We start from the raw sequence: 57,102 nt of genomic DNA, 5'->3' as shown, positions 1-57,102 counted from the left end.
CAGTGCCAGCGCACAGCTTCCGCCCGGCAGACGCTGGACGAATTCCATGACGGCGGCGGCCTCCACCCGCTCGGGCTCGGGCGGCTCCGGCGGAGGAAGTACGCGGGGCTGGCTCCCCGCCTCGACCGGGTAGCCGTTGCTCGCGGCCTGCCGCAGGAGCGTCCCGATGCCGTTGCACCCCCGGAGCAGGGCCGCGCGCTCGTCGGACCTCAGCTGCGGGGAGTGGGACCCCGGCCACATCAGTACCAGGCCGCCCTTCTCGGCGGTGCCGGTGTGCAGCGGGGCGGCGGCCAGCGCGAACTGGTACGGCAGGACGAGCGCGGGGCGCGGATAGCGGCGGGCCAGTTCCTCCTGGCTGCCGAGCCAGATCAGGCAGCCCAGGCGCACGGCGTCCGCCACCGGGATCGGAGCGGACAGCGGGACCCGGGTCCAGGGGAAGGCCAGCGGTGCCGGCACCCCCGCGAGCAGAGCCAGGCGCAGAGTCGTGTCGTTCTTCGGCAGGAGATACAGCATGACCACGGACGCGCCCGTCTCATGCATGACGTGGGCCACGGCGCTGTCCAGCAGCTCCGTGCCCGAGCCCGAGGCGGCGACAGAGGGGGCGAAGTCCTGCACGCCTTCCAGCCTCTCCCGTCAGGGACGGCCGCGCACCCGCTGCAGGACACGGCGCCGAGGTAGTCCGGCCCCTACACTCGGTGTACGAGCGCGCGCGCTCGGTGTCCGTCGCCCTGACCCGAGCGGGCCGGGGTCGCACGGGCAGGCCGGGGAAGGGGTGCGGCGCCCCTGACCTCGCACCCGACAGCACCGTACGCGCGAGGGCCCGGATGCTGGGGAGCATCCGGGCCCTCGTCGTCGCGTTCCGCCTGCTTACGGGAGCTGTGCCGCCCGCGCCTCGCGGCGGTTGTCACGGAAGGTGTTCACCCGCCGCGCCGTGGCGAAGAGCGGGATCACCGCCCCCAGGACGACCTGCAGCGCACAGCCGGTCTGGAGGAGCAGCTGACCGCCGGGCGCGTCGAACGCCCATGCGGCGAGGAGTCCCATGGCGGCCACGATCCAGCTGAGCATCGCCACCGCGAGGACACCCCGCGGCTTCGGGTACTCGACCCGGCTGACCATCAGCCACGCCACGCCGATGATGGCGAGCAGCGTCGGCACGAAGGGCAGCTCCAGAAGCACGATCGATACGACCGTGAGCGCTCCGAAGGGGCTCGGCATGCCCTGGAACATGCCGTCCTTCAAGGTCACGCAGGAGAACCGCGCAAGCCTGAGCACCACCGCCAGCAGCACCACGATCGCCGCCAGCGCGGAAACCCGCTGGTGGGCGTCGTCCGCGACCATCCCGTACACCAGGACGAAGTACGCCGGGGCGAGCCCGAAGCTGATGAGGTCGGAGAGGTTGTCCAGCTCCGCACCCATCGGCGAGGAGCGCAGCTTGCGCGCCACGAGGCCGTCGAAGAGGTCGAACACGGCGGCCATGAGCATGAGGATCACCGCGGTGGCGGCGGAGTGCCGGGCCATGCCCGACTCGTCGCTGCCCGTGAGATGCGGGATGAGGATCCCCGTGGTGGTGAAGTACACCGCCATGAAGCCGCACGTGGCGTTACCCAGGGTGAGGGTGTCCGCTATCGACAGCCTCATGGACAGAGGCATGTCCTCCGTGCCGTCGGCGTCGTCGTCATCGGCGGCCTCGGGCACCCAGCCCGCCTGGGTATCCGGATCAATCACGGTCAATTCGAGTCACCCCCGCGGTGGTGGCCTGGCCGACCTCGACCGCGACGTCGACACCTTCCGGAAGGTAGATGTCCACGCGCGAGCCGAAGCGGATCAGACCGATGCGTTCGCCCTGCTCCACCTTCGTGCCCTGCGGGATGTAGGGGACGATACGACGGGCGACCGCTCCCGCGATCTGCACCATCTCGATGTCGCCGAGCTCGGTGTCGAAGTGCCAGACAACGCGTTCGTTGTTCTCGCTCTCCTTGTTGAACGCCGGTACGAACCCGCCGGGAATGTGCTCGACCGAGGTCACGGTGCCCGAGAGCGGAGCCCGGTTGACGTGAACATTCAGCGGGCTCATGAAGATCGCGACGCGCGTACGCCCGTCCTTCCACGGCATGATGCTCTGCACCACGCCGTCGGCCGGCGAGATGACACGACCCTGGGTGATCTCGCGCTCGGGGTCGCGGAAGAACCACAGCATGCCCGCCGCGAGCGCGGTGGTGGGCACGGCCACGGCGGCCCAGCGTCCGGACTTGCGGGCCCGGGCGAGGCTGAGTGCCGCGGTGGCGACGGTCGGGAGGAGCCACGGCGATGCTCCGCGGGCGAGGCGGACCCCGCCGCGCGTTGCAGGGATTTGGCTGTCGGGCATGGATGACCTTCGTAGCGGATGATGCCGCGCTGGCAACGGGGGGACGGCGGCTTTCCGGCGATGCTATCGGGTGAGAGCGGCAACTGGGCAAGCCAGCAGCCGAGTCGGACAGCTGAAAGGCTCCGGACGGGGATGACTCGGTGTGATGTTCTTCGCCACCAAATCACCCCGAAAGGGGCATTCAGCCCTGGAGCCGGTACTCCTCGAGCAGCCGGCGACCGATGATCATTTTCTGGATCTCGGCGGTACCTTCACCGATCAGCAGCATCGGGGCCTCGCGGTAGAGGCGCTCGATCTCGTACTCCTTGGAGAAGCCGTAGCCGCCGTGGATACGGAAGGCGTCCTCGACGACTTCCTTGCAGTACTCGGAGGCGAGGTACTTCGCCATCCCTGCCTCCAGGTCGTTCCGCTCCCCGGAGTCCTTTTTGCGTGCTGCGTTCACCATCATCGCATGGGCGGCTTCGACCTTGGTGGCCATTTCGGCCAGTTTGAACTGGATCGCCTGGTGCTGGGCGATCGGCTTTCCGAAGGTCTGGCGCTGCTGGGCGTACGAAACACCCAGTTCGAACGCACGCTGTGCGACGCCGCAGCCACGCGCGGCGACATTCACGCGTCCTACCTCGACACCGTCCATCATTTGGTAAAAACCACGGCCGGTCGTGCCGCCCAGTACGCGATTGGCCGGAATGCGCAGTCCGTCCATGATGAGTTCGGTCGTGTCGACGCCCTTGTAGCCCATCTTGTCGATCTTCCCCGGGATCGTGAGACCGGGGCGGACCTGGCCGAAGCCGGCCTCCTTCTCCACGAGGAAGGTGGTCATCGACTTGTGGGGCGCCGTTCCCTCGGGGTGTCCTTCGTCACTCCGGCACAGCACGGCCACCAGGGTGGACGAGCCGCCGTTCGTCAGCCACATCTTCTGGCCGTTCAGGACGTACTCGTCGCCGTCCTTCACGCCCTTGGAGCTGATCGCGGAGACGTCGGAGCCCAGGGCCGGCTCGGACATGGAGAAGGCGCCCCGCACCTCGCCCAGGGCCATCCTCGGCAGGAACGTGTCCTTCTGCTCCTGCGTGCCGTGCTGCTTGAGCATGTAGGCCACGATGAAGTGCGTGTTGATGATGCCGGACACGCTCATCCAGCCCCGGGCGATCTCCTCGACGCACAGCGCGTACGTCAGGAGCGACTCGCCCAGACCGCCGTACTCCTCGGGAATCATCAGCCCGAACAGGCCGAGTTCCTTGAGTCCTTCGACGATGTCCGTCGGGTATTCGTCGCGGTGCTCCAGCTGGGTCGCGACGGGAATGATCTCCTTGTCGACGAAATCCCGGACCGTCGAGAGGATTTCCCGCTGGATATCGGTCAGGCCGGCGGTCTGCGCGAGTCGGCTCATGGCTACTTCTCCCCGTTCTTGCTCGACGGCTGGTTCAGCTCCGGGCGGCCGGGCTGTTCTCCGCCGCGCTCCTTGATGTACGTCTCGGTGGGGACCATCACCTTGCGGCGGAACACGCAGACCAGCGTGCCGTCCTGCTTGTAGCCCTTTGTCTCCACGTGAACGATGCCGCGGTCGTTCTTCGACCTCGACGGCGTCTTGTCGAGCACGGTCGTCTCGCCGTAGATCGTGTCGCCGTGGAAGGTCGGCGCCACGTGCTTCAGCGACTCCACCTCCAGATTGGCGATCGCCTTTCCGGAGACGTCCGGCACCGACATGCCGAGCAGCAGTGAATAGATGTAGTTGCCGACGACGACGTTCTTTCCGAAATCGGTCGTGCTCTCGGCGTAGTTGCTGTCCATGTGCAGCGGGTGATGATTCATGGTCAGCAGGCAGAAGAGGTGGTCGTCGTACTCCGTGACCGTCTTTCCGGGCCAGTGCTTGTAGACAGCACCGACCTCGAACTCCTCATAGGTGCGTCCGAACTGCATGTCAGGCCTCCGGGGCTTCGAACTTGGAGGTGCGCCGCATCCCCGCCGCGCGGCCCTTGCCCGCGATGACCAGGGCCATCTTGCGGCTTGCCTCGTCGATCATCTCGTCGCCGAGCATCGCCGAGCCCTTCTTGCCGCCCTCCTCCGAGGTGCACCAGTCGTAGGCGTCCAGGATGAGCTCGGCGTGGTCGTAGTCCTCCTGCGAGGGTGAGAACACCTCGTTCGCGGCGTCCACCTGGCCGGGGTGCAGGACCCACTTGCCGTCGAAGCCGAGCGCCGCCGCGCGGCCGGCGACCTCGCGGTACGCGTCCACGTCGCGGATCTGGAGGAACGGGCCGTCGATCGCCTGGAGGTCGTGGGTGCGGGCGGCCATCAGGATGCGCATGAGGATGTAGTGGTACGCGTCCGCCGGGTAGCCGGGCGGCTGCTGGCCGACGACCAGGGTCTTCATGTTGATCGAGGCCATGAAGTCGGCGGGGCCGAAGATCAGGGTCTCCAGCCGCGGCGAAGCGGCGGCGATGTCGTCGATGTTCACCAGGCCCTTGGCGTTCTCGATCTGCGCCTCGATGCCGATCCGGCCCACCTCGAAGCCCATAGTCTTCTCGATCTGGGTCAGCAGCAGGTCCAGCGCGACGACCTGCTGGGCGTCCTGGACCTTCGGCAGCATGATGCAGTCGAGGTTCGGGCCGGCGCCCTCGACGACCGTGATGACGTCGCGGTACGTCCAGTGCGTCGTCCAGTCGTTGACCCGCACGACCCGGGTCTTCCCCGTCCAGTCGCCGTTGTTGAGCGCGTCGACGATGTGGTGCCGGGCGCCCTCCTTGGCGAGCGGCGCGCAGGCGTCCTCCAGGTCCAGGAAGACCTGGTCGGCCGGGAGGCCCTGGGCCTTCTCCAGGAAGCGCGGGTTGGAGCCGGGGACCGCCAGGCACGAGCGGCGCGGACGGAGCCGGTTCACAGAGGCCGAGTGGGGCGCGGCGGAGCCGCCCGAAATCGGGGTGATGGCGGGCGCCGGGCTGGGCGTGGTCATGCGGGGACCTCCAGAGGGTCGAGCTTGTTCGCTTTCCGGATCTCGTCGACGATACGGCCGATGATTTCCGTGATGCCGAAGTCCTTCGGTGTGAAGACGGCGGCGACACCGGCGGTGATGAGGGCCCGCGCGTCGGCCGGCGGAATGATGCCGCCCGCGATGACGGGAATGTCCGGCGCGCCGGCGTCACGCAGCCGGTTGAGCACGTCCGGCACCAGCTCGGCGTGCGAGCCGGACAGGACGGACAGGCCGACGCAGTGCACGTCCTCGGCCAGCGCGGCATCGGTGATCTGCTCGGGAGTCAGCCTGATCCCCTGGTAGACCACCTCGAAGCCCGCGTCACGCGCGCGCACGGCGATCTGCTCGGCACCGTTGGAGTGTCCGTCCAGGCCGGGCTTGCCGACCAGCAGACGCAGCCGTCCCACGCCCAGGTCCCCGGCGGTGCGGGCCACCTTCTCCCGTACCAGGGCGAGCGGGGTGCCGGGCTCGGCGTTGACCGCCACCGGCGCGGACGAGACGCCCGTCGGGGCCCGGAACTCGCCGAACACGTCGCGAAGGGCCCAGGCCCACTCGCCCGTGGTGACGCCCGCCCGAGCGCACTCGACGGTCGCCTCCATCATGTTCTCGGTGCCCGCAGCAGCCTTCTTCAGGGCCGCCAGCGCCTCGGTGGCGCGCGCCTCGTCGCGGTTGTCGCGCCACTCGTGCAGCGCGGCGACGACCCGGGCCTCGTTCTCCGGGTCCACCGTCATGATCGCGGCGTCGAGATCGGCGGTCAGCGGGTTCGGTTCGGTCGTCTCGTAGATGTTGACGCCGACGATCTTCTCGTCACCGCCCTCGATCCTGGCCCGCCGGGCAGCGTGCGAGGAGACGAGTTCCGACTTGAGGTAGCCGGACTCGACGGCCGCCATCGCGCCGCCCATCTGCTGGATCCGGTCGATCTCGGCGAGCGAATCGGTGACCAGCTCGTCGACCTTGGCCTCGATGACGTGGGAGCCCGCGAAGATGTCCTCGTACTCCAGCAGATCGCTCTCGTGCGCCAGTACCTGCTGTATGCGCAGCGACCACTGCTGGTCCCACGGGCGCGGCAGCCCGAGCGCCTCGTTCCAGGCGGGCAGCTGCACGGCGCGGGCACGGGCGTCCTTGGAGAGGGTGACGGCCAGCATCTCCAGCACGATGCGCTGGACGTTGTTCTCCGGCTGTGCCTCGGTCAGCCCCAGGGAGTTGACCTGCACCCCGTAGCGGAAACGGCGCTGCCTGGGATTCTCGATCCCGTACCGCTCACGTGTGACCTGGTCCCAGATGCGCCCGAAGGCACGCATCTTGCACATCTCCTCGATGAAGCGGACACCCGCGTTCACGAAGAACGAGATGCGGGCGACGACATCCCCGAACCGCTCCTCGGGCACCTGCCCGGAGTCGCGTACGGCGTCGAGCACCGCCACGGCCGTGGACATGGCGTACGCGATCTCCTGGACCGGCGTGGCTCCCGCCTCCTGCAGGTGGTAGCTGCAGATGTTGATCGGGTTCCACTTCGGGATGTGGTTGACCGTGTACGTGATCATGTCGGTCGTCAGACGCAGCGACGGACCCGGCGGGAAGACGTGCGTACCCCGCGACAGGTACTCCTTCACGATGTCGTTCTGCGTCGTGCCCTGGAGCCTGCCGGGGTCGGCGCCCTGCTCCTCGGCGACCACCTGGTACAGCGCCAGAAGCCACATCGCGGTCGCGTTGATCGTCATCGACGTGTTCATCTGCTCCAGGGGGATGTCCTGGAACAGCCGCCGCATGTCACCGAGGTGCGAGACGGGCACGCCGACCCGGCCCACCTCGCCGCGGGCCAGGACGTGGTCCGGGTCGTAGCCCGTCTGCGTGGGCAGATCGAAGGCGACCGACAGACCCGTCTGGCCCTTGGCGAGGTTGCGCCGGTAGAGCTCGTTGGACGCCTCGGCGGTCGAGTGACCGGCGTACGTCCGCATGAGCCACGGGCGGTCCTTCTGACGTTCGGTCATCGTGGACCTCAGACGTTGCGGAAGCGGTTGATGGCGTCGATGTGCTGCTCGCGGAGCTCCGTGTCGCGCACGCCCATGCCCTCACGGGGGGCGAGGGCGAGGACGCCGACCTTGCCCTGGTGGAGGTTGCGGTGGACGTCGTACGCGGCCTGGCCGGTGTCCTCGAGGGAGTAGACCTTGGAGAGCGTCGGGTGGATCTTGCCCTTGGCGATCAGGCGGTTGGCCTCCCAGGCCTCGCGGTAGTTGGCGAAGTGGGAGCCGATGATGCGCTTGAGCGACATCCACAGGTAGCGGTTGTCGTACTCGTGCATGTAGCCCGAGGTCGAGGCGCAGGTGGTGATGGTGCCGCCCTTGCGGGTGACGTAGACCGAGGCGCCGAAGGTCTCGCGGCCCGGGTGCTCGAAGACGATGTCGATGTCCTCGCCACCGGTGAACTCGCGGATGCGCTTGCCGAAGCGCTTCCACTCCTTCGGGTCCTGGGTGCGCTCGTCCTTCCAGAACTTGTAGCCGTCCGCGTTGCGGTCGATGACCGCCTCGGCGCCCATCGACCGGCAGATGTCGGCCTTCTCCGGGCTGGAGACGACACAGATCGGGTTGGCACCGCCCGCCAGGGCGAACTGCGTGGCGTAGGAACCGAGCCCGCCGCTCGCGCCCCAGATCAGGACGTTGTCGCCCTGCTTCATGCCCGCGCCGTTGCGCGACACGAGCTGGCGGTAGGCGGTCGAGTTGACCAGGCCCGGAGCCGCGGCCTCCTCCCAGCTGAGGTGCTTCGGCTTCGGCATCAGCTGGTTGGACTTGACGAGGGCGATCTCGGCGAGGCCGCCGAAGTTCGTCTCGAAGCCCCAGATCCGCTGCTCGGGGTCGAGCATCGTGTCGTTGTGGCCGTCGGAGGACTCCAGCTCGACCGAGAGGCAGTGCGCGACGACCTCGTCGCCCGGCGCCCAGGCGTTGACGCCCGGGCCGGTGCGCAGGACGACGCCCGCGAGGTCGGACCCGATGGCGTGGTACGGCAGGTCGTGGCGCTTGGTGAGCTCGCTCAGCCTGCCGTAGCGCTCCAGGAAGCCGAAGGTCGAGACCGGCTCGAAGATCGAGGTCCAGACGGAGTTGTAGTTCACCGAGCTGGCCATCACGGCGACGAGCGCCTCGCCGGGCCCGAGTTCGGGAACGGGCACCTCGTCCAGGTGCAGCGACTTGCGGGGGTCCTTGTCGCGGCTGGCGAGGCCGGTGAACATCTCGGCCTCGTCCTTGTGCACGGTCACCGCGCGGTACGACTCGGGGATGGACAGGGCCGCGAAATCAGCGGCCGTGCTGTCCTGCGATTGGATCGCGTCCAGGATTTCCTTCACGGTGATGCCTCCGGCAGATCGGGTGTCCGGGCGTCGAGGGAACGCTCGGAGTACCCCTGTGGGCAGGGGTGCGGTGCGGTGTGGAGGTGTGCCGTCGGTTCGGCGGGTGGTGCTGGGGCCTGCTCGGTGGAGCAGAAGGTTTGCCTGTGACGCAGGCGCCCGGGCGCGCGGACACGTGGTTCGCGGGGACAGCCGGCGTACGAGAGATCTCTGCACGCCGGCCGCCCGGACACCATCAACGTATGGCACTGCGTGACAGCTGGCAAGGCACCCAGTGCCAACAATTTCTCTCAGTTGTCATCTCGTAGGCACGCATGAGCAACATCATGGGTGGTATGTCGTGTTGATCCCACTTCCGCGCAGGCTATGGCGCGGTGCGATACACGTACGGCGTCGTCGTGCCCCGTGGGCGATCAGCGCCCGGCAGGCGTCCGCGTGGAGCCGACCGGTCCGTCCGGCGCGTCAACGGCCCGGCTCGGGGCACACGAAAGTGATCTTGATGTGGCCGTCGACGGAACAGGGGTGGGCGCGGGATGGGTACACGCATACGCAGAGGCGGGCGCGGGGTCCGTGGGCGCGCGTTCGACCTACGGCGTACGGCCGTGGGCTTCGTCTTCCTCGCCCTCATGGTCTGCGGTGCCGGCCTGGCCGTCCGCGCCGCCCTGGCGACCGCCGAGCGGCACCCGGTGCTCGCCGGGCTCTCCCTCGCCGCGCTCGTGGCCGGGGTGGTGGCGCTCCTGCGCGTGCGGCGGGGGCGCAGGGCGGCGGCCGAAGCGGCGGCGGCAGCGGTCGAGGCGGCGTACGAGGTCGTGGACGCCGCCCTCGAGGAGCCGGCCGGTGCCGTCCGCGCCGACGATGCCGCCGGCACGGTCCCGGCGCCCGAGCCGGTCCGTCCGGTCGACTACGCGGCCATGGACCCGTACGACTTCGAGGAGGCCGTGGCCGCGCTCTGCCGCCGCGACGGCTGCCCGGACGCCGAGGTCGTCGGAGGCGCCGGCGACCTGGGCGCGGACGTGGTCGCCACCACTCCGGACGGACGCCGCCTGGTCGTGCAGTGCAAGAGGTACACGGACGGCAACAAGGTCGGATCGCAGGATCTCCAGCGGTTCGGCGGCACCTGCTACGCGGTCCACGGTGCCGAGGCCGCCGTCGTGGTGACCACGGGGGACTTCACCGAACCGGCGCTGGAGTACGCCGAGCAGTGCGGCATCGTCTGTGTCGGTCTCGACGAGCTCACCGCCTGGAGCGAGGGGACCGCGCCCCCGCCCTGGTACGCGGAAGCGACCGTACAGCCGGCCGAGGGCTGACCGGCGGGACCTCGCCCACCCGCTCAGTGCCCCCCGAGGGTCCGCCGCGCTCAGTGCTCCTTCAGGGCCCGCTGGATCGTCCGCATGACCTCGTCCAGGGGAGCGTCCGTACGGGCCACCGCGACCAGGACGTCGCCCTCCGTGGACACCGACGCCGCGGGGGCGGCCGCGGGCTCGGCGCCCGCGGTCCGGCCCGCCCCGATCCCGGTGCCGAAGGTGTCCCGGACGATCGCGAAGGCGTGGTCGAGCTGGGCCTCCACGTCGCCGTGCCCGTCCGCCCGCAGCCAGCGCCGCAGCACGTGGTTGTGCGCGGTGACCACCGCGGAGGCGGCCACCTCGGCGAGAAGCGGGTCGTCGTTGCCCACATGGTGGTCGCGCTCGTCGAAATGGCCCAGCAGATAGCGCGTGAAGAGCCGTTCGTAGCGGGCCACCGAAGCGATCTCGGCCTCCCGGAGCGTCGGTACCTCGCGGGTCAGCTTGTACCGCGCCACGGACACCGCCGGCTTCGCCGCGTACATCTTCATGACTTCTTTGATGCCCCGGCACACCGTGTCGAGCGGGTGCTCGTGCGCCGGTGCGGCGTTGAGGACGGCCTCGGCCCTGACGAGGGTGTCGTCGTGGTCCGGGAAGATGGCCTCTTCCTTGGAGCGGAAGTGGCGGAAGAACGTGCGCCGGGCGACCCCCGCGGCGCCAGCGATCTCGTCGACCGTCGTCGCCTCGTATCCCTTGGTGGCGAAGAGTTCCATCGCCGCCGCCGCCAGTTCGCGGCGCATCTTGAGCCGCTGGGCGGCGGCCCGGGTGCCTGCGGCACTCTCCGGGGCGTCCGTCGCGGCGGAGGAACGGGGGGACTTGGCGGGTTGGGACATGAGGTGAACGTAACCCATCGGTGCGGGGGAGTGCGCCCGTGGGGGCGGGTCGCCCGAGGGTCCCAGCAACCCGCCCCACCCGGCCCCCGGGTCAGCGGCGGGCATATTCGCGGAAGCCGCGCCCCGTCTTACGGCCGAGGCAGCCGGCGGCCACCAGGTGTTCGAGCAGCGGCGCCGGAGCCAGGCCCGGGTCGCGGAACTCGCTGTGCAGAACCTTCTCGATGGCGAGCGAGACGTCCAGGCCGACCACGTCCAGGAGTTCGAACGGGCCCATGGGGTAGCCGCCGCCCAGCTTCATCGCCGCGTCGATGTCGTCGAGCGTGGCGTAGTGCTCCTCGACCATCTTGATCGCGTTGTTGAGGTAGGGGAACAGCAGCGCGTTCACGATGAACCCGGCCCGGTCGCCACAGTCCACCGGGTGCTTGCGCACCTTCACGCAGACCTCGCGGACGGTGGCGTGCACATCGTCGGCGGTCAGCACCGTGCGGACCACCTCGACCAGCTTCATCGCGGGCGCCGGGTTGAAGAAGTGCATCCCGATGACGTCCTGGGGGCGCGAGGTCACCCGGGCGACGGCCACGACCGGCAGCGACGAGGTGGTGGTGGCGAGCACCGCACCCGGCTTGCAGACCTTGTCCAGGGTGGCGAAGAGCTCCCGCTTGATCTCCAGGTCCTCGGCCACCGCCTCGACCGCGAGATCGACGTCGGCGAAGGAGTCCAGGGAGCCCGCCGCCGTGATCCGGGCGAGCGTCTCGTCCCGCGCCTCCTCCGTCAGCCGCCCCTTGGAGACCGAACGCTCCAGGGACTTGGCGATCCGCGCCTTGGCGGTGTCCGCCTTCTCCTGGCTGCGCGCGGCCAGCACCACCGCGTATCCGGCCTTCGCGAAGACCTCGGCGATCCCCGAGGCCATCGTTCCCGACCCGGCCACGCCGACCGAGGAGACCGCGCGCCCGGCGACCGCGCCCGCGCTGTCCACCGGCGTCAGCGCGTCCGGCACCGTGGTCTGGCTGCCGGGGGCGTCGTAGGTGTAGAAGCCGCGGCCCGCCTTCCGGCCGGTCAGCCCGGCCTCGCTGAGCTGTCCCAGCACCGGGGCGGGGGCGTGCAGGCGGTCGTGGGACGCCGCGTACATGGCCTCCAGAACCGTGCGTGCCGTGTCGATGCCGATCAGGTCGAGCAGGGCCAGGGGGCCCATCGGCAGCCCGCAGCCGAGCTTCATGGCGGCGTCGATGTCCTCACGGGAGGCGTAGTTCGCCTCGTACATCGCGGCGGCCTGGTTGAGATAGCCGAAGAGCAGTCCGTCGGCGACGAAACCGGGCCGGTCGCCCACCGCGACCGGCTCCTTGCCCAGCTCACGGGCGAGCCGGGTGACACTCTCCACGGCGGGCGGGGCCGTCAGGACGGAGGAGACCACCTCGACCAGCTTCATCGCCGGTGCCGGATTGAAGAAGTGCAGACCGAGGACCCGCTCGGGGTGCTGCGACTCGGCGGCCAGCCGGGTCACGGACAGGGCGTTGGTGCCCGTCGCGAGGATCGCCGTGGGGGAGACCACCGCGTCGAGCTCCCGGAAGACCTGCTGCTTGATCTCGTAGTTCTCCGGCACCACCTCGATGACCAGCTCCGCGTCCGCGGCGGCCTGGAGATCGGAGAAGGTGCGGAACCGGGCGAGGATGTCGCGCCGCTCCTGTTCCGTGATCCGGTCACGGAGCACGGCGCGGGCGGTGGAGGCCTCCAGCGAGGAGACGGCCTGGCGGGCCGCGGCTTCGCTGACGTCGATGCCGATGACCTCGCGGCCCGCACGGGTCAGGACCTCGGCGATGCCGGTTCCCATCGTGCCGAGGCCGACGACGGCGATGGTGCTGAGCGGGGTGTCCATCACGGGACTCCAGGGTGAGTGACGACTGTGAGGAGCACGGCGGCGCGCGAGTAGGGGAACCAACGGGCGCTCGGTGTGCGGAAACTGCGTGTCGTGGTGCACGGTCCCGGGGCACTCGGCACACCGGGGGGAAGGTGACGGGCTCTGTCCCGAGCCGCGTCTCACGAACTGCCGAACCGACAAGCACTCCGGGTGGCTGCGTCACCAGGCCACCGGAGCCGGCGGGTGTGTGTCCCGCTCACCTGAGATTAACCGGCGAGTAACGAGCGCGCCAGCCCTGGCCGTCTGTGCGCTGGCACACAGTTCCGCGCCCTTCGCGTCACCGAGCCGGCGCAGCGACGTAGACAGTGTCTACGCGACTCTGGTAGACACCGCTCATGACGCACTCGACGGCAGACCGGAACACCGACGTGCGGGACAGGCTGGTGGCCGCCGGGGTCCGACTCGTCGCGGACCGGGGCGTCCCGGCGCTCACGCTGCGGGAGATCGCGCGGGCCGCCGGTGTCTCGCACGGGGCCCCACGCCGCTACTTCCCGACGCATGCGTCACTCCTTGCCGCGATCGCCCTCGAGGGGTTCGTCGAACTGGCGGGCCGGGCCGCAGGCGCGCGGGCAGCGCATGAGGAACCGCGGGCCCAGGTCGCGGAGTTGTGCCGGGTCTACCTGGAGTTCGCCCGGACCGAGCGCGGGATGTTCGAGCTGATGTTCCGCCACGACCTGCTGGAGAACGGACGTCCGGGTCTGCGTGAGACGAGTGTTCCCCTCTTCGGGCTGTTCGTGGACTCCGTCGCCCGGGTCACTTCACGCCCTCCCGGCGTCTCCGCACCCCTGGTGGCGAGCGCGCTGTGGGCGAATCTGCACGGCGTCGCGCAACTGTGGGGCTGGGGCAGCCTTCAGCTCGCGACCGGCACCGAGGACGTGGAACCGCTGCTGCGGTCCGTCCTCGACGCCCACCTCGGCCCGGAGGAGCGGTGACCGCCACCCACCGGCGGGTCACCCTGGCGGCGAGCGTCCTCGGGGCCGCGATCGTCGCCCTGGACGGGACCGTGCTGGCCATAGTGCAGCCGACTCTGCAGAAGGACCTCCACGCCACGGTCGAGCAGGTCCAGTGGACCAGCACCGGCTATCTGATCGCGGTGGCGGGCCTGCTCGTGCTCTCGGGCAGGCTGGGCGACCGGTTCGGTCACCGGCGGGTGTTCGCCGCCGGGATGCTGGGCTTCGGCGCGGCCTCCGCGGGCATCGGTCTGGCGACCGGGATCGGCTGGGTGATCGCCCTGCGCGTCGCCCAAGGCGTATTCGGGGCACTCCTCCAGCCGGCCACTCTCGGGATGCTGCGTTCGGCCTTCCCTCCCGACCGGCTGGGTATGCCCCTCGCGCTCCGGACCTCCGCCATCGGCGTGGCGGCGGCCGCCGGCCCGCTGGCGGGAGGGGCGCTGGCTGCCGCGCACGGCTGGCGGGCGGTCTTCTTCCTCAACGTCGTGCCGGCGGCGGCGAGCGGACTGGCCGTCCTCGCCGTACGCGACACCAGGACGCGGACCACGACCTGCGACGCGCGCCCGGCGGTCGCACTCGATCTGCCCGGCGCGTTCCTGCTGGCCGGAGCCCTGGTCGGCGGGGTGCTCGCACTCACCGAGGGACCGTGGAGCGGGGGGCCGGCCCCGCGCGCCGCCGCCGCGGCGACGGCCCTCGTGGCGGCGTGGGCATTCGTACGGCATGAGCGGCGTACCGCAAACCCACTGGTGCCGTTCGACGTGTTCGGGCGGACGGAGGTCCTGTCGGGCCTCGCAGTCCTGGTGCTCGCGTCGGGCGCACTCTCGGCGACCCTGTTCGCGGGTGTCTACCATCTCCAGGACATCCGTGGCCTCGACCCCCTCGAGAGCGCCCTGGTGGCACTGCCCGGACCGGCCGCGATGGTCCTGGCGGCCCCCGCTGCCGTGATGGCGGCACGCCGGTACGGGGTGCGCGGCACCGTGACGGTCGCACTGACGCTGTTCGCCCTCGGTGACCTGGTCCTGTCCCGGACCGGCACCGAGTCCTCGGCGGCGGCTACGGGCCTGGCCTTCCTGCTGGTCGGCGCGGGCTTCGGCGCCGTCATGGTGACGACGACGGACGTCGTCGTGCGGCATGTCCCGGAGGAACGCGCCGGGGTCGCGGGAGGTCTTCAGCAGACGGCGATGAACGTCGGCCCGGCGCTGGGTGTGGCCGCGACGACCGCTCTGCTCGTATCGGCGACACCGCCCGCCGGGACCGCGGAGGGGCTCGCACGGGTGACGGGCCCGGCCACGGAGCTCACGCTGACGGTTCTGGCGGCCGTCACCGCCGCCGGACCGCTGTTGGCGAGAGGGCTGCCGGGAAAGGGTGCTTCGACCCGCACGGTCCGTGTTCGGTCATAGGCTTACGGTCATGGATGAGGAGTTGCGCTCGCTGACCGATCGCCTGCGGCACGAGGCGGGTGGATCCGCGTCCTTCGACAGGCTTCTCGCCACCGAGGACGACGAGGAGCTGGCCGCCGTCCTCGTGGAACGCGAACGCCCGCTCTGGGCCCGGGAGATAGCGGCCTTCCGGCTCGGCTGCGGAGGTGACCCACGGGCCTTCGAGGCGCTGGTCCTCCTCCTCAATCACCGTGACCCCGAACGCTGCGTGTCGGCCGCGCACGCGCTTCGGCTCCTCGGCGACCCCCGGACGCCCCGGGCCGCGGCAGCCCTGGCCACCAACGGCCTTCGGACGGCCTACGCCCTGCACCCGGTACGCCTGCTCACCGCCCTGCGCGCCCCCGAGTCGGTGCCCGCGCTGGTCAGCACCCTGCACCGGCTGCTCACCCCGGGCGAGCCGCACTGGCGTGTCGCCCTGGCCTGTGTCGAGGGACTGGGCAGCCTCGGGGACCCCAGGGCCCGCCCGGTACTGGAGGCGGCGCTGCCGCACCCCCGGCTCGGCGAGGCGGCGCAGGTGGCACTCAGCCGGCTCCCGGAGGGGTGAGCCCGCGTACATAGCGGACCCCGGGCACCTTGGCGCCGCCGGCCTCGAACGTTCTCCGCCACGGCCGCGCAGTCGTCGAGGGTCATGGCGCGCACACGCACACCGGGGGCGTACGCGGGAGTGGGCCATGCGGCTCATCCTGGCGTACGCCCCCGGCGCCCGGCCCGGGGTTTTCCGGGCGCTGTCAGCCGCGGAAGCCCAGCAGGCCGTGCAGGGTGCTGCCCTTCGTGTTCGCGCCCGCCTTCGTGGCCGGCGTGGGCTTCGGCTCCGGGAGGGCCTCGCAGACCGCGTCCGGGCCGCTGCCACCGCCGCCGCCCGGGAGGGTGCCGTCGGTGAGGTAGTCCACCAGGTACGCGTCCAGGCAGTCGTTGCCGCTCAGCGAGATGCCGTGGTTGCCGCCGCCCTGTTCGACGACCAGGGCTGAGCCCTTGAGACGGCGGCTCATGGTGACACCGCCCTCGTACGGGGTGGCCGCGTCGTCGGTGGCCTGGAAGAGCAGCGCGGGCGGGATCGCCTCGTTGGTGACCCGCACGGGCTCCAGTGGCTCCACCGGCCAGGTGGCGCACGGAGCGTTGTACCAGGTGTTGTTCCAGGACATGAACGGCGCCTTGCGGTGGGCCTGCCAGGTGTCGTTGCGCCAGCTGCTCCAGGTCCGGGGCCAGGCGGCGTCGCGGCACTGCACCGCCGCGTAGACGGAGTAGCCGTTGTCCCCGCTCCTGTCGACGGCGCCGAAGTCCTCGTACGCGGTGGCGAGGGCCTCCTCGTCCCCGTCGTTCACGTACGCCGCGAACGTCTCGGCGAGGCGCGGCCAGTAGCCGTTGTAGTAGCCGCCCGGCATGAAGGTGTCCTCGAGCTCGCCCGGTCCGACCTTGCCGCCCGCCGGACGCTTCTTGACCGCGTCCCGCATCCGGTACCAGGCCGCCTCGACCTCGGCGGGGTCGCCGCCGAGCCGGTAGGTGGCGTCGTTCCTGGCCACCCAGGCGGCGAAGGCCTTGTGGCGGGCGTCGAACGCGTGGTCCTGGCCGAGGTTGTCCTCGTACCAGACACCGTCCGGGTCGACGATCGAGTCCAGGACCAGGCGGCGGACGCGCTCGGGGAAGAGCTTGGCGTACACCGCGCCCAGATAGGTGCCGTAGGAGTAGCCGAAGTAGTTGATCCGGTCCGCGCCGAGGGCCCGGCGGACGACGTCGAGGTCCTTCGCGGCGCTGACGGTGTCCATGAAGGGCAGCAGGTCGCCGTGTTTCTCGCCGCAGGCCGCGGCGAAGGAGGCGGCCCTGTTCCGTGCGGTCTTCTCGGCCTCGTAGGAGTCCGGCACGGTGTCGGGGCGTACGGGCGCGAAGTACTTCGGTACGCAGTCCAGTGCGGGCCTGCTCTTCCCGACCCCGCGCGGGTCGAACCCGATCACGTCGTACCGGGCGGCGACCTTCGCGGGCAGGGAGGCCGCGACGAAGCCCGCCATCGAGAGCCCGCTGCCTCCAGGGCCGCCGGGGTTGACCAGCAGCGGCCCCTGCGAGGTCTTCGCCGTGTGCGGGACACGGGAGAGGGCGAGGGTGATCTGCCTGCCCGACGGGTCGTCATGGTCGAGCGGGGCGCGTACCGTCGCGCACTGGAGGGCGGGATAGGACTTGGTGCCGCAGCCCTTCCACGTGAGCGGCGCGGCGGCTCCCGGGCCGGCCGCGTCCGGTCCGGCGGACGCGGTGGACGGCGCGGCGGTCATCAGGCCCGCGACCGTGGCGCCGACGGCGACCAGGATTCCTGCACGTTTCGTCATATGGCCTCCCGTGGTGGGGAACACGGCTGTGGATGGCACAGCCCCCGCGGCATGCTCCCCGGATTCGGGGGCGGGAGGACATGTTCTTCCGAGAGTTGACCCGTTTGATGAGCCCGGCCGGCGCGGTCAGAGCAGGCTCAGCTGGGTGGGCCCCTCGACGAGGGGCTCCGGAGTCTCCCGTGGAATGCGGCGGGCGCCGCCCCGGTCGGCAGGGCCGATGCCGTACTCGGCCGCCAGCTCGTGCACCCGGCGGGTGATGCCGCGCTGGTACCACGTCGGGGCGTAGGCCCCGTCCGCGTACATCTGTTCGTACCGTGGCACCAGGTGCGGGTGGTGCCGGGTGAGCCACTGCATGAACCACTCGCGGGCGCCGGGCCGCAGATGGAGGACGAGGGGTGTCACGGAGGTCGCTCCCGCGGCGGCGACGGCGCGGACCGTGGCGCGCAGCTGGTCGGGGTGGTCGCCGAGGAAGGGGATGACCGGGGCCATCAGGACCCCGCAGCCGATCCCGTTGTCGGCCATGGCGCGTACGACGTCCAGGCGGCGCTGGGGGGAGGGGGTGCCCGGCTCGACCGTGCGCCACAGCTCCTGGTCGGTGAAGCCGACGGAGACGGACACGCCGACCTCGGTCACTTCGGCGGCCTGCCGCAGCAGTTCGAGGTCGCGCAGGATCAGCGTGCCCTTCGTGAGGACGGAGAAGGGGTTGGCGTGGTCGCGCAGCGCCGCGATGATGCCGGGCATCAGCCGGTAGCGGCCCTCGGCACGTTGGTAGCAGTCGACGTTCGTGCCCATCGCGATGTGCTGGCCCTGCCACTGGCGGGAGGCCAGGTGCCTGCTCAGCAGTTCGGCGGCGTTGACCTTCACGACGATCTGGGAGTCGAAGCCGAGACCGGTGTCCAGGTCCAGATAGCTGTGGGTCTTGCGGGCGAAGCAGTAGACGCAGGCGTGGGAACAGCCACGGTAGGGGTTCACGGTCCATTCGAACGGCATGCGGGAGGCCCCGGGCACCCGGTTGACGATCGAGCGTGCCCGTATCTCGTGGAAGGTGATTCCCCGGAACTCAGGCGTGTCGAAGGTGCGCGTGGTGACCGCGTCCGCAGCGAAGAGCGCGCCGTTACCCGCCTTTGCGGGGTTCTCTGCCAGATTGTCCCAGCGCATGGACGCCTCCTTGGTAGCACTCCGCAGAGAATAGAACATGTGTTCCCTTGATCGTGCGCGGCGGCACGGGAGGCCCGATTTTGAGGGGCCGTACCCGAGGTGGTTGGCTCAGCAGCACCCCGAACAACCGAGTGCTGGAGGAACAGGCATGGCGCAGGTCGAGGCCACGACAGAGCGGATCATCGCGGCGGACGCAGAGACGGTGTTCGATGCGCTGGCCGACTACAAGGAGGTCCGGGGCAAGGTGCTGACCGGGCACTTCAGTGAGTACGAGGTGCGCGAGGGCGGCGACGGTGAAGGCACCCTCGTCCACTGGAAGCTCCAGGCCACCAGCAAGCGGGTCCGGGACTGCCTGCTCGAGGTCACCGAGCCGACCGACGGTCAGCTGATCGAGAAGGACCGCAACTCCTCCATGGTCACCACCTGGACCGTCACGCCGGCGGGCGAGGGGAAGTCGCGGGCCGTCGTCTCGACCGTGTGGAACGGCGCCGGCGGCATCGGCGGGTTCTTCGAGAAGACGTTCGCGCCCAAGGGGCTCGGCCGGATCTATGACGAGCTGCTGCAGAACCTCGCCGCCGAGGTCGAGAAGTAGGCCTGCTCCCCGCACTGTTGGCGTCGCGGCCGGCCTCACCGGAACGGGTGATTTTCCGGGGTGGCCGGTTGTGCGCCGTAGCGCCTCCCACCGGCGCATAAGCCCTCAACGTGCGCCGTACGTGCGCCCGGTCGCGTTTGCCCCGCCTTGCCGCCTGATGCGAGAAATGGGCGGCGCAGCTGCGACGAGGGGAGCGTCACATGGGTGGGATCACTCTGGTGAAGGACGAGCCGGGAGGCACCGAGTACGGGCCGCCCGGACGGTCGGCCGAGCACGCGCCGCCCCCGCCCCCGGCCGCCGGGGCCATCACGCCGCCCGACGCGATCAGCCCGCGCCGGATCCGGCTGGTCTTCTTCGGGCTGATGCTCACCCTGCTGCTCGCGGCGCTCGACCAGATGATCGTCGCCACCGCCCTGCCGAAGATCGTCGGCGAGCTGCACGGCCTCGACAAGATGTCCTGGGCGGTCACCGCCTATCTGCTCGCCTCCACGATCGGCCTCCCGATCTACGGCAAGCTCGGCGACCTCTTCGGCCGCAAGGGCGTCTTCCAGTTCGCGATCGTCGTCTTCGTCATCGGGTCCGCCCTCGCCGGCTGGTCGCGCACGATGGACGAGCTCATCGCCTTCCGGGCCGTCCAGGGCATCGGCGGCGGCGGCCTCATGATCGGCGTCCAGGCGATCATCGCCGACATCGTCCCGCCCAGGGAGCGCGGACGCTACATGGGCCTCATCGGGGCGGTGTTCGGCCTCGCGTCCGTGGCGGGGCCGCTCCTCGGCGGCTTCTTCACCGACCACGCCTCCTGGCGCTGGTGCTTCTACATCAACGTGCCGTTCGGCATCGTCACCCTCGCCGTCATCGCGCTCGTACTGAAGCTGCCCAAGCCGGCCGTCCGTCCCCGCCTCGACGTGCTGGGGGCGCTGCTGCTCGCCGCCGCCTCGACGTGCCTGGTGCTGCTCACCAGCTGGGGCGGCACGGAGTACGCCTGGGGCTCGCGGACCATCCTGGGGCTCGCCGCCGGAGCCGCCGGAACGACGCTGCTCTTCATCGTCGTCGAACACCGCGCGGCCGAACCCGTCATCCCGCTGCGCCTGTTCCGTGACTCGGTCTTCAACGTCACCTCACTCGTGGGCGCGGTCGTCGGGGTCGCCCTGTTCGGGGCGGCCAGCTATCTGCCGACCTACCTCCAGATGGTCGAGGGGGTGTCCGCCACCGAGTCGGGGCTGCTGATGCTGCCCATGATGGGCGGCATCGTCGTCGCCTCCGTGGTCTCCGGGCAGCTGGTGTCGCGCACCGGCCGCTACCGGCTCTATCCATTGGTGGGCGGAGCCGTCTCCGTCGTGGGGATGTGGCTCCTCTCCCTCCTGGACACCGAGACCTCCGCGCTGGAGTACGGCATCTGGCAGGCGGTCCTGGGCGTCGGGATCGGTCTGGTGATGTCGATCCTGGTGCTGGCCGTGCAGAACTCCGTACGCCCCTCCGACCTCGGTACCGCCACCAGCGCCCACAACTACTTCCGGCAGATCGGCGGCAGTGTCGGTGCCGCGATCTTCGGGACCCTGTTCGCGGGACGGCTCACCGACGCGCTCGGGGTGCGCCTCCCGTCCGGCGCCGAACTGCCCGACGCCGAGTCGATCACTCCGCAGCTGGTCCACACCATGGAGCCCGCGCTGCGGGACGCGTACATCCAGGCCTACGCCGACGCGATGCCCCGCATCTTCCTCTACCTCGTGCCGGTGCTCCTGCTCGGCCTGCTCCTCGCCTTCTTCCTCAAGGAGAAACCGCTGGTGTCCCACCACACCCCGCAGACGGCGGCCGATCCGGCCGTGACGCAGTCCACGATCCCCGTCGCCCGGACCGAACCCAGCCCGCCCCGGCCGGGCGCGACCTCCGGGGTTCCGGTCCGAGGACGCGTCCAGCATCCCGACGGCACGACGGTGGGACGGGCCGCGCTCACCCTGATCGACGTCCAGGGGCAGCAGGTCGGGCGGAGCGCCAGCGGTGACGACGGGCGGTACGCGCTGAGCGCGCCGGGGGCGGGGGCGTACGTGCTGATCGCCGCTGCGGGCGGCCACCAGCCGCAGGCCGTCAGCGTCACGGTGGGCGAACGGCCGGTGGAACTCGACGTGGTGCTCGGCGGGGCCGGCCGGCTCGCCGGAGCGGTCCTCACCCCGGACGGTGCCCCCGTGCGCGACGCCGCGGTCACCCTCACCGACGTACGGGGCGAAGTGGTCGCGAGCACCCGCACCGGGCGCGAGGGGGCCTATGTCATCAGCGAGCTCGTGGCCGGGGAGTACACCCTCGCGGCCAGCGCCCCCGCCTATCGGCCCGCCGCCCTCCCGGTCAGCGTGCAGGCCGCGCGGGAGACCCGGCAGGACATCGAGCTGGCCGGCGGAGCCGTGCTGCGCGGGATCGTACGCGCCCCCGGCGGACGGGCCGTCGAGGACGCCAGGGTCACCCTCCTGGACGCGGCGGGCAACGTGGTCGACACCCTGACCACAGGCCCCGACGGCGCCTTCCGGTTCGTGGACCTGTCGACCGGTGAGTACACCGTGATCGCGGCCGGCTATCCGCCGGTCGCCACCGTGCTCCAGCTCCCCGGCGGAGGGCGGACCGAGCGCGATCTCCAACTGGGCCACGAGGACTGAGCGTCCCGGCGACGGGGCCGGCGTGCGGGGGCCGCACGCCCCCCGCGCCGACGGGGCCGGGACGGGCCGGGAGCCCGCCCGCTCGGGACCGGCAGGGAACACTCGCCCGCGACGGGCCGGGGACCCACCCCCGCCCGCGCTCAGGGCAGCAGGCGGGGTCCGCGTCTCGCCGCGACGTCCTCGACCCAGCCGAAGCACGCCATGGCCGCGGCGATCAGCACCCACGCGACGCCGAACTGCCACCACAGGCTGTCCAGCGGCAGACGGCGCTCCATCGCCGGCACCTCCCACATCAGGTCGGTCAGCGGTACGGCGGCCATCAGCGCCACCTCGTGCCAGAGGTAGACCGTGACCGCCCGGGCGTTGAACACCGTGACGACCCGGTCCGCCACCCCATGGCGTGCGAGCCCGTCGAAGCGCGGCCGGAAACGCAGCAGGAGCAGCACGAAGCCCGCCGACCACAGCGCCTGGGCGAGCGGGATGTCGTCCAGGTCGGCCTTCCCGTCCGCCGGGTGGCCCACCGCCCACCAGGCGCCCACCGCCATCAGCGGCACCGCGGCGGCCAGGGTCCCCGCCCCGCGCAGCCGGTCGAGCACCCCGTCACGGTGTGCGAAACCCAGCAGCCAGCAGAACAGGAACACCGCCCCGTCGCTGAGCGCGCTCCCCAGCCGCCCGTCCGGCACGCCCGACACCGTCCCCAGGACCACGACGGGCACCAGCGACAGCGCGAGCACCGGGACAGGGGCGAGCCGGAACAGCCGCAGGAGCAGCGGCGAGAGCAGCACGAACCACAGGTACGCGCGCAGGTACCAGAGCACCGCCCAGGCCTGCTCGCCCCACTCGCCACCGGGCGGATCACCGATCGGCAGCACCCAGTACAGGACGTCCGGCCCCGGCACCCAGCCGTGCAGCAGCATCGCCACGCCGAGCAGCAGACCGAAGAACCACACCGGGATCAGCAGCCTCCGCAGCCGGCTCCGCAGCACCCCGGAGGCGGGCCGCTCCAGGGAGCGGGCCATGAGCGAGCCGGCGAGAGCGAACATCACGCCCATGGAGGGGAAGGCGAAGCCCAGCCAGGGCCACTCGAAGGTGTGGTAGGTCACCACCCGTACGAGGGCGACGGCACGCAGCACGTCGAAGGACCGGTCACGGCCGGTGCCCGTGACAGCCGCGGGGGAGGGCGCGAGCGCCGTCCTGCGGTGCGAGCCCCCCACTACGAAGCCCCCACGTGGGGCGTGCCCACCTCACCGGTGCGCTTGAGCTTCTGCCAGCGCAGCCGCCCGCCGGTCGCCGCGGTGACACAGGAGTGGATCAGCACGAGGTACATCAACTGCCGGTACGCGAGCTGCTGAAGGGGCAGCATCAGCAGATACCTGTACTTCTCCCGGTCGAGCCGGAAGGCGTACGCCGCGCAGAACAACTGCACGGCCAGCACAGCCAGCCACGCGAGCAACGAGGCGCGGAAGTCCACGAAGACCATCGCGTACAGGGTGAAGACGTCGATGAGCGGCGCGAAGACCGGCGTGACGATCTGGAAGAGCACGACCAGCGGCATGCCGACCCGCCCGAAGCGTCCGGACGGTCCCCGGTCGGTGACGGACCTGCGGTGCTTCCACAGGGCCTGCATGGTGCCGTAGCTCCACCGGTAGCGCTGACGCCACAACTGTCCCAGGGACGCGGGCGCCTCGGTCCAGGCGCGGGCGTGCTCGGCGTACACGACCCGGTGGCCCGCGCGGTGGAGGGCGATGGTGATGTCGGTGTCCTCGGCCAGCGTGTCCTCGCTCATGCCGCCGACCTCCAGGACCGCCTCCCGGCGGAACGCCCCGATGGCTCCGGGGATGGTGGGCATGCAGCCCAGCAGGTCGTACATCCTGCGGTCGAGGTTGAAGCCCATCACGTACTCGATGTGCTGCCAGGCGCCGATCATCGTGGACCGGTTGCCGACCTTCGCGTTGCCCGCGACGGCGCCGACCCTCGGATCGGCGAAGGGCTGCACGAGCCGCGCCACCGTCTCGGGTTCGAAGACGGTGTCCCCGTCCATCATCACGACGATGTCGTGACGTGCCTGCCGCACACCGTTGTTGAGGGCGGCCGACTTGCCCGCGTTCTCCTGGCGGATCACCCGGACTCCGGGCAGGCCCAGGGACTCGGCGATCTCCGCGGTCCCGTCGGTCGAGCCGTCGTCGACGACCAGGATCTCGATCGGATGGGTGCCGGCGGCGAGGGATCTGAGCGTACTGGCGATGCACTCCTTCTCGTTGTAGGCGGGCACGATCACGCTCACCGGTTCCGTCACCTCGGGGCCCCAGGTGAACCGGCGTCTGTTGCGCTGCCGGTAGTGGCGCCGGGCGAGCAGGAGCATCATGCCGAAGCGGCCGAGTACGGCCACCCCCACGACACCCAGCACCACGGCCAGTCCCGGCACGGTCCACTCCGCGACCGCGACCGCGGCCAGCAGGGCGCGGCCCTCCCACTCGGATGCCGTGTCCGCCTTCCGGTGGGCGGCCTGTTCCGCGTCGCCCCGCACGACGCCGGACTGCGCGGGACCGGCGGCGGGAGCGGTTGCGGCCTGCCCGGTTCCGCCCTCCGCGAAGGACGCGGCGTCCTGCTGCTGAGCGCCGCTCACCGTGGTGAAGGTGTAGCCCTGCGCCTTCATCTTCTTGATGTACTCCGGCAGCGCGGTCAGCGTCTGGGAGCGATCGCCGCCGGCGTCGTGGAAGAGCACCGACGCGCCTTTCCCCTCCTCCGGAGTCGCCCACTCGACGATCTTGTCGACGCCGGGCTGCTGCCAGTCCTCGCTGTCGGTGTCGATGAACACGCTGGTGTAGCCCATCGCGCCGAGGCGTTCGTAGACGGGCCAGCTGTAGTCGTCGATCGCGTCGGTCTTCGAGGAGTAAGGGGCGCGGAACAGCGTCGTGGTGATGCCCGCGGCGCCTGCCAGGGCGAGCTGGGTCTGTGCGATCTCCCGCTTCACGCGGGCCTCGCTCTGATACGAGAGGTCGACGTGCGTGAAGGTGTGGACCCCCACCTCGTTGCCCTCGTCGACCATCCTGCGTACGACGTCCGGATAGCGCGAGATCATCGAGCCCACGAGGAAGAACGTGCCCGGGACGTCGTTCTCCTCCAGGATGTCCATGACCTTGTCGCTCCACTCGGGATCGGGGCCGTCGTCGAAGGTCAGCACGATCGTCCTGTCGGGGACCGACTGCGTGCGTGCGGTGCCGCCGGGGAAGCTCAGCAGCGGTCCGCCCTCCAGGACCTCGCTGGGCACGGTGTCCGCGGAGGCGCCGGTACGCACCCGCTGGTCGTCGCCCACTTCGGCCCGCAGATACCCGTCCAGCAGCATCACGCAGACGAGTGCCAGCAACAGCAGCAGGGCCATGACCACACGGGGCCTGGGGACGGCCTGGCGTCCGACGCGGCCGATCACGCCCGGCGTGGCGTGCCGGCGGCGGGGAGCGCCCATCAGCTCGCCTCGCCGGACGTGGTGGCCTGGGCGGACGGAGTCGCACCGCCGGAGGCGGGCGGCGCCGGTATGCCGCTCGGGCGCATGCCGTAGCCGGGCCGGGTCCGGCCGTCGGGCCCGGCTTCGGCGGCCGGACCGCCGTCGAAGGGGAGCAGCTGGGAGGGGGTCAGGGAGATGCCGCCCATGAAGGCGAGCCCCAGGACGGCGGCGTAACCGGCGCAGACGATGCCCAGCAGCATGCCCGCCCGGCGCAGCAGCTTGGCCCGGCGCCCGGAGCTGTCCACGAAGACGGGCCCCTCCTGGGGGCGTGCGGCAGCACGGCGACGCTCCGCCGAGCGGGCCGGTCCGGCGTGTGCCCGGCGCCGGCGGCGAGGCGCCGGGTCTTTCTCGATGACGGGGTCGGATTGCATGTGCGCATGGTGGCCACCCTTGATGTGCGAAGTCTGGAGCTTTCCTGGCCGCGCGCTGTGAAACGGCCGCGAACCTGTGGGGCCGCTGAGAGTACGCCGGGTGCGCCGCTCTCCCTCGGAGCCTTTCAATCCGTGCCCAGCAGGGGAGTTGCCCCTGAGCGGCGGCGGCTTCCCGAGCCTCTCCATGAGTTCTATGTGTCTTCGCCCGAGCCTGCCGTGTGAGAGGTTCGTGGTGCCCCGGCAGCATCTCGGCTGCCGCTCCCGGCGATTCCTCGAAAGCAGGTGCACACACGTCATGCAAAGGCGCGAACGCGTTTCCTCTGCCGTTGCGGGGCTGATCGCGCTCGGCCTCGCGTGCTCGGCCTGCGCGACGGGTGGCGTCGCCGACCAGGCGAACGGCTCCGCCCCGCCACCACCGACAGCGGCGGTGCGACAGACCGCCTACACCCCGTACGTGAGCGCCACCACCGCCTTCGGCACCGACGGCGCCGGGTCGCCGGACACGTACAACCTCGCCTTCGTCACCTCCGAGGCTTCGGGCTGCACCCCGCTCTGGGGCGGCACGACCGCGGCCGGCAGCGCCGCGGTCGCGGCCCGCGCGGAGGCGCTCACCGGCACCGGGGCGGACATCCGGGTCTCCTTCGGAGGCGCGGCGGGCACCGAAGCAGCGCTCGCCTGCGACAGCGCGGAGGAACTGGCCGACGCCTACGCCGAGGTCCTCGACGCCGTGGGAGCCACCAAGGCCGACTTCGACATCGAGGGCGACGCGCTCACCGACACCGCGTCCGTCACCCGCCGCAACGAAGCCCTCGCCCTGCTCCAGGAGGACCGCGACCTCGACGTCACATACACGCTGCCCGTCATGCCCGACGGGCTGGAGGACAGCGGGGCCGCCGTCCTGGAGGACGCGGTGGACCGGGGCGTCGACCTCTCGGCGGTCAACATCATGGCGATGAACTACAGCACGTCCGACACCGGCGACATGGGCGACTACGCGGAGCAGGCCGCCGAGGCCGCCCACGACCAGCTCGTGGACGTGCTCGGACTCTCGCGGGACGCCGCCTGGCAGGCGCTGCACATCACGGTGATGATCGGGGTCAACGACGTGCCGGGGGAGACGTTCACCCTCGACGACGCCGCCTCCCTGCGCACCTTCGCCACCCGGCAGGGGGTCGGCGCGCTCTCGCTGTGGGCCTCCTTCCGCGACCAGGAGTGCGACGCGGACGAGGACACCACGACGGCGACCGACACCTGCAGCGGAGTCGACCAGGAAGCGGGGGCGTTCGCCGAGGCCCTCGGCGGCTGAGCGTCCGGGAGGTCTGCCGCACGGCCCGGTGACCCGGGTTCAGCGTACGGGGTCCTCCCGGACCAGGGCCATCAGCGCCCTCGCCCCCGGGCTCATGGCCCCGGCCGGCGGCAGCACCACGACGCTCTCGTACACCGCCGGGTCCGCGCCGTCGAGCTCCACCGCCACCAGCCCCCGCGCCTCCGGCTTGCGGGAGAAGTGGTGCGGCACCACCGCGATACCGAGACCCTCGTGCACGAGCTCCAGCAGGCTGTGCACATCGCTGACCTCCAGCGCCACCGTGCGGCGCGCCCCCGCCACGGCGAAGGCCTCGTCCACCGCCCGGCGTGGCCCCCAGTCCGGATGGAAGTCGATGAAGGACTCGCCCTGGAGTCCGCTCCACGCCACCGGCGCACCCTTCGAGGCGAGCCGGTGGCCGGGCGCGCACAGCACGACCATCGGCTCCCTCGCCAGCGGGACGAGCTCGCCCCGCCACTCGGGCGGACTGACGGTGGCGGCGAACGCGAGGTCGAGCCGGCCGCCGGCCACCCCCTCCAGCAGGCTGGACGTGCCTTCCTGGCGGAGCCGGATCTCCATCTGCGGATGGTCCCGGTGGAAGGCCGCGAGCAGCCGCGCCGGGCTGACCCCGGCCACGCACTGCTCCACCCCCAGCGTCAGCGTCCCGCGCAGCAGTCCGCGTACGGCGTCGACGGCCTCCCGCGCGGCCCTGGCCCCCGCCAGCGTCCGCTCCGCCTCCACCAGCAGGGCCTGCCCGGCCTCGGTGAGCCGGACCGTGCGCGTCGTGCGGCTGAACAGCGGCGTCCGCAACTCGTGCTCCAGCGCCCGGACGGACGCGGACAGCCCGGACTGGGAGACGGCGAGACGCTCGGCCGCCCGGGTGAAGTGCTGCTCCTCGGCGACGGCGACGAAGTGCTCCAGCTGACGCAGTTCCATGATTGAGCAATCTAAGCGATGAATCCGAGCGGAATCTCCTGTTGGACCGCTGGATCCATCTCCGCCAGTCTGGAGCCTGCGCACCGGATCCGGCGCGCAGGACCGTGCCCCGTGGAGTGCCCGTATGTACCTTCCGTCCGCCGACCGCTACACCGCCATGCCCTACCGGCGCACCGGGCGCAGCGGTCTGCTGCTCCCCGCGCTCTCGCTCGGCCTCTGGCACAACTTCGGGGGCGACCGGACCCCCGAGAGCCAGGGCGCGATCCTGCGCAGGGCCTTCGACCTGGGCATCACGCACTTCGACCTGGCCAACAACTACGGCCCGCCCCCCGGGTCCGCCGAGATCGCCATGGGCCGGGCCCTGCGGACGGATTTCGCCGGACTCCGGGACGAGATCGTCATCTCCACCAAGGCCGGCTACCACATGTGGGAGGGCCCGTACGGGGAGTGGGGCTCGCGCAAGAGCCTGCGCTCCTCGCTCGACCAGAGTCTGACCCGGCTCGGCCTCGACTACGTCGACATCTTCTACTCGCACCGCTTCGACCCCGACACCCCGCTCGAGGAGACGATGGGCGCCCTCGACACGGCGGTGCGCCAGGGCAAGGCCCTCTACGCCGGCGTCTCCAACTACTCCGCCGAGCAGACCCGCGAGGCCGCCCGCATCCTGAACGAGCTGGGCACCCCGCTCCTCATCCACCAGCCGCGCTACTCCATGCTGGACCGCTGGGTCGAGGACGGGCTGCTGGACGCCCTGGACGAGCTCGGCACCGGCTCCATCGCGTACTCGCCGCTGGAGCAGGGCATCCTCTCCGACCGCTATCTGAACGGCGTCCCGGAGGGGTCGCGGGCGGCGGGGAGCAGCCCGTTCCTGTCGGCCGAGGCCGTCACCCCGGACCTCGTCAGCCGGCTGGCCGCACTGAACGAACTGGCGCGTGAACGCGGTCAGTCCCTCGCGCAGATGGCCCTCGCCTGGGTGCTTCGCGGCGGCCGGGTCACCTCCGCAGTCGTCGGCGCGAGCAGCGTCGCGCAGCTGGAGAACAGCGTCGCGGCGGCCGCGAACCTGGAGTTCGGCGAGGACGAGCTGGCCCGGATCGACGAGCTGGTCAAGGGCACCGCCCGCCCCTGACCCGGAGCGCCGTTCCTCGCGTCGTCCGTCCTCCGCCCGGCCTCCGGGCGGAGGACGGACGGCGGGCAGTGGGTGGCTTCACCGGACTGGACCAGTGACAGATCACGAAGGCTCTGGCCCCGTGCTGTCCCGGCGCGTACCGTGATGCGGCACGAAGATCCTCTTCCCGCGGGGCGGGCGGGGGGCGAACCGACCAGGGACGGGACCGCGCCGTGAAGATCCTCGTCAGCGCCGACATGGAAGGCGCCACCGGAGTGACCTGGCCGGCCGATGTGCTGCCGGGGACCCCGCAGTGGGAGCGCTGCCGGGCCCTGTTCACCTCCGACGTGAACGCCGCCGCGCTCGGTTTCTACGACGGTGGCGCCGACGAGGTACTCGTCAACGAGGCCCACTGGAGCATGCGGAACCTGCTCCTCGAACGGATGGACGAGCGCGTCCAGATGCTGACGGGCAAACACAAGTCCCTCTCCATGGTCGAGGGCATCCAGCACGGCGACGTCGACGGGGTGGCGTTCGTCGGCTATCACACCGGTGCCGGCACCGAGGGCGTGCTCGCCCACACCTATCTCGCCAACTCCGTCACCGGTGTCTGGCTCAACGGTGTCCGCGCGAGCGAGGGCTTGCTCAACGCCCATGTAGCGGCGGAGTACGGGGTCCCTGTCGTCCTGGTCACCGGCGACGACCTGACCTGTGAGGACGCCACCGGCTACGCCCCCCTGGCCCGCAAGGTCGCGGTGAAGGATCACGTCTCGCGCTACGCGGCCGTGTGCCGCACCCCCACCCGCACCGCCACCGACATCCGGGCAGCGGCGGCGGAGGCGATCGCGCTGGCGGTTCGCCACACACCGGTGACGGGCGGCTCCTTCACGGTGGAGCTGGAGTTCGACGCCGAACACCTGGCGGCGGCCGCGACCGTGGTGCCCGGCGTGGCGCCGAGCGGCGAACGGCGTGTCGCCTACACCAGCGGGACGATGTACGAAGGTATCCGCACGTTCAAGGCGGTGACGACGATCGTGTCGGCCGCCGTGGAGGAGCAATATGGCTGAGGCGGGCAGGCCGACCGGGCCGGTGGACGAGCGGGCGCTCGCGGAATCGGTGACGTTCACCTCCGAGCTGATCCGGATCGACACCACCAACCGGGGCGACGGCAGCTGCCGGGAACGCCCGGCCGCGGAGTACGTCGCCGAGCGCCTCGCCGAGGCCGGGCTGGAGCCCGTGCTCCTGGAGCGCACACCGGGGCGTACGAACGTGGTGGCCCGGATCCAGGGCACCGATCCCTCGGCCGACGCCCTCCTCGTGCACGGGCATCTGGACGTGGTGCCCGCAGAGGCCGCGGACTGGACCGTGCACCCTTTCTCCGGAGAGGTGCGTGACGGGGTCGTGTGGGGCCGCGGGGCCATCGACATGAAGAACATGGACGCGATGGTGCTCGCGGTGGTCCGGGCCTGGGCGCGCGCGGGCGTCCGCCCGCGCCGCGACATCGTGATCGCCTACACGGCCGACGAGGAGGCGAGCGCACGCGACGGAGCGGGATTCCTCGCCGACCGCCACTCCGAGCTGTTCGAGGGCTGCACGGAGGGCATCAGCGAGTCCGGGGCCTTCACCTTCCACGCCGGCCCAGGCATGCCGCTCTACCCCATCGCCGCCGGCGAGCGCGGAACGGGCTGGCTGAAGCTGACCGCCGAGGGCAAGGCCGGCCACGGCTCCAAGGTCAACAAGGCCAATGCGGTCAGCGCCCTGGCCGCCGCCATCGCCAGGATCGGCGCGTACGAGTGGCCGGTGCGCCTGACCCCGACCGTGCGGGCGGCGATCGAGGAGATCGCCGCACTGCACCACATCCGGGTCGATGCCGGTGCCCCCGGGCTCGACGTGGACGAACTCCTCGGCAAGCTCGGCCCGGCCGCGGCGCTGATCGAGCCCACCATCCGCAACAGCACCAACCCGACGATGCTGGAGGCGGGTTACAAGGTCAACGTGATCCCGGGCCGTGCCACCGCCTTCGTCGACGGACGCATGGTGCCCGGTGGCGAGGAGGAGTTCCACGCGACGCTGGACCGGCTGACCGGCCCGGGGGTCGAGTGGGAGTTCCACCACCGGGAGGTCGCCCTCGAATCGCCGGTCGACTCGCCGACGTACGCGAAGATGCGGGCGGCCGTCGAACTGTTCGACCCCGACGCCCACGTCGTCCCCTACTCCATGTCGGGCGGCACGGACGCCAAGCAGTTCTCCCGTCTCGGCATCACCGGCTACGGCTACTCCCCGCTGAAGCTGCCTGTCGGTTTCGACTACCAGGCGCTGTTCCACGGCGTCGACGAACGGGTCCCGGTCGAGGCACTGCACTTCGGCGTCCGGGTCCTGGACCACTTCCTGCGCGGCGCCTGACGCACCGCACCGCCCGACGCATCCGCACTGCCCGACCGAGAAGCAGGGGGAACAGACCATGGTGTCATCAGCGGCGTACGGCACCTGGCCGTCACCGATCGACGCGGCGCTCGTCGCCTCGCACGACGGCCGGCCGGAATTCGTCGGTACCGTCGGCGACGAGGTGTGGTGGACGGAGCCGCGCCCCGCCGAGGGCGGCCGGCGCGCCCTCGTGCGCCGCCTGGCGGACGGCACCACCCTGTCCGTGCTCCCCGCACCGTGGAACCCCCGCAGCAGGGTCATCGAGTACGGCGGAGTGCCGTGGGCCGGCGAGGCCCGCGCGGAGGGCGGCCCCCTGGTCGTGTTCGTCCACTTCGCCGACCAGCGGCTTTACGCGTACGCGCCGGACGGGCCCGACGAGCCGTGGCCGCTCACGCCCGTGTCGGACGTCGGCGGCGGACTGCGGTGGGTGGAACCGCAGGTACGGCTCGAACGCGGCGAGGTCTGGTGTGTGCTGGAGGAGTTCACCGGCGACTCCCCGACCGAGGTGCGGCGTGTGATCGCCGCCGTCCCGCTGGACGGCTCGGCCTCCGCCGACCGGGGTGCCGTACGTGAACTGAGCGACGACAGGCACCGGTTCGTGACCGGACCCAAGGTGTCGTTCGACGGTTCCAGGGCTGCGTGGATCGCGTGGGACCATCCGGCCATGCCGTGGGACGGCACCGTCGTGATGATGGCCGACGTCACCGCGGAGGGCACCTTCACGGGTGTCCGGCCCGTCGTCGGCGACATCGACGAGTCGGTCGTCCAGGTGGAGTGGGACCGGGACGGCACCCTGCTCTTCGTGTCGGACGTCGGCGGCTGGTGGGAGCTCCAGCGGCTCAGGCCCGACGCGGTCGCCGGGGCGGTCGTGCCGAGCAGCCGCCTCTGCTCCGGGCGCGGTGAGGAGTTCGGCGGTCCGCTGTGGAAGATCGGCCTGCGCTGGTTCCAGCTCCTGGACAACGGGCTGATCGCCGTCATCCACGGCCGGGGCACCACCGCGCTCGGCGTGCTCGACCCGGAGACCGGTGAGCTCGTCGACGTCGTCGGTCCCTGGACCGCGTGGGCCGAGACGCTCGCCGTCCAGGACACCAGGATCATCGGCATCGCCGCGAGCCCCCGCTCCGCGGCCGAGGTGGTCGAGCTGGACACCGCCACGGGGCACACCCGGGTCATCGGCGTACCGCACCAGGACGCGGTCGACCCGGCCTACTACCCCGAGCCGCTCGTCCGCACCTTCGGCGGGCCCGACGGCCGGGAGATCCACGCCCATGTGTACCCGCCGCGCCACCCCGATCACACCGGCCCCGAGGGCGAGGCGCCTCCGTACGTGATCTGGGCGCACGGCGGACCCACCGGGCGCTCCCCGCTCGTGCTCGACCTGGAGATCGCCTACTTCACCTCGCGGGGGATCGGGGTCGCCGAGGTCAACTACGGCGGCTCCACCGGCTACGGCCGCGCCTACCGTGAACGGCTGCGCGGCCAGTGGGGCGTCGTCGACGTCGAGGACTGCGCGGCCGTCGCCCTCGCGCTGGCCGACGAGGGTTCGGCGGACCGGGCCCGGCTGGCCGTCAGGGGCGGCAGCGCCGGAGGGTGGACCGCGGCGGCCTCCCTCACACAGACGGACGTGTACGCCTGCGGAGCGATCAGCTACCCGATCCTCGATCTGGAGGGCTGGGCGACGGGCGAGACCCACGACTTCGAGTCGCGGTACCTGGAGTCCCTCGTGGGCCCGTACGCGGAGGTGCCCGAACGCTACCGGGAGCGCTCGCCCGTCCACCGCACCGACGGGCTCACCGCCCCGTTCGTGCTGCTGCAAGGGCTCGACGACCCGATCTGTCCGCCCGTCCAGTGCGAGCGCTTCCTCGCGGCGATCGAGGGAAACGGCGTGCCGCACGCCTACTTCGCCTTCGATGGGGAGGGCCACGGCTTCCGCCGCGCGGACACCGTCCGCAGGGCTCTGGAGGCCGAACTCTCCCTCTATGCGCAGACGTTCGGATTCGATCGTCCTGACATCCCCCGGCTGGAGCTGAAGCGGTGACCCTGGAACCTCTCGCCCGCGCGGCCCGGTTGCGGCCCGGATCCCGGGTCGCGGTCGTCGCGCCCTGCGGGCCCGTGCCTCCTGAGCGGCTCGAACGCGGACTCGACTTCCTGCGTGGCTGGGACCTCGACCCTGTCGTGGCCCCCCATGTCCTGGACGGGCACCCCGAGTTGGACTACCTCTCCGCGACGGACGCCGACCGCGCCCGGGACCTTCAGGAAGCCTGGTGCGACCCGTCGGTGGAAGCGGTCCTGTGCGCCAGGGGAGGGTACGGCGCCCACCGCATGGTCGATCTCCTGGACTGGCCCGCGCTACGGGCCGCGGGCCCCAAGGCGTTCGTGGGATACAGCGACATCACCGTGCTGCACGAGGCCTTCGCCCTGCGGGCCGGGTTCGCCACCATCCACGGGCCGATGGTCGCCACCGAGGTCTTCCTCGGGGACGAGGCCACCCGGCAGGCCCTGCGCTCCACCCTGTTCGAGCCCGAGTCGGTGCAGCGACTCGGCCTGGAGGCGGCCATCGCGCTCGTCCCCGGCACCGCGCGCGGCGTCACCTACGGCGGCTGCGCGAGTCTGCTCGCCGCCGACGCGGGAACCCCCTGGGCGAGGACATCCGCCGAGGGGGGCCTGCTGGTCGTCGAGGACACCGGGGAGGAGCCGTACCGGCTCGACGGGATCCTGACACGGCTCCGGCGCATCGGAGCCCTGGACGGGATAGCCGGCGTGGTGTGCGGCTCCTGGGACGGCTGCGGGCCGTACGAACAGGTGAGGGCGGTGCTCGCGGACCGGCTCGGCGGACTGGGGGTCCCGGTCGTCGAGGAGCTGGGCTTCGGGCACTGTCCCACCGCGCTTACCGTCCCGCTCGGCGTCCCGGCGGTCCTCGACGCGCCGGCGGACGGCGGCCGTTGCACCCTCACCGCCCAAGTGCCCGCACTCCTCTGAACGGCCGGGTCCCGAGAGGGCCCGGCGGCCTCCGCGGGAAACCCGGCTCCCGTGCGTTGACACCGCTATGACGTGTGTCACACGATGGGCCGAACCCGGTACTTACCGGTCGGTAATGTGTCCTCGGTGTGGAGGTCCATGTGTCGCGTACTGTGCCCCGATTCCGTCGTCCCCTCACCCTGCTCGCGGGGGCGGCGCTTCTCGCCCCGCTCACCCTGACCGGCGCGCCACCGGCATCGGCGGCGGACCAGTACACCGTCACCGCACTGGAGTTCACCGTGCGGGCGGGTGACCGTACCTGCACGGTCGACGCCGACCTCTACCGCCCTGTCGGTGTCGACGCGCAGCACCCCGCCCCGGCCGTCCTCGCCACCAACGGATTCGGCGGCAGCAAGTCCGACGGCTCCACCGACGCCATCGGCAAGGCCTTCGCCCGGCGCGGTTACGTCGGGCTCGTCTACTCCGGGCTCGGCTTCGGCAAGTCGGGCTGCCTCATCACCCTCGACGACCCGGCCGTCGACGGGAAGGCGGCCTCCGGACTCGTCGACTTCCTCGGCGGCACCCGTGCGGCGGACGACGGCACCAAGGCGGACTTCGTCACCGCGGACGCCCCGGGCGACCCGGTGGTCGGCATGATCGGCGGTTCGTACGGCGGCGCCGTCCAGCTGGCGACCGCGTCCGCCGACCGCCGGGTCGACGCGCTCGTACCGCTGATCACCTGGAACGACCTCGCTCACTCGCTCTCCCCGAACACCACCGGAGCGCGCCAGGGCGTCTCCTCCAGCACCCCCGGTGTCTTCAAGTGGCAGTGGACCAACGGCTTCTACCTGATGGGGGAGGGGCAGCCGCTGCTCGTCCCGAGCCTGGACCCGTCCCGCTTCGGCAGCCTCACCTGCCTGCACTTCGCCGCGCGGGCCTGTGACACCGTCCGCCTGCTGAACTCCGGCCGCTATCCCGCCGCCGAGACCGCGAGGATGCTGGCGTACGCGCGGGGCGTCTCCCCGGTGTCCTACCTCTCCGGGGTCAGGGCGCCCACCCTGCTCGTCCAGGGCCAGGCGGACAGCCTGTTCACCCTCAACGAGGCCACCGCCACCTACCGGGCACTGAAGGCGCAGGGCACCACGACGAAGATGATCTGGCAGTCCTGGGGTCACAGCGGCGGCCAGGTGCCCGGCGAACTCGACCTCGGCAGTGGCAATCTGGAGACGAGCTACGTCGGCCGGCGGATCCTCGACTGGTTCGACCGCTACCTCCACCACGAGGAGGACACCGCCACCGGTCCCGAGTTCGCGTACTACCGGGACTGGGCGAGCGGCTACGGCACAGCGGACGCGGTGCCCGCCCTCTCGCGCACGATGTACCTCTCGGGCGACGGTGCCCTGGTGGACAGCCGCTCCGAGGTCACCCCCGGCAGCCGCGGGTACACCAACTGGCTGCTGCCGAGCAGCCACTCGGAGAGCTCCCTCGCCGGGCTGATCGGACTGCCCGACCCGGCGCCGTACGACACCAGGGGCACGTACCTCGGCTGGACCAGCGCCCCGCTGAGCGCACCGGTCGATGTCGTCGGCGCGCCGAAGGCCACCCTGAAGGTGGTCTCGCCGAAGGCGGAGCGGGCCCAGAACAGCGCCGACGCCGCGGACAAGCTGGTGCTGTTCACGAAGGTGTACGACGTGGCGCCGGACGGGACTCAGAAGCTGGTGAACCGCCTGGTCGCGCCGGTCCGCGTGCCCGACGTCACCCGCCCCTTCACCGTCGAGCTGCCGGGGATCGTGCACCGGTACGAGACGGGGCACCGGCTCCGGTTCGTGATCGCCGCGAGCGACAGCGCGTACTTCGGCAACCGCGGCATCAAGCCGGTCACGGTGGTCAGCACCCCGCGGGACACCGGAGTCCTGGAGCTCCCGGTGGTCGGCTGACGCTCACCCGTACAGCCCTGCTCCACAGCTCCCCGGACCCGGGACGGAGGCATCCTGGGGTCCGGGGACGGCTGTTCCTGGCCCCGGACACCAGGACCCGGCGAAAGGGCCGAGCATGAGGCACAAGGACCGATCCGGCAGCAGCAGCGCGTTCACGCCCGCCCGGATCGCCGTCACCGCCCTGGCGATCCTCTCGATCGTCTTCATCTGTGTGAACACCCAGGACGTCACCATCCGCGTGATCATCCCCAAGGTCACGATGCCGCTCTGGGCGGCTCTGCTGGGAGTCTTCCTGGCCGGGGTGCTCTGCGGTGCCGGCTTCCTCCTGTTCCGCCGGCGAGCGGCCAGGTAGCGGGAACCGGACGCCGCCGGACGTGCCCGAGCCCCGTCCCGGCCGGTGTTCTCCTCCGTCCTCTGCGCACCCACCTGTACGCGACCGCGGAACGGTGGCCTGAAAGGCGCTTCCAGGGGTACGCGCCGGTCAGCACCTCCTACGGGTGCACCGAACGCCGGAAGTCGGCAGAGAGGACACAGCGTGCGGACTGTTGGTGTCGAGGAAGAGCTCCTGCTGGTCGACGGAGAGAGTGGTGACCCTCAGGCCCTGTCGACGGCGGTGCTCGCGCTGGCGGAGCGCCGGGCGGACGGGGACTCGGTGTTCGAGTCGGAACTCCATGATCATCAATTGGAGTTCGCCACCGAGCCGCGTACGTCGATGGATGAACTCGCGGACGAGATTCTCCGCTGGCGGGCCGAGGCGGCGAACAGGGCGGCGGACGCCGGCGCGGCCGTGGCGGCCCTGGCGACCTCGCCGCTGCCGGTGAGCCCCTCCATCGGAGAGGGTGAGCGCTACCGGTGGCTGGCGGAGCGGTTCGGGCTGACGGCTCAGGAACAGCTGACCTGCGGCTGCCATGTGCACGTGTCGGTGGAATCGGACGAGGAGGGGGTCGCCGTCCTGGACCGGGTGCGTCCGTGGCTGCCGGTGCTGCTGGCGCTGAGCGCGAACTCCCCCTTCTGGCACGGGCGCGACAGCTCGTACGACAGCTACCGCAGCAGGGTCTGGGGCCGGTGGCCCTCGGCCGGGCCGACGGAGGTGTTCGGTTCCGCCGACGGCTACCACGCGCAGGTCCGGGCGCTGGTCGAGACGGGTGTGCTGCGCGACGAGGGAATGATCTACTTCGACGCACGGCTCTCGCACCGTTACCCCACGGTCGAGGTCCGGGTGGCGGACGTCTGCCTCGACGCCGCCGACACGGTGCTGCTGGCCACACTCGTGCGCGGCCTGGTCGAGACGGCCGCGCGCGCCTGGCGTGCAGGGGAGCCGCCCGAGCCGGTCCCGGTGAGCCTGGTGCGCATGGCCGGCTGGCAGGCCGCTCGCTCGGGTGTGGAGGGGCGGCTGCTCCATCCGCTGACCATGCGCCCGGAGCCGGCCGCCGATGTGCTTGGGGCCCTGCTCGCGCACGTACGGGACGCCCTGGAGGACAGCGGTGACGCCGTTGCGGCGGAGAAGGCGCTCGGGGACGTGCTGAAGCGGGGTACGGGGGCGAGGTTCCAGCGCGCACTGCTCGCGGATTCGGGCAGCCTGCGGACCGTGGTGACCGAGTGCGCGGCCAGGACGCGGGGATGACGCAAGCCCCACGCGCCCGGCCGCGACGCCCGTCACCCGTGGCCGGGATCCTCCTCGGCCGCGTGTGCGTCGACCACCGCGGCCAGCCGGCCCAGCATCGCGCGGTGCCGGATCTGGAGCAGCGCGTCGAGGGCCACGTTGTGGAGGGCGCCGCCGAGCCCCTGGAGGGGGTGCTCGTTGAGCAGGACGAGGGTCTCCTCGCCCCAGGGCCGGATGTCGAACGCGATCCGGGCGGTCCCCAACGCGCCGCTGTACGCCTCCAGTTCGAGCACCTGCGGACGTTCCAGGCGGCGTACCGTCGTGCGGCCCCGGAACTCCTTCGGGCCGAGCCGCACCGTGTAGCCGATGGAGGACCCGACCTCGGGCCAGAGCCCCTCCAGCGGGCGCGAGTCGCTCGTGCCCACGACCCACTTCGCGTACTGGTGCGGCTGCTCCAGCACGGCCCACAGGGCCGAGGGAGGGTGATGGATCAACTGATGGCGAATGGCCATGAACGCCTCCACGCGCGGATGTCGCGGTCGATGAGAACGACGGGCGAGGTCACCCGCCATGCTACGCAGCCCGCGCATCTCCGACATGTCGGAGAGCCGCCGCACGCCGGGGGCACGGGCGCGGGAGGTGGTCGCTGAAAGAGCGACCTCACCCGTTCGGGCTAATCGTCAGCTGGGCGTCCGAACGGGTGGACCGCCCCGCGACCGCCCCACCCACGGCTGGTTCGTCCGGAGGCCTGTGAACGGCGGATGCCGTTGCGCGGTAGAACGGATGAGGGAGAACGCCCGGCGAACCGACTCGGAAGAGCGAGGAGAGTACGCATGCGTGCACTGACCTGGCAAGGACGACGGGACGTCCGCGTGGAGACGGTACCCGACCCGGTCATCCAGGATCCGACGGACATCATCGTGCGGGTCACCTCGACCGGCATCTGCGGATCGGACCTGCACCTGTACGAGGTGCTCGGCCCCTACCTCGACCCGGGCGACATCCTGGGGCACGAGGCGATGGGAGTCGTGGAGGAGACCGGCGCCGAGGTGACCGCCGTCAAGCGCGGGGACCGCGTGGTGATCCCGTTCAACGTCTCCTGCGGCAGCTGCTTCATGTGTGACCGAGGGCTTCAGTCGCAGTGCGAGACCACCCAGGTCCGGGACTACGGCAGTGGCGCCGCGCTCTTCGGATACACCAAGCTCTACGGACAGGTGCCGGGCGGGCAGGCCGAGCTGCTGCGTGTCCCCTTCGGCAACACCCTTCCGGTGAAGGTCCCCGACGGCCCGCCCGACGATCGCTTCGTCTTCCTGTCGGACGTCCTGCCGACCGCCTGGCAGGCCGTGGAGTACGCGGACGTGCCGCCCGGCGGCAGCCTGACCGTGCTGGGGCTCGGGCCGATCGGCGACATGGCCGCCCGGATCGCCCTGCACCGCGGTGCGGGACAGGTCATCGGGGTGGACCTGGTCTCCGACCGCCTGCACCGGGCCGCCGCCCGCGGGGTTCACACCATGGACCTGCGGGAGTACGGGAAGCACCTGGGGGACTCCATCCGGGGGCTCACCGACGGCCGGGGCACCGACGCGGTCATCGACGCAGTCGGCATGGAGGCACACGGCGCGCCCGTGGCCAAGGCGGGGCAGTGGGCGGTGGGCATGCTGCCCGACGCCGCAGCACGTGCGCTCATGGAGCGGGCGGGCATCGACCGCCTCAGTGCCTTGTTCACCGCGATCGACGCGGTGCGACGGGGCGGCACCGTCTCCGTCTCCGGCGTCTACGGCGGGGCGGCGGACCCGATGCCGCTCCTCACCATGTTCGACAAGCAGATGCAGCTGCGGATGGGCCAGGCCAACGTCTGGAACTGGGTGCCCAGCATCCTGCCGCTCCTGGTGGACGAGGATCCGCTCGGCGTCGACGACTTCGCCACGCACCACCTGCCGCTGGACGAAGGTCCCAAGGCGTACGAGACGTTCCAGAACAAGGCGGACGGCATGGTGAAGACCCTGCTCAGGCCGTGATCAACCAGGAGCAGGAGGAGCGATGACGAACGCACCCCAGGGCCTGAGGGTCGTGGTCACGGGCGCCACGGGCAACGTCGGCACCAGTGTCGTGCGGGCACTGGCCGACGACCCTTCCGTGGCATCCGTCCTCGGTCTGGCCCGCCGGCTCCCGGGACGCGGCGTCCCGGGAGTGGAGTGGGGCACCGTCGACCTGGAGCACAGTGACAGCCCCCGGAGACTCGCGGTGCACCTGTCCGGCGCCGACGCGGTCGTCCACCTCGCCTGGCGCTTCCAGCCCACGCACGACCCCGTCGTGACCTGGCGGAGCAACGTCGAGGGCTCGATGCGCGTCTTCGGCGCGGTACGCGACGCGGGCGTGCCGGTCCTGGTCCACGCCTCGTCGGTGGGGGCGTACTCTCCAGGACCCAAACGCGAGCCGGGCGTCGACGAGCAGTGGCCCACCCACGGGTGGCCGGACGCCGCGTACTGCCGGGAGAAGGCCTACCTGGAGCGTGTCCTCGACACCTTCGAACTCCGGCACCCGGAGATCCGGGTCGTGCGCATGCGCCCCGGGTTCCTCTTCAAGAGGACGTCGGCGAGCGAACAGCGACGGATCTTCGCGGGCCGCTACCTGCCGGGCGGCCTGCTCAGGCCCGGCCTGCTGCCCTTCGTCCCCGACCTCGACGGGCTGCGCTTCCAGGTGCTGCACACCGACGACGCGGCCGAGGCCTACCGGCTCGCCGTCACCCGGGACGTCCGGGGCGCCTTCAATCTGGCCGCGGACGCGGTGACGGACGCGCGGCAGCTCGCCGAACTCCTCGACGCACGCGTGGTCCGCGCCCCGGTCCCCCTGGTCCGCGGCGCGCTGGCCGCGGCCTGGAGCGCCCGTGCCGTACCAGCGTCGCCGCATCTCTTCGACGCCGTGCTGCGCCTCCCGGTCATGAACAGCGCCCGGGCCCGCGAGGAACTGGGCTGGCAGCCCGTCCACTCGGCCGCCGACGCGCTGCGCGCCTTCCTGCAGGGTGTCTCCCACGGAGAAGGGGAGGACACGGCCCCGCTGGCGGGCAAGCGGTGGGGGTGAACCAGTCGTACGCGCCGGGCGCCCGTGCCGCCGGCGCGTACGGCCCGGGACGCCGCCACCGCCCTCCCGGGCGGTGATTCCGGCCGGGTACGGCCGATCATCGCCGACCGCGAGACACCCGGCTCAGGGGGCGGCGACCATAGGCCGTATGCGTACACGTGTGGTTCTCGATGCCCCGTCGAATCTGGGGCTGCGGCCCCCGGCCCCCGGCACCGTGCCCGGTTGCTACAAACTCGCGGGCGCGCTCCGTGAGCAGCGCATCGTGCAGCGGCTCAGGGCCCTGGAGGGCGGCGTCGTCGTCCCCCCGCGCTACGACCGAGGGGACTGGAAGGAGGGCGACGGCGTCTTCAACGCCTCCGCGATCGCCCGTTACACCCGTACGCTCGCCGACCGCATCGAGGGCCATGTCAGGGCCGGGGAGTTCCCGGTCGTCCTCGGCGGCGACTGCTCCATCCAGCTGGGCGCCGCCCTCGCTCTGCGCCGCACAGGGCGGTACGGGCTCGTCGCCGTCGACGGATCGGCGGACTTCCGGCACCCGGGCAACAGCGACCGGATCGGCGCGGCGGGCGGCGAGGAGCTGGCCCTCTCCACCGGACGCGGACAGGCCGACCTCACCGACATCGAAGGGCTCGGGCCCTATCTCAAGGACGAGGACATCCGGCTCTTCGGCATGCGCGACGGCGACGAGGACCGTGCCGAGCTGACCGCGCTGAAGATCTCCCACGTGACCGTCGGCGAGATCCGGGAGTGGGGGCCCGCCGACATCGCCCGCGCCGTGGTGCAGAGCCTGGAAGTGCCCGTGCTCGACGGCTTCTGGGTCCACCTCGACGCGGATGTCCTCGACCCGGGCGTGATGCCCGCCGTCGACAGCCCGGACGACGGCGGCCTGTTCCCCGACGAACTGGCCCCGCTGCTGAGGACGCTCGTCGGATCACCACGCTGCGTGGGACTCAACGTCACGATCTACGACCCCGATCTGGACCCCGACGCCTCGGCGGCGGCGCTGCTCACCGACCTGATCGTCGGCGCCTTCGCCGAGGCGGGACCGGACGGGGGCTGACCGCTGTCAGGCGGGGACGTTCCGGTCGACGTACTCGAAGACGGAGCCGTCCGGGTGCAGAGCGATCAGGTTGCGGCCCGCGGGGGTGGGCACCGGGCCCGCGATGACCCGGGCGCCCACCCTGGTCAGGGCCGCGTGGGCCTCCTCGACGTCCTTCACCGCGATCGTCGCCGACACCTTGCGCAGCACCTCCAGTTCCGACTCGGGGCCGCTCATCAGCAGAAAGCAGCCGATCGCGGCCACCGAGACCCCGCCGCGCTCGAAGCGCAGTGCCGGGGTGCTGGTCAGGCCCTCGTAGAAGGCCACGGAGGCCTCCAGGTCGTCGACGCAGATACGCAGCGTGGTTCCCAGGATTTCCATGCCCACGAGGGTAGTTGCCGGCCCCGCCTGATGTGATCCGTTCCCGGCCCGGCACCGGATCCGCCTGACAGCCGTCACGCCTGGCATCGGCTCACGCGCATCACCCGATCGTGCCGGCCCCCGGATCAGGCCCGGCAGAGCACCTCGCCGTGCGGCACCATGAACCAGCCGTCGGGCTCCTCGCCCCACGCGCGCCAGGCGTCCGCGATCGCCGTCAGCTGCTCGGCGCTCGCGTGTCCGCCCTCCACGGCCAGCTTCGCGTACACGGACGCGGTCGTGCGGTCCGCCCACAGGCCGCTCCACCAGGCGCGGTTCTCGGGGGTGGCGAAGCACCAGGCCGCCGCCGACGGGGTGATGTCGGTGAAGCCCGCCTCCCGTGCCCAGGAAAGCAACCGGCGTCCCGCGTCCGGCTCGCCGCCGTTACCGCGGGCCACCCGGCCGTACACGTCCTGCCACTCCGTCATCCCGGGCACCTCCGGATACCAGGTCATCGCCGCGTAGTCGCTGTCCCGGGCGGCGACGACGCCGCCGGGCCGGCAGACCCGCCGCATCTCGCGCAGCGCCTGCACCGGATCACCCACGTGCTGGAGCACCTGATGGGCGTGGACCACATCGAAGGAGTCGTCGGGGAAGTCCAGGGCGTGGACATCCGCCGTGGCGAACTCCACGTTGTCCAGGCCACGTTCGGCGGCGACACGTGCCGCGTCCTCGAGGATCTCGCCGTTCGCGTCGACGGCCGTCACCCGGCCCGGCGCCACGAGCCCAGCGATGTCCGCGGTGATGGTGCCCGGCCCGCAGCCGACGTCCAGCACCGCCTGCCCCGGCCGGAGTTCGGGGATCAGGTAGGCGGCTGAGTTGACGGCGGTCCGCCACCGGTGCGAGCGCAGCACCGACTCGTGATGACCATGGGTGTAGACGGCGGATTCCTTCGGCATGGCCGTACGTCCTTTCTCGGACCTCAGTCGCAGGCGATGGGCCGACCGTACGCCTCCATGCCGCATCGTGAGATAGCTGTCTCATGATGTGGGCGAGCGGGGAGTGGACGCGTCCTTTCCGGCCGCGCGGCGTCACGCGGGCATCGGGCAGTACACCGTGAGAGCCTCGGGAAGCTTGTCGATCACCAACTCGGTTCCGGAGGAGGCGACTTCACCGTCGTACGCATACGGGGTCCCCGGAGCGAGGCCGGACAGACGTACCTTCCGGCGCCATACCGCCGCGTGCACGGGCGAGCGGCTCAGTGGTCCGGCGATCGCCGCGGCCAGCAGGCGCAGGCCGGGCGTCCGGCCGCCGTGCACCACCCGTACGTCGAGCAGCCCGTCCGCCAGGTTGTGGCGGCGGCCGGGCGCGGGGCCGACGCGCCGGAAGAGGCCGTTACCCACGAAGAGCAGCCACAACGGCCGCTTCCTGCCCTGGAGTTCGGCGGACAATGGACGTGAGCCGCGCAGCGTCTCGACGGCAGCCAGCACCCCCGCCGGCCAACCGCCGATCCTGGGTGCCCAGCGCTCCCGGGTCCGCACGAGTTCCGGGTAGACACCCAGGCTGAAGGCGTTGAGGAAGTATCCGTCCGCTCCGTCCGGCCCCTGTGGGCCGGGACGGAAGCGCCCCAGGTCGACCCGGACCGCGGCGCCGGAGGTGAGCGCGATCACGGTGTCGTGCACGGTCTCGATGCCGAGGTCGTACGCGAAGTGGTTCAGGGTCCCCCCGGGGAAGACGGCGAGCGGCACCCCGTGGGTCGCGGCGACGGCCGCGGCCATGTTGACCGTCCCGTCGCCTCCGCAGACACCCAGGGCCTTGCCCTGCCGCGCGGCCTCCTCCAGGCACCCCGGCAGGTCGGAAGGGGCACACTCGACCGTCGCCACGAGCGGCAGCGCGTCGCGGATCATGCCCGCCGCCGCGGTCGCCGAACCGGACTCCCGGTTCACGACCACGACCAGATCCTGCCCGGCGGGCAGCGCCGGGGCCTCGGCCGGCGGCCTGCCCGGGGCGGGCAGCTGGCCGCGGGTCGGCACGACGCCGCGCAGGGCGAACGCGGCCCCCACGCCGAGCGCCGCGCCGGCCACCACATCGCTCGGATAGTGGACGCCGGTGTAGACGCGGGACGCGGCCACGGCCGCCGCCACCGGGGCGACGACCGCCCCCCAGCCCTTCGACTCCAGCGCGACGCCCGTCGCGAAGGCCGCGGCGGACGCCGCGTGACCCGACGGGAAGGAGGTGGTGCCGGGCTGCCGCTTCAGCTGCCTCATCACCGGAACGAGGTCCACTATCGGGCGCTGCCTGCGCACCGCGCCCTTGCCCACGGTGTTGATGGCGGCCGAGGCGACGGCCAGCGACGCGATCCCGCGCAGCGCGGCCCGGCGCGAGCGGGCGCTGCCGCCCAGGGCGGCCATGCCGGCCGCGGCCCCGACCCACAGCAGCCCGTGGTTGGCACTGCGGCTCAGCCGGGGCAGGACGTGCTCGGCGCCCGGCCAGTGTCTTTCGGCCACGCGCTGGAACGCGGCGAGATCGCGCTGATGGAATCTCGCCCGCCAGCCGGCGGGAAAGGGGAGACTGCTCGATGTCGACATGGGACAGCGAATACCCTGCGACCGGAGGGTGAACCAGGAGGCGCGCAGGGGCGCCGCCGGTGGATCCGGCCGAATCGCGAAACATGTGGGGAATCGCCCGGGCTCCGCCCGCTCCGCGACGTCAAGGGCGTTGCCCGGACAAGTTCCCTGCCGTTAGCCTGCGTTCGTGATTCCGGTCATTGGCCGGAGTGTCGAACAAGATAAGGCGGGCGATCATGGGGCGACTCGTCCCTGCGGTGACCAGGGCGCTGGATGTTCTCGAACTCTTCCTCCAGGGTGAAGGAACCCTTTCCGCTCCTGAGGTCACGCGCAAGCTCCAACTGCCGAGGACCACGGTCCACGAGCTGCTCACCACGCTCGCCGCGCGCTCCTACCTGGTCACGGTCCCGGAGCAGCCGGGGCGCTACCGGCTGGGCGTGCGCACATATCAGCTCGGCAGCCGGTACGCCGAGAAGCTCGATCTCGCGGCCGAGGGGCAGCAGGTGGCCAGGGAGGTCGCCGAGACCTGTGGTGAGACCGTCCACGTGGCGATCCTGGAGGACACCGAGGTCATCTACATCGCCAAGGTGGACTCCACGCACGCCGTCCGCATGGTCTCCGCCGCGGGCCGCAAGCTGCCCGCGCACTGCACCTCCGTCGGCAAACTGCTGCTCGCCGCGCTCCCTGAGGCCGAACTCGACGCCCGTCTCGACGGACGTGAGCTCGTCGCCATGACCGACAACAGCCTCACCGACGCGACCGAGCTGCGGGCGGCCCTCGCCGTCGTGCGCAAGCGGGGCATAGCGGTCGAGCACCGGGAGTCCAATCCGGATGTGAGCTGCGTGGCCGCGCCCGTCCGCGACCGGTCCGGGCGGGTCGTCGCCGCGCTCTCCATCTCCGTACCGATGATCCGCTGGAGCGAGGAGCGTGAGGCGGAGCTCGCGCAGCTCGCCTCAGGCGGCGCCGACGCGCTGTCCGGGCGGCTCGGACACCACCGGGGGCAGATATGAGCACCGCCGTCGACGTCGCGGTGCGCGAGCGGGCCGAACTGGGGGAAGGCCCCACCTGGGACCCGGCGGGCGAGCGACTGATCTGGGTCGACATACTCTCCGCCCGGGTCCACACCTACGCCCCCTCGACCGGGCGGCGTACGGTCATGGCCACGGGGCAGCACGTCGGCGCGGCGAAGCCGCGGGCGGGCGGCGGCCTCGTGACCGTCCTGCGGGACGGCGTGGGGCTCCACGACGCCGACGGCGCCTTCTCCTGGCTGGTGCACGACCCCGTCCCCGGGCGGCGGGGCAATGACGCGGCCGTGGCGCCGGACGGCGCTCTCTGGGCCGGAACCATGCGCTACGACGAGGCGGAGGGCGGCGGCAGTCTCTCCCGGATCGCCCCGGACGGCAGGGTGACGGGCGTCCTCGACGCGGTGACGGTCAGCAACGGCACGGGCTGGAGCCCGGACGGCCGGCTCATGTACTACACGGACACCCCGACCCGGCGCATCGACGTCTTCGACGTCGAGGGGGAGCGGGTGGTGAACCGGCGCCCCTTCGTCACCGTCCCGGAGGGCGACGGGTGGCCCGACGGCCTGACCGTGGACGCGGACGGCTGCGTGTGGGCCGCCTTCTGGGACGGCGCGGCGGTCCGGCGCTACACCCCCGACGGACGGCTGGACCGGGTGGTGGAGCTCCCGGTACGGCGGCCCACCGCTTGCGCCTTCGGCGGTCCGGGCCTGCGCGATCTGTACATCTCCACCGCCCGTACGGGTCTGGACGCGCCGCACCCGCTCTCGGGCTCGCTGCTCGTGCTCCCGGACGCGGGGCAGGGTATGCCGGGGACGCCTTTCGCCGGATGAGCCGGCGGACGCGGGGCGCGGGATTCCGTCGCTCCCGGAACCGGTGCGGGGGCGGACCCCGGGGAACCTCCGTATAAAGGGCCCTGAGGGCGACGCAGGCGGACGGAGGCCCGGGATGCACGGAGGCGAGCGACCCCTGAGGGAGGACCGGGGCCCGGTGCGGTACGGGCCGCCCGCCCCCGACCCCGGTCTACCCGTGCTGCCCGAGCTCGCCGGCGTACTGGCCGCGTCGGCCGCGCGCACCCGTCCCGAGCCTCCCGGTGGCGGAACGATCCTGCGGGAGGCCGCCTGCGCGTACTGGGCGCGGCGGAACCTGCACTGCGGCCCGGACGACGTCGCGGCGGCCCCCGGCGTCCAGCCCCTCGTGTTCGCGCTGATCGCGGCTTACGGCGGCGACGTCATCATGCCCAGGCCCTGTCCCGCCGGCTGGATGCCCCAGGCGCGGCTGCTGGGCCGCCCCGCCTACCACGTGCCCACACCGGCCGAGTGCGGCGGCATTCCGGACCCGTACGCCCTGCTGGAGACCGTGCGCAGGGTGCGCGCCGAGGGCGGCAGGCCCCGGCTGCTCCTGATCTCGGTGGCCGACGATCCGACAGCCACCCTCGCGCCGCCGGAACTGGTCCGGGAGGCCTGCGAGGCGGCCGTGACCGAAGGACTGCACATCGTCAGTGACGAGACCTGGCGCGACACCCTGCACCGGCCCCACGACACCGTCGTGCTCAGCCCCGCCGAGATGTGCCCCGACGACGTCACCGTGGTCTCCGATCTGGCAGGGGCACTCACCCCGTCCGCCTGGCCGGTGGCCGTCGCACGCTTCCCGGCCACCGCGCGCGACGCCGCCCGGCGGGCCCGCGTGCTCGACATCCTCACCGCGCTCGGCGCCCTCGTCGCGGAACCGGTCGCCCGCGCCGCCGCCCACGCGCTCCGCGAACCCGAGGCCGTGACGGCCCGGATCCGGCAGGCGGCGGGGCTCCAGGCCGACGTCGCCTCCGCCGCGCACCGTGCCGTGCTCACCGCAGGGGCACTGGCCAGGCCACCGCAGGCGGGCCGCCACCTCTACGCCGATCTCGGGCCCCTGCGCCCCCGGCTGGCGGCCCGGGGGGTCACCGACTCCCTCGAACTGGAGGAGTACCTCACGCGGAGCCTGGGTGCCCCGGCTCCCGGCGGGCACCGGTTCGGGGACGAACTGGGTGCGTTGCGGGTGCGGCTGAGCACCGGCCCCCTGCTCGGCTCAACCCCGGAGCAGCAGATGGAGTCCCTCACTGCGGTGGAGCCCCTGAAATTGCCCCATGTCGCCCGAGCACTGAGCATTTTCGCAGCAGCCCTCGATGAACTCCGATGACAGGAGCCTCTCGATGACGGAACAGACCGAGCGCCCCTACGCGGGCGCCGGCCACGCGCCCCCCGGCCGCCCCGCCGCCGCGCCGCGCCGCCTCGGCGAGCTCCGGACCTGGCCCCGCAGCTTCGCGGACCGGCTCTCCGCCCCGCTTCCGGGTGTCAGGGGCATGACTCGCCTGGCCAGGGAGCGCGCCCTGCGGCCCAACGCCGAAGGCCTCCGCGGGATCCACCGGCTGCCCTACGCCCCCCAGCCGCTGCCGGAGGTGGGCACGGACACGACGGCCGTCACCTGGGCCGGACACGCTAGCTGGATCGTCCGCATCGGCGGCCTCACCGTCCTCACCGACCCGGTCTGGTCGCGGCGCATCCTGGGCACCCCCGCCAGGATCACCCCCGTCGGCGTCCGCTGGGAGGAGCTGCCGCGCATCGACGCGGTTCTGATCAGCCACAACCACTACGACCATCTCGACGCGCCCACGCTCCGACGGCTTCCCCGGGACACCCCGCTTCTCGTCCCCGCCGGGCTCGGCCGCTGGTTCCGGCGCCGCCGATTCACCTGCGTCACCGAGCTCGACTGGTGGGAGTCGGTGGAACTGGGCGGCGTCCGGTTCGACTTCGTGCCCTCCCACCACTGGTCCAAGCGGACCCTCCTGGACACCTGCAGGTCGCTGTGGGGCGGCTGGGTGCTCGGCGACGCGAGCGGGCGGCGGATCTACTTCGCGGGGGACACCGGCTACGGCCACTGGTTCAAGGAGATCGGCCGCCGCCATCCCGGTCTCGACCTGGCCATGCTGCCGATCGGGGCGTACGAACCGCGCTGGTGGCTCTCGGACGTGCACACCGATCCGGAAGAGGCCGTCCAGGCGTACGAGGACCTGGGCGCGCGCGCGATGGCCCCCATGCACTGGGCGACGTTCCTGCTCTCCGCCGAGCCGGTGCTCGAACCGCTCACCCGGCTCCGTACCGCCTGGCAGCGGGCGGGCCACCCCCGCGCCGACCTCTGGGACCTGCCGGTCGGCGGTTCACGGGTCCTGGAAGCCTGACCGGTGCCCGGCCGGTACTCCGCGCCCACGGCCCGTCGCCCGCGCCCTGCCGCGCTCTTGTCCGGCCGCGCGCGCCCTGCCGTGTATTCAGCCGGCCGCCCGCGCCATCTCGTGTTCTCAGCCGGCCAGCCTCGCCCGCAGCCGCCGCCACAGGGCCGGCGTCCCGCTGATCAGCAACGTCAGCGCGACCGCGGCGAGCACCCCCTGCCACGGCTCGGCGAAGAGCGAACCGCCCAGGATCCCGATCAGCTGGTACGTCGCCGCCCAGGCCAGGCACGCGGGAACGTCGCCCCGGGCGAACTGCCGCAGCGGCATCCCGCCGAGCAGACAGGCCAGCATCACGGGTATCCGCCCGGCGGGCACCAGCCGGGACAGCACCAGCACCACCGTGCCGTGCTCGTCCAGCTTCTCCTGAGCCTGAGCCAGCCGCTCGGGGGCCGCCCGGCTGCTGATCGCCTCCAGCCAGCGCGAGCCGTTCTTCGACCGCACCCCGCGCTGCCCCAGCCAGTACAGGCACAGGTCCCCGAGGAAGGCCGCACCCGACGCCACGGCGAACACCACGAGCAGGGCGAACGGTGAGGTCTGGTGGAACGCCACCACGGCCGCCGAACTCACCAGCGCGCCCGTCGGCACCACGGGCACCAGGGACCCCAGCGCCACCAGCAAGAACAGCGACGGATAACCGGCCGCCTGCTGCGTCGACTCCGTCGGGAGCTGCCGCAGCACTTCCTCCATCACCTACGGGCCTCCGGCCTCACATGCTCCCCGTGCCCCAGCCGGTGCACCGACACCTCGGGTGCCAGCCGCGCCGCGTGCCGCACGAACTCGTCGCCCGGCGCGTGGAACTCGTGCGGCCGGATCCCGTCCATCCCGATCGGCCAGTACGTGCCGTAGTGCACCGGCACAGCGGACCGTGGCTTCAGCAGGGCCAGTGCCGACGCGGCACGCTCCGCGTCCAGATGGTGGTCGCCCAGGTTGGGCCCCCAGCCGCCGACCGGCAGCAGCGCCACGTCCACCGGGCCCACCGCGTCGGCCATGCCGTCGAAGAGCCCGGTGTCCCCGGCGAAATAGGTCCGTGCCTCCCCCTCGACCACGTATCCCAGAGCCGGCGCCCGGTGCGGGCCGACCGGCAGCCGTCGCCCGTCGTGCGAGGCCGGGACCGCGCGCACCAGGAGCTCGCCGACCCGCACCACGTCACCCGGGACGACCTCGGTGATCCGGAGCCCGCGCGCCCTGCGCAGCAGCCGGAGGCCGGGGACGGCCCCCAGCGCGCCCCGAGGGACGACCAGGAGGCTGCCGCGGGCGAGACGGGCCAGGGAGGGGAGGTGCAGGTGGTCGGAGTGCAGATGCGAGATCAGCACCACGTCGGCGACCGCGGCCTCCGGCGGTGGCACCTCGCCCCGGCGCCGGCGCAGATGCGCGAAGCGGCGTACGAACAGCGGATCGGTCAGGACCCGGACCCCGGTGTCCTCGATCGTGCAGGTGGCATGACCCCACCAGGTGACCTCCACCGCCCCGCCTCCTCGTCCACGCCCCCGTCGTCCTCGTACGCGTACGAGGGTATGCGGTCCGCGCCCCTCCCACGCCGGAGTGCTCCTTCCCGCCCTCCCCACCACGGTCACACACGGCTACGGAGAGCCACATCAGGGGTAGGGTCGTCGCCAGCATCCGAGCGCGGGGGGATCCCTTCATGGGGGACGTACGGGTGGCGGCCATCGCCAGTCTCACACCGCTGGAGGAGCTCGACGCCGATCCCTTCCTCGTCGACACCCGCGGCCAGCAGGCCATGTGCGCCCGCTGGGCCGCCGACCGGGGATACGTCGTCACCCGCCAGCTGCGCGTCTGCGGGCTGCGACCCGACCACCACGCCCTGTGGGCCGGCACCGAGGGAGGGCAGGTCGAGCTGTTCGTGGTGCCCAACGACCGGGTCCTCGCGCGGGCCCTCGTCTCCGTGCCGGACTTCGCCGCGGAGTGCGAGAGGCGCGGCGTACGGCTGGAGTACGCCGGCCTCGACGAGCCCCTCTACACCGCCCGCGCCAAGGCGAGTGTCCACCGCAGGCTCTCGATGCCGACCGCCGGCTACGACGGCTGCTGACGCCGGGCCGGCAGCCGGGGCCGTGAAAGTCGCCGAGAGGGCTGTGACAGGCTTGACGCGGGTCCACGACGAACGACGGGCCCGGACGTGAGGTGGAACGGCGTGAATGACGGGCGATGGCGTACGGCGGGCGGAACGCTGGTACGCGTGGCCTCGGTATGGGCCGTCTCCACGCTCACCATGCTGGCTCTCGCGGGCATCCTGCCCGACTTCCAGCTCCAGTCCGACGACGGCGACACCGTCACGAGGACCGCCTTCACCGCGGCCTGGGGCGCGGGCGCCTTCGGCCTGCTCTCCGCGCTGGTGTGGCCCGTGCTCGTCAGGGCGCTGCTCATCGTGCCCGCGCTGGTCCTGGGCGCTCTGGTCTTCTTCCTCAACGGCTCCCTCCTGCTCATAGCCCTGCGGCTCATCCCGGACGGGCGCGGGGACGCCAACCCGGAGACCGCCGTGGTCGTGGCGGCCGTCATGTCGGCCGTGGCCTCCGCGGTCTCCACCGCCCTCGCGGTCCGCGACGACGACGCCTACCGGCGAAGACTCTCCCGCCTGGCCGACCGCCGCCGCAGACGCGGCGGCACGCCCGGGGGCCCGGACGGCGGACGGGGCGGAGCGCCCGGCATCGTGTTCGTCCAGCTCGACGGCGTGGGCCACGACGTACTCGCCGAGGCGGCGGCCGACGGGATCATGCCGACCGTGGCCGGGCTGCTCGCCGACGAGGCCGGGCACCGGCTCACCCCGTGGACCACCGACTGGTCCAGCCAGACGGGCGCCAGTCAGCTCGGCATCCTGCACGGCAGCAACTACGACGTGCCGGCCTTCCGCTGGTACGAGAAGGAGACCGGCACCGTCATGGTCTCCAGCAGACCGGCGAGCGCCCTCGAACTGCAGCGCAGGGCCATCGCCCGCACCCATGACGGCGGACTGCTCACCGTCGACGGCGCGAGCCGGGGCAACCTCTTCAGCGGCGGCGCGGACCAGCTCGCCCTGGTCCTGTCGATGGCAGCCAGGCGCGGCAAGGGCCGTCGTTCGCGCGCCGGCTACTTCGCCTACTTCTCCGACCCGGCCAACGCCGTGCGTACCGCCCTCTCCTTCGTCGCCGAGGTGGTCCGCGAGATCGGCCAGTCCACCCGGGCCCGGCTGCGCAAGGAGTCCCCCCGGGTCAAGCGCGGCGGGCTGTACCCCTTCATCCGCGCGTTCGCGACCGTGGTGGAACGCGACGTCGTGGTGGCCGCAGTGATCGGGGACATGTTCGCGGGACGCACCGCGGTCTACGCCGACCTCGTCGCCTACGACGAGGTCGCCCACCACTCCGGGCCGCACAGCAAGGACGCGGAGAAGGTCCTCACCAGGCTCGACCGGTCGCTGGGCCTCATCATGAAGATCGCGGAACACACCCCGCGCGACTACCGGGTCGTGCTGCTGTCCGACCACGGTCAGAGCCCGGGGGAGACCTTCGCGGGACGCTACGGCCTCACGCTCAAGGACCTCGTACGGGCCGGCTGCGGGCTGCCCGTACCCCGCAGGGCGCAGCGCACCCGCAGCGCGTCGGAGGCCCGCGACGCCGTGCGCATCGCGCTGCACAGGCCCGTCGACGGGGAACAGGAGGCGGAGCACCCCGCCAGGCCGTCCGACCCGGTCGTGCTGGCCTCGGGAAACCTCGGGCTGCTCTCCTTCCCCGACATCGACGGCCGGGCCTCGCGCGAGCAACTGGACCGCCGCCACCCCGCACTGCTCGGCACACTCGCCGCCCATCCAGGGATCGGCTTCCTGCTCGTGCGCAGCCAGAAGCACGGATCCGTGGTGCTGGGCCGTGACGGTGCGGAGGTTCCCGTAGCGGAGCTCAGGGACGGGGAGGGCCCGATCGCCGCGTACGGCGCCGGCGCGGCGGAGGCGGTGCGGCGCACCGACACCTTCCCGCACGTGGCCGACGTCATGGTCAACTCCATGTACGACCCGGAATCCGGCCGCGTGCACGCCTTCGAGGAGCAGATCGGTTCGCACGGAGGGCTCGGGGGGCAGCAGTCCCGGCCCTTCCTGCTCTGGCCGCGCACGCTGGCGGACCCGCTGGACGCCGTGGCGGCGGACCCGCCCGGCGGGAAGGCCGTGGCAGGGCTGGTGGGAGCGGAGACCGTGCACCGGGTGCTGGCGCGCTGGCTCCGGGAGCTCTCGGGGCCCCAGGTGCCGCTGCGGCAGGAGGGCTTCGCGGGGGCGGCGCGCGCGGACGAACCCTTCCCGGAGGTGCTGGTCACGGAGGGCGTGTCCGTTAAGGAAGGGGCTCCGGCGGTGAACGAGCCGGTCCTGGACCGGCCCGTCCTGGAGGAGCCCGCTCCGGACGCGGGCGACGCGGTCCCCGGCGCGCGCGGCTGACGGATCAGGCGGACGCGCGCCGTACCAGCGTCGGATGGAAGACCACCGACGGCGCGGGCTCGCCCGGACGGCCGATCTGCTTCAGCAGGAGCCGGGCCATCTCGGCAGCCATCTCCTCCACCGGCTGGCGCACGGTCGTGAGGGGAGGATCGCAGGCCACCGCGGCGTTGCTGTCGTCGAAGCCCACGACCGCGACATCCCCGGGGACGTCCCTGCCCGCCCGCAGCAGCACCGGCAGTGCGCCCAGCGCCATCAGGTCCGAGGCGATGAACACCGCGTCCAGGTCGGGCTGTTCGCTCAGCAGCCGACGCATCGCCGAGGCGCCTCCGGCGTGGGTGAAGCCCCCCTCGGCGGTCACCACGTCCCCGATCCCGTGCTGCTCCAACGCGTCCAAGAAGCCGGTCAGCCGCACCTGCCCCGCGGGCATGTCCTGCGGGCCCGCGATGGTCCCGACGCGCCGTCGGCCCATGGCCGCCAGATGGTCGGCGGCCATCTGCGCCCCGGCCCGCTGGTCCGCCTCGACGTAGGTCAGCGGTGAGGGGCGGCGCGGCCGTCCGGCCAGCACGGCCGGGAGCCGGGTGCCGTGCAGCAGCTCCGGCAGCGGATCGTCGGCGTGCGAGGAGATCAGCACCACTCCGTCCACGTGTCCCTGGCGCAGATACGACATCAGCTGGTCACGCGAGGCCTCGTCGTCGGCCAGCATCAGCACCATCTGGATCCCGGCGGGGCGCAGCACCTCCATGAGGCCGGCGACCACGCGCCCGAAGTGCGGGTCGGAGAACATCCGGCCTATGAACGGCTCGGAGACGGGACGGCGTTCACGCTCGGACACCACCAGTGCGATCGAATCGGTCCGGCGGGTCACCAGCGAACGTGCCGCACGGTTGGGAACGTAGCCCGTGGTGGCCACCGCCTCCTCGACGATGCGCCGTAGCGCGGGGTCCACCGTGGTCGCACCGTTGATCACACGGGACACCGTGGCCCGGGAGACACCGGCCACCGCGGCCACGTCCTCCAGGGTGGTGGGGCGTGCGGGCGGCGACACGTCGGCAGTCATGCAGTCTTTATACCGGGTGATCCGACGAGCGTGCCGAGGGTTCCGGCACGTCAGCGGCCCCGGCCGCCGCTCACACCTCGGTGGCCCTCGCCGGTCGCGGCACTCAGTGGCCCCGCTCGCGCAGGGCGGTCAGTTCGGCCAGCTGTTCCCCGCGCGCTGTCACGAGCGCCCGTGCCCGGTCCCTGGCCTCGGCGCTGCCGCCCGCCGAGCTCTCGGAGCGCGAGACCTGCTTCGACTGGTGCAGATGCTCGTGGAGCAGCCTCACGAGCAGGCGGTCGAAGGCCGCCCCCTCCGCCACGCGGGCGTCCCCGAGATCCTCGGCCGTCACCATGCCGGGCATGTCGTGCCCCTCGTGCACATCGGTGCCGGGCAGTCCCATCCGGTCCCGGAGCCCGCGCAGCGCGGTCAGTTCGGCGACCTGCGCGGACCGCAGCCGAGCCGCCCAGGAACGCAGGCGGGGCCCGGAGGTCTTGCGAGCGGCGAGATCCAGCAGGAGCACGGCCTGTGCGTCCATGGGGATCATCAACTGGACCCAGGCGGCGTCGGTCGGGTTCGCCGAGGGGGAGCGGGGCGTCGTCGTACCGGTCTGTGCGGGTCCGGGCGAGGGATCGGCTTTTCGACCTCCTTCTCCGGCGCAACCGGTCAGCAGGGTCAGCAGAGTGAGCAGGAGCAGCGTCGTGGTGAGTCGGCGAGGTGCCATCGGCGGCGGTTCCTTGCGGCCGGGGCGTCCGTCCAGGCCCGGGAGCGGGCCTGGACGGACGCCGGTGGACGGGGATGTGACGAAACGTCAGGGGGTGCCGTCGGCGCCGCACTTGATGATGGCGTTGATGCAGTCACGGACCCGCTGGGCCATCTCCGCCTCTGGCCACACGTTGAAGAAGTCGCCGTGCATCGTGTAGCCGCGTCCCGAGGCGAGCCGGAAGCGTGCGGGGTCGCCGTTCACCGGATAGCGGAGGACCTGGCGCAGCTTGGGCACCGGGACCGGGTGGGTCGACGGGCAGGCGCCGCCCACCGGATAGGCCATGTGGCTCTTGTGGTCGGCCGAGTCCAGGTCCTTCCCGTTCCAGCACTGCGGGAAGTCCAGGTAGCTCTCCATCATCGAGCCCGCCGGGCAGTTGACGAAGTCGTGGGACGGATCGACCTCGCCGTGGTGGAGACACGACCAGCGGGAGATGGTGTTGTCGTCGGGGCCGGTGGCCTTCGCGTTGCCCGCGACGATCCGCAGCCCGCGGGGGAAGGGCTTGATCGTACGGATGATGTCGTCCCGCACGCCCTCGCCGAGGTAGTAGAACGTGGTGCCGGTCGGCTCCACCTCCTTGTCGCCGTCGTACAGGGTCGGCACCCAGTAGGCGGAGAGGTCGGTCCTGGGAGCGCAGCTGGTGCCGGCTCTCTCCAGGGACGCGAGATCCGAGTGCGCGTCGGTCGAGTCGTTCCCGAAGAAGCTGTGCATGTGCGAGGCGCCGGGCAGACGGGGCAGAACGATCGGATCGTCGGGTGCGCGGTGTGTGTAGGGGCATTCGGCGAGGAACTCGGCGACCCGGACCACGTCGGCGGACCCGGTGGAGCCCGTCGCGGCGCGGTCGCCCGCCGCGTTGCCCGCGGAGGCCTGGACGAGGGACAGGGCGAGTGCGGCGGCGGCGAGCCCGGCGATGCGGTAGCGCCACGGCGGCAGGGATCCGCGCCTGCCGTGGTCGGACGTGCGTCGTCTGAGGAAGAGCACGGCACTCCTGTTCTGAGGAAGTGGGGTTCCTTCGGCCGAGTGTCCGGCCTGGGCGAGAGAGCGCTCTCTTCAGGAACGTAGAAGTGTGACGTAAGCATGTCAAGACTGTGCACGGGCCCGTCAATTACCTGCTAGCTGAACGGAGTTGTCGTGCGGCGGGGTCGGAGAGCGATCTCTCAAAACCTCTCCGATCGAGGGTCGGGGGGCGTTGTCAGTGGTGGGCGGCAGGATGGTGGTCATGACGACGAACTCAGTTGGGCCGCTCGCCGACACCGCCGCCTACGCGGCTGCCGTGGAAGAGGCGAAGCGTGCTGCCGCCGCCTACTACACCGCGGGTGAGAGCACGCTCGACGACGATGCCTACGATCGCCTGGTGCGCGGTATCGCGGCCTACGAGGAGCAGCATCCGCAGGAGGTGCTGGACGCCTCGCCGACCGGGAAGGTCGCCGGAGGGGCGGCGACGGGGGACGTGCCGCACACCGTCCCGATGCTCTCGCTGGACAACGTCTTCTCCGCCGAGCAGTTCGTCACCTGGACCGCCTCCGTGGAGCGCCGCATAGGCAGACCGGTCGCCGCCTGGAGTGTCGAGCCCA

50 protein-coding genes (2 of these 50 only partly in view) are annotated in these 57,102 nt (G+C 71.8%); 25 read left to right on the top strand and 25 right to left on the bottom strand.

Features of this window, described 5'->3' with window-relative positions; genetic code table 11:
- From ABZY45_RS17895 to ccrA, 8 genes are all read right to left on the bottom strand, one after another.
- Positions 1–615, bottom strand: partial view of a GAF domain-containing SpoIIE family protein phosphatase gene (locus tag ABZY45_RS17895; protein WP_356740975.1) — the start only. It extends 1,521 nt beyond the left edge of the window; only the first 615 of its 2,136 coding nucleotides appear in the window; the start codon lies at positions 613–615; the stop codon falls past the left edge of the window.
- Positions 616–867: 252 nt separating this feature from the next.
- Positions 868–1,695, bottom strand: a complete 828-nt coding sequence (gene pssA, locus ABZY45_RS17890) for a CDP-diacylglycerol--serine O-phosphatidyltransferase (protein ID WP_356741093.1) — start codon at positions 1,693–1,695, stop codon at positions 868–870.
- A 22-nt stretch (positions 1,696–1,717) separates the two neighbouring features.
- The gene (locus tag ABZY45_RS17885; RefSeq protein ID WP_356740974.1) at positions 1,718–2,365 is read right to left on the bottom strand and encodes a phosphatidylserine decarboxylase; all 648 of its coding nucleotides are present in this window, start codon (positions 2,363–2,365) and stop codon (positions 1,718–1,720) included.
- Positions 2,366–2,546: 181 nt separating this feature from the next.
- Entirely contained in the window at positions 2,547–3,752 is a 1,206-nt protein-coding gene (locus ABZY45_RS17880; protein ID WP_356740972.1) for an acyl-CoA dehydrogenase family protein, read from the bottom strand.
- A 2-nt stretch (positions 3,753–3,754) separates the two neighbouring features.
- Positions 3,755–4,282 carry a MaoC family dehydratase gene (locus ABZY45_RS17875; RefSeq protein WP_267078201.1) on the bottom strand — a complete coding sequence of 176 codons (528 nt, stop codon included), beginning with the start codon at positions 4,280–4,282 and terminating at the stop codon, positions 3,755–3,757.
- Position 4,283: 1 nt separating this feature from the next.
- A complete protein-coding gene (locus ABZY45_RS17870; RefSeq protein ID WP_356741092.1) occupies positions 4,284–5,237 on the bottom strand; it encodes a CoA ester lyase in 954 nt (317 codons plus the stop codon).
- A 68-nt stretch (positions 5,238–5,305) separates the two neighbouring features.
- Positions 5,306–7,318 (bottom strand): protein meaA, encoded by a 2,013-nt coding sequence (locus ABZY45_RS17865; protein ID WP_356740970.1) that lies wholly within the window; start codon positions 7,316–7,318, stop codon positions 5,306–5,308.
- An 8-nt stretch (positions 7,319–7,326) separates the two neighbouring features.
- The gene (gene ccrA / locus ABZY45_RS17860; protein ID WP_356740968.1) at positions 7,327–8,664 is read right to left on the bottom strand and encodes a crotonyl-CoA carboxylase/reductase; all 1,338 of its coding nucleotides are present in this window, start codon (positions 8,662–8,664) and stop codon (positions 7,327–7,329) included.
- 533 nt (positions 8,665–9,197) lie between these two features.
- On the opposite strand from ccrA, the gene ABZY45_RS17855 reads away from it, so the two are divergent.
- Positions 9,198–9,971, top strand: a complete 774-nt coding sequence (locus ABZY45_RS17855) for a restriction endonuclease (protein WP_356740967.1) — start codon at positions 9,198–9,200, stop codon at positions 9,969–9,971.
- Between the two features lie 50 nt (positions 9,972–10,021).
- On the opposite strand, the gene ABZY45_RS17850 is transcribed toward ABZY45_RS17855, so the two are convergent.
- Both ABZY45_RS17850 and ABZY45_RS17845 read right to left on the bottom strand, forming a co-directional pair.
- Entirely contained in the window at positions 10,022–10,837 is an 816-nt protein-coding gene (locus ABZY45_RS17850) for a TetR family transcriptional regulator (protein ID WP_356740966.1), read from the bottom strand.
- 91 nt (positions 10,838–10,928) lie between these two features.
- Positions 10,929–12,710 carry a 3-hydroxybutyryl-CoA dehydrogenase gene (locus tag ABZY45_RS17845; protein ID WP_356740965.1) on the bottom strand — a complete coding sequence of 594 codons (1,782 nt, stop codon included), beginning with the start codon at positions 12,708–12,710 and terminating at the stop codon, positions 10,929–10,931.
- A 377-nt stretch (positions 12,711–13,087) separates the two neighbouring features.
- Between ABZY45_RS17845 and ABZY45_RS17840 the strand changes: the two genes are divergently transcribed.
- Genes ABZY45_RS17840 through ABZY45_RS17830 form a run of 3 tightly spaced genes read left to right on the top strand, consistent with a single transcriptional unit; the run spans position 13,088 to position 15,685 of the window.
- A complete protein-coding gene (locus ABZY45_RS17840; RefSeq protein WP_356740963.1) occupies positions 13,088–13,684 on the top strand; it encodes a TetR/AcrR family transcriptional regulator in 597 nt (198 codons plus the stop codon).
- A complete protein-coding gene (locus tag ABZY45_RS17835; RefSeq protein ID WP_356740961.1) occupies positions 13,681–15,102 on the top strand; it encodes an MFS transporter in 1,422 nt (473 codons plus the stop codon). The genes ABZY45_RS17840 and ABZY45_RS17835 overlap by 4 nt, the downstream gene beginning before the upstream one ends.
- 10 nt (positions 15,103–15,112) lie before the next feature.
- Complete coding sequence (locus tag ABZY45_RS17830) at positions 15,113–15,685, top strand: adenylosuccinate lyase (protein ID WP_356740960.1); 573 nt, start codon at positions 15,113–15,115, stop codon at positions 15,683–15,685.
- A gap of 184 nt (positions 15,686–15,869) precedes the next feature.
- Here the strand turns inward: ABZY45_RS17830 and ABZY45_RS17825 are convergent, their stop codons facing one another.
- Entirely contained in the window at positions 15,870–17,456 is a 1,587-nt protein-coding gene (locus ABZY45_RS17825; RefSeq protein WP_356740958.1) for an alpha/beta hydrolase, read from the bottom strand.
- Positions 17,457–17,582: 126 nt separating this feature from the next.
- Positions 17,583–18,614: an Rv2578c family radical SAM protein gene (locus tag ABZY45_RS17820; protein ID WP_356740956.1), complete on the bottom strand. Its 1,032-nt coding sequence runs from the start codon at positions 18,612–18,614 to the stop codon at positions 17,583–17,585.
- Positions 18,615–18,762: 148 nt separating this feature from the next.
- Here ABZY45_RS17820 and ABZY45_RS17815 point away from each other — a divergent pair, with 148 nt between their 5' ends.
- Positions 18,763–19,206 carry an SRPBCC family protein gene (locus ABZY45_RS17815; RefSeq protein WP_356740954.1) on the top strand — a complete coding sequence of 148 codons (444 nt, stop codon included), beginning with the start codon at positions 18,763–18,765 and terminating at the stop codon, positions 19,204–19,206.
- Between the two features lie 200 nt (positions 19,207–19,406).
- The gene (locus tag ABZY45_RS17810; protein ID WP_356740952.1) at positions 19,407–21,851 is read left to right on the top strand and encodes an MFS transporter; all 2,445 of its coding nucleotides are present in this window, start codon (positions 19,407–19,409) and stop codon (positions 21,849–21,851) included.
- 140 nt (positions 21,852–21,991) lie between these two features.
- On the opposite strand, the gene ABZY45_RS17805 is transcribed toward ABZY45_RS17810, so the two are convergent.
- Genes ABZY45_RS17805 through ABZY45_RS17795 form a run of 3 tightly spaced genes read right to left on the bottom strand, consistent with a single transcriptional unit; the run spans position 21,992 to position 25,727 of the window.
- Positions 21,992–23,065, bottom strand: a complete 1,074-nt coding sequence (locus tag ABZY45_RS17805) for an acyltransferase (RefSeq protein ID WP_356740950.1) — start codon at positions 23,063–23,065, stop codon at positions 21,992–21,994.
- Positions 23,065–25,317, bottom strand: a complete 2,253-nt coding sequence (locus tag ABZY45_RS17800; protein ID WP_356740948.1) for a bifunctional polysaccharide deacetylase/glycosyltransferase family 2 protein — start codon at positions 25,315–25,317, stop codon at positions 23,065–23,067. The genes ABZY45_RS17805 and ABZY45_RS17800 overlap by 1 nt, the downstream gene beginning before the upstream one ends.
- Complete coding sequence (locus ABZY45_RS17795; RefSeq protein ID WP_356740946.1) at positions 25,317–25,727, bottom strand: hypothetical protein; 411 nt, start codon at positions 25,725–25,727, stop codon at positions 25,317–25,319. Before ABZY45_RS17795 ends, ABZY45_RS17800 begins: the two co-directional genes overlap by 1 nt.
- A gap of 295 nt (positions 25,728–26,022) precedes the next feature.
- On the opposite strand from ABZY45_RS17795, the gene ABZY45_RS17790 reads away from it, so the two are divergent.
- Entirely contained in the window at positions 26,023–27,033 is a 1,011-nt protein-coding gene (locus tag ABZY45_RS17790; RefSeq protein WP_356740944.1) for a chitinase, read from the top strand.
- 39 nt (positions 27,034–27,072) lie between these two features.
- On the opposite strand, the gene ABZY45_RS17785 is transcribed toward ABZY45_RS17790, so the two are convergent.
- The gene (locus ABZY45_RS17785; protein ID WP_356740942.1) at positions 27,073–27,966 is read right to left on the bottom strand and encodes a LysR family transcriptional regulator; all 894 of its coding nucleotides are present in this window, start codon (positions 27,964–27,966) and stop codon (positions 27,073–27,075) included.
- Positions 27,967–28,090: 124 nt separating this feature from the next.
- On the opposite strand from ABZY45_RS17785, the gene ABZY45_RS17780 reads away from it, so the two are divergent.
- From ABZY45_RS17780 to ABZY45_RS17745, 8 genes are all read left to right on the top strand, one after another.
- The gene (locus ABZY45_RS17780) at positions 28,091–29,092 is read left to right on the top strand and encodes an aldo/keto reductase (protein ID WP_356740940.1); all 1,002 of its coding nucleotides are present in this window, start codon (positions 28,091–28,093) and stop codon (positions 29,090–29,092) included.
- Between the two features lie 212 nt (positions 29,093–29,304).
- Positions 29,305–30,138: a M55 family metallopeptidase gene (locus ABZY45_RS17775; protein WP_356740938.1), complete on the top strand. Its 834-nt coding sequence runs from the start codon at positions 29,305–29,307 to the stop codon at positions 30,136–30,138.
- Positions 30,131–31,474, top strand: a complete 1,344-nt coding sequence (locus ABZY45_RS17770; RefSeq protein WP_356740936.1) for a M20/M25/M40 family metallo-hydrolase — start codon at positions 30,131–30,133, stop codon at positions 31,472–31,474. Before ABZY45_RS17775 ends, ABZY45_RS17770 begins: the two co-directional genes overlap by 8 nt.
- A gap of 58 nt (positions 31,475–31,532) precedes the next feature.
- Entirely contained in the window at positions 31,533–33,533 is a 2,001-nt protein-coding gene (locus ABZY45_RS17765; protein ID WP_356740934.1) for a prolyl oligopeptidase family serine peptidase, read from the top strand.
- Positions 33,530–34,474, top strand: a complete 945-nt coding sequence (locus tag ABZY45_RS17760) for an LD-carboxypeptidase (protein ID WP_356740932.1) — start codon at positions 33,530–33,532, stop codon at positions 34,472–34,474. The genes ABZY45_RS17765 and ABZY45_RS17760 overlap by 4 nt, the downstream gene beginning before the upstream one ends.
- A 128-nt stretch (positions 34,475–34,602) precedes the next feature.
- The gene (locus ABZY45_RS17755) at positions 34,603–36,390 is read left to right on the top strand and encodes a CocE/NonD family hydrolase (protein ID WP_356740930.1); all 1,788 of its coding nucleotides are present in this window, start codon (positions 34,603–34,605) and stop codon (positions 36,388–36,390) included.
- A 115-nt stretch (positions 36,391–36,505) separates the two neighbouring features.
- Positions 36,506–36,742, top strand: a complete 237-nt coding sequence (locus ABZY45_RS17750; RefSeq protein ID WP_356740928.1) for a LapA family protein — start codon at positions 36,506–36,508, stop codon at positions 36,740–36,742.
- Between the two features lie 183 nt (positions 36,743–36,925).
- A complete protein-coding gene (locus ABZY45_RS17745) occupies positions 36,926–38,014 on the top strand; it encodes a glutamate--cysteine ligase (protein ID WP_356740926.1) in 1,089 nt (362 codons plus the stop codon).
- A gap of 32 nt (positions 38,015–38,046) precedes the next feature.
- Here the strand turns inward: ABZY45_RS17745 and ABZY45_RS17740 are convergent, their stop codons facing one another.
- On the bottom strand, positions 38,047–38,505 hold the full coding sequence (locus tag ABZY45_RS17740; RefSeq protein ID WP_356740924.1) for an SRPBCC family protein: 459 nt from the start codon (positions 38,503–38,505) through the stop codon (positions 38,047–38,049).
- A 321-nt stretch (positions 38,506–38,826) separates the two neighbouring features.
- On the opposite strand from ABZY45_RS17740, the gene ABZY45_RS17735 reads away from it, so the two are divergent.
- From ABZY45_RS17735 to ABZY45_RS17725, 3 genes are all read left to right on the top strand, one after another.
- Positions 38,827–40,011, top strand: a complete 1,185-nt coding sequence (locus ABZY45_RS17735) for a zinc-dependent alcohol dehydrogenase (RefSeq protein ID WP_356740922.1) — start codon at positions 38,827–38,829, stop codon at positions 40,009–40,011.
- A 22-nt stretch (positions 40,012–40,033) separates the two neighbouring features.
- On the top strand, positions 40,034–41,074 hold the full coding sequence (locus ABZY45_RS17730) for an NAD-dependent epimerase/dehydratase family protein (RefSeq protein WP_356740920.1): 1,041 nt from the start codon (positions 40,034–40,036) through the stop codon (positions 41,072–41,074).
- A 148-nt stretch (positions 41,075–41,222) separates the two neighbouring features.
- Positions 41,223–42,134, top strand: coding sequence for an arginase family protein (locus ABZY45_RS17725; protein WP_356740918.1), 912 nt, complete (start codon positions 41,223–41,225; stop codon positions 42,132–42,134).
- A 6-nt stretch (positions 42,135–42,140) separates the two neighbouring features.
- Here the strand turns inward: ABZY45_RS17725 and ABZY45_RS17720 are convergent, their stop codons facing one another.
- The 3 genes from ABZY45_RS17720 to ABZY45_RS17710 form a co-directional block, all read right to left on the bottom strand.
- Positions 42,141–42,494, bottom strand: a complete 354-nt coding sequence (locus tag ABZY45_RS17720; RefSeq protein ID WP_267078236.1) for a VOC family protein — start codon at positions 42,492–42,494, stop codon at positions 42,141–42,143.
- Between the two features lie 125 nt (positions 42,495–42,619).
- Positions 42,620–43,429, bottom strand: a complete 810-nt coding sequence (locus ABZY45_RS17715) for a methyltransferase domain-containing protein (RefSeq protein ID WP_356740915.1) — start codon at positions 43,427–43,429, stop codon at positions 42,620–42,622.
- A 132-nt stretch (positions 43,430–43,561) separates the two neighbouring features.
- Entirely contained in the window at positions 43,562–45,058 is a 1,497-nt protein-coding gene (locus tag ABZY45_RS17710) for a phosphatase PAP2 family protein (RefSeq protein WP_356740913.1), read from the bottom strand.
- 215 nt (positions 45,059–45,273) lie between these two features.
- Here ABZY45_RS17710 and ABZY45_RS17705 point away from each other — a divergent pair, with 215 nt between their 5' ends.
- From ABZY45_RS17705 to ABZY45_RS17690, 4 genes are all read left to right on the top strand, one after another.
- Positions 45,274–46,047 (top strand): IclR family transcriptional regulator, encoded by a 774-nt coding sequence (locus tag ABZY45_RS17705; RefSeq protein ID WP_356740911.1) that lies wholly within the window; start codon positions 45,274–45,276, stop codon positions 46,045–46,047.
- On the top strand, positions 46,044–46,892 hold the full coding sequence (locus ABZY45_RS17700; protein ID WP_356740909.1) for an SMP-30/gluconolactonase/LRE family protein: 849 nt from the start codon (positions 46,044–46,046) through the stop codon (positions 46,890–46,892). Before ABZY45_RS17705 ends, ABZY45_RS17700 begins: the two co-directional genes overlap by 4 nt.
- Positions 46,893–47,007: 115 nt before the next feature.
- Positions 47,008–48,234, top strand: a complete 1,227-nt coding sequence (locus tag ABZY45_RS17695) for an aminotransferase class I/II-fold pyridoxal phosphate-dependent enzyme (RefSeq protein ID WP_356740908.1) — start codon at positions 47,008–47,010, stop codon at positions 48,232–48,234.
- 13 nt (positions 48,235–48,247) lie between these two features.
- A complete protein-coding gene (locus ABZY45_RS17690) occupies positions 48,248–49,273 on the top strand; it encodes an MBL fold metallo-hydrolase (protein WP_356740906.1) in 1,026 nt (341 codons plus the stop codon).
- A gap of 117 nt (positions 49,274–49,390) precedes the next feature.
- Here the strand turns inward: ABZY45_RS17690 and ABZY45_RS17685 are convergent, their stop codons facing one another.
- Entirely contained in the window at positions 49,391–50,011 is a 621-nt protein-coding gene (locus tag ABZY45_RS17685; protein ID WP_356740905.1) for a VTT domain-containing protein, read from the bottom strand.
- The gene (locus ABZY45_RS17680; RefSeq protein WP_356740904.1) at positions 50,008–50,784 is read right to left on the bottom strand and encodes an MBL fold metallo-hydrolase; all 777 of its coding nucleotides are present in this window, start codon (positions 50,782–50,784) and stop codon (positions 50,008–50,010) included. Before ABZY45_RS17680 ends, ABZY45_RS17685 begins: the two co-directional genes overlap by 4 nt.
- Before the next feature lie 179 nt (positions 50,785–50,963).
- On the opposite strand from ABZY45_RS17680, the gene ABZY45_RS17675 reads away from it, so the two are divergent.
- Entirely contained in the window at positions 50,964–51,368 is a 405-nt protein-coding gene (locus ABZY45_RS17675) for a hypothetical protein (protein WP_356740902.1), read from the top strand.
- Positions 51,369–51,470: 102 nt separating this feature from the next.
- On the top strand, positions 51,471–53,732 hold the full coding sequence (locus ABZY45_RS17670) for a phage holin family protein (RefSeq protein ID WP_356740900.1): 2,262 nt from the start codon (positions 51,471–51,473) through the stop codon (positions 53,730–53,732).
- 4 nt (positions 53,733–53,736) lie between these two features.
- Here ABZY45_RS17670 and ABZY45_RS17665 read toward each other — a convergent pair whose 3' ends face one another.
- The 3 genes from ABZY45_RS17665 to ABZY45_RS17655 all read right to left on the bottom strand — a co-directional run bounded on the left by ABZY45_RS17665 (position 53,737) and on the right by ABZY45_RS17655 (position 56,509).
- Positions 53,737–54,789, bottom strand: coding sequence for a LacI family DNA-binding transcriptional regulator (locus ABZY45_RS17665; RefSeq protein ID WP_356740898.1), 1,053 nt, complete (start codon positions 54,787–54,789; stop codon positions 53,737–53,739).
- Positions 54,790–54,892: 103 nt separating this feature from the next.
- On the bottom strand, positions 54,893–55,489 hold the full coding sequence (locus ABZY45_RS17660) for a DUF305 domain-containing protein (RefSeq protein WP_356740896.1): 597 nt from the start codon (positions 55,487–55,489) through the stop codon (positions 54,893–54,895).
- A gap of 87 nt (positions 55,490–55,576) precedes the next feature.
- Entirely contained in the window at positions 55,577–56,509 is a 933-nt protein-coding gene (locus ABZY45_RS17655; RefSeq protein WP_356740894.1) for a DUF1996 domain-containing protein, read from the bottom strand.
- A 238-nt stretch (positions 56,510–56,747) separates the two neighbouring features.
- Between ABZY45_RS17655 and ligA the strand changes: the two genes are divergently transcribed.
- Positions 56,748–57,102, top strand: the 5' end (the start) of a protein-coding gene (gene ligA, locus ABZY45_RS17650) for an NAD-dependent DNA ligase LigA (protein ID WP_356740892.1). Its footprint extends 1,736 nt past the window's final position; only the first 355 of its 2,091 coding nucleotides appear in the window; its start codon is at positions 56,748–56,750; its stop codon lies off the right edge, out of view.

It is taken from the genome of Streptomyces sp. NPDC006516 (genome assembly GCF_040611875.1).
Lineage (GTDB): Bacteria > Actinomycetota > Actinomycetes > Streptomycetales > Streptomycetaceae > Streptomyces.
This window is presented reverse-complemented; position numbering and strand designations above follow the sequence as displayed.

Bases quoted from the DNA above. Each gene is read 5' to 3' on its own strand.
- ABZY45_RS17885 (WP_356740974.1), bottom strand. From the start codon at position 2,365: ATGCCCGACAGCCAAATCCCTGCAACGCGCGGCGGGGTCCGCCTCGCC.
- ABZY45_RS17880 (WP_356740972.1), bottom strand. From the start codon at position 3,752: ATGAGCCGACTCGCGCAGACCGCCGGCCTGACCGATATCCAGCGGGAA.
- ABZY45_RS17875 (WP_267078201.1), bottom strand. From the start codon at position 4,282: ATGCAGTTCGGACGCACCTATGAGGAGTTCGAGGTCGGTGCTGTCTAC.
- ABZY45_RS17865 (WP_356740970.1), bottom strand. From the start codon at position 7,318: ATGACCGAACGTCAGAAGGACCGCCCGTGGCTCATGCGGACGTACGCC.
- ABZY45_RS17855 (WP_356740967.1), top strand. From the start codon at position 9,198: ATGGGTACACGCATACGCAGAGGCGGGCGCGGGGTCCGTGGGCGCGCG.
- ABZY45_RS17850 (WP_356740966.1), bottom strand. From the start codon at position 10,837: ATGTCCCAACCCGCCAAGTCCCCCCGTTCCTCCGCCGCGACGGACGCC.
- ABZY45_RS17845 (WP_356740965.1), bottom strand. From the start codon at position 12,710: ATGGACACCCCGCTCAGCACCATCGCCGTCGTCGGCCTCGGCACGATG.
- ABZY45_RS17840 (WP_356740963.1), top strand. From the start codon at position 13,088: ATGACGCACTCGACGGCAGACCGGAACACCGACGTGCGGGACAGGCTG.
- ABZY45_RS17830 (WP_356740960.1), top strand. From the start codon at position 15,113: ATGGATGAGGAGTTGCGCTCGCTGACCGATCGCCTGCGGCACGAGGCG.
- ABZY45_RS17825 (WP_356740958.1), bottom strand. From the start codon at position 17,456: ATGACGAAACGTGCAGGAATCCTGGTCGCCGTCGGCGCCACGGTCGCG.
- ABZY45_RS17820 (WP_356740956.1), bottom strand. From the start codon at position 18,614: ATGCGCTGGGACAATCTGGCAGAGAACCCCGCAAAGGCGGGTAACGGC.
- ABZY45_RS17815 (WP_356740954.1), top strand. From the start codon at position 18,763: ATGGCGCAGGTCGAGGCCACGACAGAGCGGATCATCGCGGCGGACGCA.
- ABZY45_RS17810 (WP_356740952.1), top strand. From the start codon at position 19,407: ATGGGTGGGATCACTCTGGTGAAGGACGAGCCGGGAGGCACCGAGTAC.
- ABZY45_RS17800 (WP_356740948.1), bottom strand. From the start codon at position 25,317: ATGGGCGCTCCCCGCCGCCGGCACGCCACGCCGGGCGTGATCGGCCGC.
- ABZY45_RS17795 (WP_356740946.1), bottom strand. From the start codon at position 25,727: ATGCAATCCGACCCCGTCATCGAGAAAGACCCGGCGCCTCGCCGCCGG.
- ABZY45_RS17790 (WP_356740944.1), top strand. From the start codon at position 26,023: ATGCAAAGGCGCGAACGCGTTTCCTCTGCCGTTGCGGGGCTGATCGCG.
- ABZY45_RS17785 (WP_356740942.1), bottom strand. From the start codon at position 27,966: ATGGAACTGCGTCAGCTGGAGCACTTCGTCGCCGTCGCCGAGGAGCAG.
- ABZY45_RS17780 (WP_356740940.1), top strand. From the start codon at position 28,091: ATGTACCTTCCGTCCGCCGACCGCTACACCGCCATGCCCTACCGGCGC.
- ABZY45_RS17770 (WP_356740936.1), top strand. From the start codon at position 30,131: ATGGCTGAGGCGGGCAGGCCGACCGGGCCGGTGGACGAGCGGGCGCTC.
- ABZY45_RS17765 (WP_356740934.1), top strand. From the start codon at position 31,533: ATGGTGTCATCAGCGGCGTACGGCACCTGGCCGTCACCGATCGACGCG.
- ABZY45_RS17750 (WP_356740928.1), top strand. From the start codon at position 36,506: ATGAGGCACAAGGACCGATCCGGCAGCAGCAGCGCGTTCACGCCCGCC.
- ABZY45_RS17740 (WP_356740924.1), bottom strand. From the start codon at position 38,505: ATGGCCATTCGCCATCAGTTGATCCATCACCCTCCCTCGGCCCTGTGG.
- ABZY45_RS17735 (WP_356740922.1), top strand. From the start codon at position 38,827: ATGCGTGCACTGACCTGGCAAGGACGACGGGACGTCCGCGTGGAGACG.
- ABZY45_RS17730 (WP_356740920.1), top strand. From the start codon at position 40,034: ATGACGAACGCACCCCAGGGCCTGAGGGTCGTGGTCACGGGCGCCACG.
- ABZY45_RS17725 (WP_356740918.1), top strand. From the start codon at position 41,223: ATGCGTACACGTGTGGTTCTCGATGCCCCGTCGAATCTGGGGCTGCGG.
- ABZY45_RS17720 (WP_267078236.1), bottom strand. From the start codon at position 42,494: ATGGAAATCCTGGGAACCACGCTGCGTATCTGCGTCGACGACCTGGAG.
- ABZY45_RS17715 (WP_356740915.1), bottom strand. From the start codon at position 43,429: ATGCCGAAGGAATCCGCCGTCTACACCCATGGTCATCACGAGTCGGTG.
- ABZY45_RS17710 (WP_356740913.1), bottom strand. From the start codon at position 45,058: ATGTCGACATCGAGCAGTCTCCCCTTTCCCGCCGGCTGGCGGGCGAGA.
- ABZY45_RS17705 (WP_356740911.1), top strand. From the start codon at position 45,274: ATGGGGCGACTCGTCCCTGCGGTGACCAGGGCGCTGGATGTTCTCGAA.
- ABZY45_RS17700 (WP_356740909.1), top strand. From the start codon at position 46,044: ATGAGCACCGCCGTCGACGTCGCGGTGCGCGAGCGGGCCGAACTGGGG.
- ABZY45_RS17695 (WP_356740908.1), top strand. From the start codon at position 47,008: ATGCACGGAGGCGAGCGACCCCTGAGGGAGGACCGGGGCCCGGTGCGG.
- ABZY45_RS17690 (WP_356740906.1), top strand. From the start codon at position 48,248: ATGACGGAACAGACCGAGCGCCCCTACGCGGGCGCCGGCCACGCGCCC.
- ABZY45_RS17675 (WP_356740902.1), top strand. From the start codon at position 50,964: ATGGGGGACGTACGGGTGGCGGCCATCGCCAGTCTCACACCGCTGGAG.
- ABZY45_RS17665 (WP_356740898.1), bottom strand. From the start codon at position 54,789: ATGACTGCCGACGTGTCGCCGCCCGCACGCCCCACCACCCTGGAGGAC.
- ABZY45_RS17660 (WP_356740896.1), bottom strand. From the start codon at position 55,489: ATGGCACCTCGCCGACTCACCACGACGCTGCTCCTGCTCACTCTGCTG.